This is a genomic window from Mycobacterium persicum, assembly GCF_002086915.1.
Lineage (GTDB): Bacteria > Actinomycetota > Actinomycetes > Mycobacteriales > Mycobacteriaceae > Mycobacterium > Mycobacterium persicum.
Genome location: NZ_MWQA01000001.1, coordinates 4341365 through 4399035, shown reverse-complemented (window position 1 = coordinate 4399035; position 57671 = coordinate 4341365). Strand labels below are relative to the sequence as shown.

Genomic DNA, 57671 nt, shown 5'->3' with positions numbered 1-57671 from the left:
ACGACATGTCCACGCCTTCAGTTGCCACGCTGGTTCATCGGTTAGCCGACTGTCCGGACGACTTCTTGGCGCCGCCATTGATCGGTGACCGCGGAGTAGTCGCCGTCGCCGCGGTGGTCGGCGACACCCTGGCCGCATTGGGCGCCGCCTTACCCGACGACTGGGTGGCCGGCCTCACCCCCGGCCAAACGGACGCGGCGACGGAAAACTGGCTGCGAGCCGCTCTGGTGTCCTGCTGGCTGGCCACCGACGAATCGGCACGATCTCTGTTGTCCGGGACCGCGCTTCTGAGGTTCTTGGGTGAGGAGCTGTGGGCAATGGCCGCCTTGGTGCGCGCCGAACTGCTGGTGCGCGATCCCGACCGACGTGAAGAACTCGCCCGTTTGGTGTTCCGCCGCGCGGGGGTGGTGCCCGCCGGCGAAACCGTTGAACAAGCAGCCGACCGGCTGTCCACCCTGGACTCGGCGACGCGGGCGCGGGTCGAGGCCGAGGCCCGAGCCGCCGAAGCGCGGGCCAAGGAAGTGCGCGCCGCCCTGGCCCGCAAGCGTGCCGAGGAAGCCGCGGCCCGAGCATCGAGGGAATAGCCCATGCCACGATTCACGCCCATGGGATCCGGCGTCGTTCCCTTCGAGGAACGCCATCCGCTCATTTCTGCCACCGGGCGGCAAACCCTTGAGGCGCTGCTCGAAGCGCCCGGCGCGCCGTTGTGGAACCATCACTGCGGCGACCGCTTGAACCGCGAGGCGCTCGACCGAGTCAACACCTACGCGACGTCCGTGGTCCTCGATCCCCCGCGCTGGCGTCCCGATCACCGACCGCCGTGGCTGGCCGGCTACCTTGACCGCGCCCGGCAGGTGGTGCCGCGCTACCGCCAAACCGACGCCGCGTCACCGGCTTTCACCACCGGACGGGCGAACCTGGCCCGCGGCTGGTGGGAGCTGGTTCCCGACGACGCCGATCTCGACGACCTCATCTGGTTCCCGACGTCGGGATCGGGCCATCCGGCGATCGTGGTGCCCACGCACCCGGTCTCGGTGTCCAGCTACTACCCCTTGCTGCTGCAGGCCGCCCGCTGGCATGGCGTCACCGTGCAGTTCCGGGCCGACCGCGCCGACTGGATGACCGTGGTGAGCCAGCGGCACGGCGGCTTCATCGTGCCGTCCTGGTCATCATTTCTCGGCTGTGCGAGCGCCAAGGTGAACCTCGAGGAAGCGGGCTGGCCGGATCCCCTGGCCCGGCGGCGTTTCTTGGAACACCACGATCCCCAGATGATCACCGGCGACCCGGTCTCACTGAGTCAGCTCGCCGGGCTGGACGTGGACCTGCATCCCAAGGTGCTGATCTCCACCGCGTTACACCTCAGCGCCGCAACCCGACAACGAGTTGCCCAGCGCTTCGGATGCCCCGTCATCGACGTGTACTCCACCACCGAATCCGGCCCGGTCGCCGCCAGCCGTCCCGGACGCGGCATGGCCTTGCTGCAGCCACGGCTGTTCGTGGAGGTGCTCGACGATGCCGGCATGCCTTGTGCGCCAGGATCTTTGGGGCAAATCGCACTCACCGGCGGAATGAATCCGTACCTGCCGCTGCTGCGCTACCGCACCGGGGACAGCGCCCGGCTGGTGTGGTCGGGCGACCAGCCGGTCATCGAAGACCTCGTTGGCCGCACCCCGGTGATGTTGAGCCGTGCGGACGGCACCCAAGCGAACTCATTCGACGTCACCCAGCTTTTCCAAGAGCTACCGCTGCGTCGCTGGGCGGTCCATCAACACGCCGACACGTCGATCACCGTGCGACGGGAGCTGGAGGTCGGCGCCACAGACCATGCCGACGACCTCATCGTCGCCGCCCTGCGCCGCGCACTCGGCCCCGTCCCGATAGCCGTCGAACCGCTGACCGAACCCGACAAGGTCACTCCGTTCACCACCGCGGGGCCACGATGAGCTGGGCCGACTGTCGCTTCCTGACCTGCTCGGTGCTGCCGGTACGGATGGCCTGCCAGTGCAGCTGCCCGTTCTGCTTTTCGCGCTCATCGATTTCCGCGCTGGAAGCTGCGCCGGCCCGCTGGTCGGATGAGGAGCTGCGGAGCTACTTCCGGTGGTCGGCGAGCCGGGGTGCCAGACGAATGGTGGTCACGGGAGGTGGCGAGCCGCTGCTGCGCGCTGACGAGTGTGTGCGAGCCATTCGGTTGGCCGCCGACGTTTTCGACGAGATCGCGCTGTTCACCAACGGGGCCCGACTGAGTTCGCCGGTCGCCGCCGAGTTGCGGTCCGCGGGCCTAACGTATCTGTGCTGGTCCCGCCACGCCGTGGACGACGCCGGGAACCGGGCGATCATGGGCGACGCCGCGCCCACCGCCGAAGCGGTGTTGGCGGTCACGCAGGGCGCCGGATTGCCGGTTCGAGCAACCTGCGTGATGAGCACCGCCGGTGTCGCCGACCCCGACCAGGTCTGGGCGTACATCGGGACGTTCACGGCCCTGGGCGTAGCCGAATTCACGTTCAAGCACACGTATGTGGCGTCGGCACGGTCGCTGTTCTCCTCGTCTGACGCCAACCAGTGGTGCCGGGAGCACCGGATTCACGCTGATCCGTTCACCGGTCGTGGCCACGTCGTCGGGAAACTGCCATGGGGCCCCACAATCCGTCGCATTGGGAAGGTGCAGGTATGCCATTACTACGAACCGACACCGGAGTGGGAGCTGCGGCATCGGCTGGCCCGCTCGTCCAACCTGCTGGCGGACGGCCGGGTGTACGCGTCGCTGGAAGACCGGGCCAGCCTGCTGTACCGGCTGGGCTGCTCACCGATGCGGACTGCGAACCGTTAGTCGACGCGGACCTGCTCGCGGGTGCCATCCCGCCGGATCAGGTCGAGTCGCTGCGCCCGCTACTACCCGTCGGTTCTCGCATCGCGGCCGAGGCCTACCGGAGCGCCGTTGCGCAGCTGAGCGCCGACGACCTGTCCAACCATTACCGCGACGGCCAAGACTGGCTGCGCCATGTCTTCGCACCCGCACTCATTGACCGGGTACAACGACTCAGCGAAGGCGAATGGGATTTGACCGGCTGGCAGCTGTTTGCGGCCGGAAGCGACGTCGACCTCATCACCCACATCACCGAGGCGGTGGCGGCCGCGGGTCAGGTTGTGATCTACCCGGGCGACTGGTACGGCTTCATGGTCGGCGCTACCCATGACCACTCCGTCCGGTTCGACGCCGCGGGATCAGCAGACCTGGCCTGCGTGTGCGTGCCGTCGGTGCGCAACGGTCACCTAACCGACGAGATGGTCACCTTCCTGGCCCGCTCGCCGGCGCGACTACTCAATATCAACCTGCTTCCGACGCTGGCCGCCGCAGACCGCGCGGAGATCGCCCGGGCGCTGCGGCCGCTGCTTCCCGGCGCGCTGCTGTCGATCAGTTTCAGCCGCGGCTTCGGCCTGACCGCCTCGCAGCTGGGCGTGCTGCTCGTCCCGCCCGGTCACCCGTTGGCAACCAGATACCGGCGGCAGTGGGATTGGTTCTCCTACTTCTACAACGCCCTGGCCGCTCGGGCCTTCATGGCCGTCGACCTGGCAGCGCTGGCCGAGGTCGACGCCGCGCGGCGGGACTGGGTGGCCGATTGGCTTTCGCAACGTCAGTTACCCGCCATGGCGTCGGGCAGCTACTACGTACGCAGCTTCCGTCCGGACGGACCCGTCGCCGACCACCTTCGGCCGTTGTTCCGGCACGGGGTGTTGCGCTGCTGCCTCAAGCCGACGATCACGGGGTAGCAGCATCTTCGGGCGCCACTCGCCGGGCTGATTACCCCTGACCGTCCTGAACGGGGTCGACGGAATGCGGCGCCGCAGGACTACGTCCAACCGCACCGAAGCCTCACCTCGTCGACCACGGTTTGCCAGGACGCACCGTCCATGCACAGCTGGCTGGCGCTGAGCACCAGCCGTTCCGGAGTCCCGGGCAGCAGCGACACGGCGAACAATCGGCCGGTGCGCATGTCGAAGGAAGCACGTTGGCGGGCGACGACATCGGCGACGGTAACGCCGGGAGGTTCCACTGCCCAGCCCCATCCGCCACCCGGACGAGCCGCCCAGCAGTCGAAGAACGGTTCGAACACGGTGCCCAGAGCCGGGTTGGCGGCGAAGACCTGCTCGATCACGGCGCGCACCCGCCACTGGTCCAGCCGCGCATCGGCAACCAGCACGCTGGTGTGCATCAGCGGCTCGATGTCCTCGATCCCGGGCAGCTCAGCGATATACGAATAGGACGACACGTCCACAGACTCCGACGCCAACCTCGGCGAATCCTTGGCGGATCCTTGGAGCCGTCACACTTTGGCGACCCGTCTCGTCTGAGGGGTATGACAACGAAAACCCGCATCGAGCCCCTGCCTCCCCAACGCGCCGGACTGCTGGTGCGCGCCATGTACCGAGTCGCCAAGCGCCGCTTCGGCGAGGTCCCTGAGCCGCTGGCCGTCACTGCGCATCATCGGCGCCTGCTGCTCGCCAGCGCCGTGCACGAGACGATGGTCCAGCGCGCGTCGCAAACACTGCCGGCCAGCGTGCGTGAGCTGGCGGTGTTGTGGACCGCGCGTCAGGTCGGCTGCTCATGGTGTGTCGACTTCGGCACCATGCTGCAGCGCCTCGACGGCCTCGACATCGAAAGGCTCACGGAGATCGACGATTACGCGACATCTCCGGCGTTCAGCGACGACGAGCGCGCCGCCATCGCCTACGCTCAGGCCGTGACCACCGATCCGCATACCGTCACCGACGAGCAGGTGGCCGACCTGCGGGCCCGCTTCGGCGATGCCGGCGTGCTCGAGCTGACCTATCAGATCGGCTTGGAGAACATGCGTGCCCGGGTGAATGCCGCGCTGGGGATGACCGAGCAGGGCTTCAGTTCCGGTGATGCCTGCCGGGTTCCCTGGGCTACCGAGCCGACCCGGGCCGCAACGGAGAGCCGGTGAACTTGTCGGGGTTGGCGATATCCCATATCGCACAAACCTTTCCGTCGCGAACCGTCATCGCGGTGATCCGCGGCGCCATGTCCCGGTGCCCGTCGGCGCCGGCGAAACCCGTTGTGTAGGCGCCGAGTTCGCCGTTGACCAACGCCAGCTGATTTGCGGTGAAGAACGCCGGGCCGTAGCGACGGGCCAGGCCGAACATGAACCGAACCACCTTGTCCGCGCCGTGAATGACCTGAACGGCCGTGGCGGCCTTACCATTCGAGTCGCCGGTAAAGGTCACGTCGGGATGCAGCAGCGACACCACGGTGTCCAGGTCGCCGGCGGCCATGGCGGCCATCAACTTGCCGACGACCTCGTTGTGGGCGGGGTCAGATTGTGGCGGGCGGCCCGCTGCGTCGGTCGCTAGCGCCTTGCGGGCTCGCGATGCCAGTTGCCGGGCAGCGGACTCGCTGGTCCCCAGCACCTCGGCGATGTCGGCGAAGGGCACCGAAAACCCGTCGTGCAGCACGAACGCGACCCGCTGGTCAGGTGACAACCGCTCCAGCACCACCATCGCCGCGAACCGGGCATCTTCGGCGGCCACCACGGCGGCCAGCGGGTCGGCGCCGGCGGGGCCCTGCAGCTCGGTGACTATCGGTTCGGGCAGCCAGTTGCCGGTGTAGGTCTCCCTGCGGTGTGCCGCCGACCGCAACTTGTCCAGACCGAGCCGGCTGACCACGGTGGTCAGCCACGCCCGCGGGTCGTCGATCTCCCGGTCGTAGGTGTCCCAGCGCAGCCAGGCTTCCTGGACGATGTCCTCGGCGTCGGCCACGGTTCCGGTGAGCCGATAGGCGACCGACATCAGATGCGGCCGCAGCTCCTCGAATTCGGTGATCCGCGTCCCAGTGGCAGACAGGGCCATAGCCCGAGGGTAGCGCTACGCTCGCGAACAAATGACGAGCAACCTCTGGCTACATTTCGCCCGCCACGGCGCGGGGATCACGCCGCCGGTCATCACCCGCGGCGACGGCGTCACCATCTACGACGACCGCGGCAAAAGCTACCTCGACGCCCTGTCCGGGCTGTTCGTGGTGCAGGTCGGTCACGGCCGTGCCGAACTCGCCGAGGCCGCCGCCCACCAGGCCGGCACACTGTCGTACTTCCCGCTGTGGGGTTATGCCACCCCGACGGCGATCGAGCTCGCCGAGCGTCTCGCCGCCTACGCGCCCGGCGACCTGAACCGGGTGTTCTTCACCAGCGGCGGCACCGAGGCCGTCGAGACGGCCTGGAAAGTGGCCAAGCAGTTCTTCAAGCTCACCGGCAAACCCGGTAAGCACAAGGTCATTTCGCGCTCGGTCGCCTACCACGGCACCACGCAGGGCGCGCTGGCGATCACCGGCCTGCCGGCGTACAAGGCGCCGTTCGAGCCGGTGACCCCGGGTGGGTTCCGGGTGCCCAACACCAACTTCTACCGCGCGCCCGAGCCCTTCGACACCGATGTCACGGTGTTCGGGCGGTGGGCGGCCGACCGGATCGCCGAGGCGATCGAATTCGAGGGCCCGGACACCGTCGCCGCGGTGTTCTTGGAACCGGTGCAGAACGCCGGCGGCTCCATCCCGCCGCCGCCGGGCTATTTCCAGCGCGTCCGCGAGATCTGCGACGCATACGACGTGTTGTTGGTCTCCGACGAGGTGATCTGCGCGTTCGGGCGGATCGGGTCGATGTTCGCCTGTGACGACTTCGGTTATGTGCCCGACATGATCACCTGCGCCAAGGGCCTGACGTCGGGCTACTCACCGCTGGGCGCCATGATCGCCAGCGACCGGGTGTTCGAGCCGTTCAACGACGCCACGACAATGTTTGCCCACGGCTACACCTTCGGCGGTCATCCGGTGTCGACGGCCGTCGCGCTGGCCAACCTCGACATCTTCGAACGCGAGGGCCTCAACGACCGCGTCAAGCAGCACTCCCCCGTACTGCGAGCCACCTTGGAAAGGCTTTACGACCTGCCGATCGTTGGCGAGGTGCGCGGCGAGGGCTTCTTCTTCAGCATCGAACTGGTCAAAGACCAGGCGACCAGGCAGACCTTCACCGGCGAGGAACGCCGATCGCTGTTGAGCCGGGTGTCCGCGGCGCTGTTCGAGGCCGGGCTGTATTGCCGCACCGACGACCGCGGCGATCCGGTGATCCAGCTGGCGCCACCGCTGATCAGCGGTCAGGCCGAATTCGACACCATCGAAACCACGCTGCGCGCGGTGCTCGGCCAGGTGCGCTTTTAGACCCAGAAGCGTCGCTTGGGAAGCAGCTTCTTGACGGCCCCGGCGGCCTCGAGCACCTGCTGCGCCCCTTCCTCGGTCGGGCTGCACAGGTACCTGGTCAGCGCGTCGCACAGCACCGTGAGCGCCGCCGTCAGCGCGGGATCGGTCGCCGCGTCGCGATGCGCGGTCAGTTCCGCGCAGACCGTGTCGAGTCCGGAGTCGTCGCCGCCAGCCAGTCCCTTCTCCAGCAGCTTGAGCAGTTCCTTGAGGGCGCGGTTACGGGCGACCGGCGCACCGGCAAGCGGTACGGCGTCCTTTATCGCGGTGAGACCGCGGGCCGCGGCTGCCGCCGGGGCCGGCAGGAAGCCCACGGCCGATGCCACCCATCCCGACGGCAGCTCGACGGGCTGCACGACCTCGGTGAGCGGGCCGGCCTCGGTGTGTTCGGGATCGATGGCCACGAACGCGGTGAACCTCGACAGCACCCCGAACCGGATCGAATGCGCCACCAGACGCTCGGCCAGCTCCTCGGAGTTGCGGCCCGACGCGTAGTCGTCCTCCAGGTCACGCACTACCGACCGCGCCCAAATCGTCTGCACCGCAACAGCTTCTGCTGCCATCCGGGCGGGTAGAGCCAACCGGAACGGGCCGTCAGGGGCGTCGGCGTCGACGCGCAGCGTCACTTCGGTAACCGGGCCGCGATAGCGCCCCGAGATCACGCAGGGCACCCCGGCGAAGGCGTCGGGCACCCGGCTGGGCGTGATGCTGCCGTCGACGATCTCGATACCGTCGGCGCGCACCCGCACCGAGGTCAGCGCCGGCCGCCCGATGGTCCGGGCCAGCCTGGACATCGCCTCGTCCAGCCGGGCCTCGGATTCGACCAGCTCGGCCCGCCCGTTGCCCAGCCGGGCCAGCCGGTCCAGGAAGCCGGCGTTGACGGCCCGGTCGATGCCGACGCAGTAGAGGCGGGTTCGCCCGATCGCGGGCGCCAACAACCGCAGCAGGTGGTCCTCCCCGCTGATCTGGCCATCGGTCACCAACACCACGCTGGCCTGCCGGTCCTCCCCCGAACCGGCGAGCATCTGCACGGCCTGACGCAGCGGCTGGGCCATTTCCGTCCCGCCCCGGCTGCGCAACGAGCCCAGCCAGGACGCCGCCGCGAACCGGTTCTGATCCGAACCGGCGAGCAACCCCGGCGCCATCTCCGGCGGCGTATCGATCCGATCGTCGAAGGCCAGCACGCAGAACCGGTCGACGGTGTCGAGCATGTCCACAATGCGCCCTGCCGCTCGCCGGGCGGCGACCATTTTCCAGCCGCCCATCGACCCCGAGCGATCCAGCACCACGACGACATCGCGCGCGGCGCTGGACGGCTGCGCGGGCGGCACCACGGTGACCAACCAGGTGCCTTCATCACCGTCGGCATCCGGGACCAGCAGTGCCGACGACGCCAGCTCGCCGCGGTCGACACGGAACCGCAGCACGAAATCACGGTCGGCGCGGGCGCCCGGCTCCAGCCGCAGCCGGGTCAGCCCGTCGGCGGAGGCTTCCAGAACGGTCGTCGGAAGCGAGGACCGCAGGTCCGCGACGGGCAGGCCGCCGCCGTCGACGGTCACCGAGATCTGCACGTCGGGGCGCTCGTCGACCTCCGCAAGCTGCGGCGGGGTCACCCGCGACGCGTCCGGTACCGCGTCGGTGTCGTGCGCCCATCCCGGACCGGTCTGGTCACCGGGCAGCGGGGTTCCGGTGGTGTATCGCGGGGCGACCACCAGCGGGAAGCGGAAGGTGGCCTCGCCGTCCTCGAAGGCCAGCGGGCCGGTAAGCCGCATCTCGATGGTGGCTTCCTCGCCCGGCCCGAGATTGCCCACCCGCACCGAGAACACGTCGGAGCGGTCCTCCTCCACAATCGCGGCGCGCTGGCCCGCGGCCAAGGCCTGCTCGTAGTCGGAGCGGGCTTGGGCGCGCTCCTTGAGCACGCCGACCACCCGCCGCCCGGCCAGGTCGGCGACGAAATCGGTGACGCCCGCGCGGGCCGGCAACGGGAACACGTAGGTCGCCTCGATGCTGGTTTCACCGGTATTGGCGAAACGTTGCCGCACGGTCGACGTCGCGGTCATCCCGACGACCACGGTGTCCACGCTGATCGCCCGTAGCGGCAGCCGCCGCCCATCCGCCGAGCTGAGCTCGCCGCATGTCGGCCTGCCCGCCGGTCCGGGTGTCACCGTAATCAGGGGCAGCAATTTCGTACTCATGGGGCGTCCTTTCGGGTTTCGACTCGGGTGGCGGCGAGCAGGTCCAGCAACGGCGCGGCGGCCTGCCGCAAGGTGTCGAGCGCCGGGAGCGGGCCGTCGATCAGCACCGTGACGGTGTCGGAGAGCCGGACGGCGTGAACGTCGTGGACGTCCGTGACGGCCGGGGCAGCGTCCGGCGCCGGGGCGGTCTGGGGCACGGCGCGCCAGAAGCGGCCGGCCGCCCGCGACGGTTCCGCGGGCTCGGGATCCCCGAGGTCGGCCGGTATGACGCCGGCCGGGACCGCGGCCAGCGAGGCCAGCTCTGCCGGCGACATCGAGGCCAACCGGTCGCTGATCTCCTCCAGCGACAAGCCCTTGCCCTGCAGCCGCTTGACGGCGACCAGGCGCAGCAGGTGAGTGCGCCCATAGGTCAGTGCGCGGCCTCGGGTTCCGGGGCGCGGCAGCAAACCACGCGCCGTGTAGTACCGGATCATCCGTTGCGCCGGCACCGCCTTGGCTTGGCGGTTTTCCGGTGCGGCGCCAGACGCCCGCACGGCCGTGGCGGCCAGCGCGGCGAATTCGGGCAGCGTGAGAAGTGATGGCATGCTAGTTGACAGTGTCATATAGCTCATCGACACTGTCAACTGATATTTTTAACTTCCGCCTCACCAGTCACAGCGCGGCGCCCGGCGATCCGGCCACCGATCGCCTAATCTGCACACCGATGGACCTCTTACGTGCAGCATCGTGCCTGGTCGCAGCAGCATTCCTGGCGACCGCGCCGGCCGCTGTGCCGACCGCACACGCCGAACCCAATGCGGAGGCCAACGGCGCCGGAAATTGCCCGTACAAGGTGTCCCCCCCGCCCGCGGTGGACTCCTCGGAAGTCCCGACGGCCGGTGACCCGCCGCTGCCGCTGGCGGTGCCCCCGACACCGGTCGGCGGCAACGCCCTGGCCGGCTGCGGCATCATCACCGCACCCGACACCCCGGCGGTACCGGGCGACGTCTCCGCGGAGGCATGGCTGGTGGCCGACCTGGACAGCGGCGCCGTCATCGCCGCCCGCGATCCGCACGGCCGGCACCGCCCGGCCAGCATCATCAAGGTGCTGGTCGCGATGGCCGCGATCAACGAGCTGAACCTCAACAAGGCGGTCGCCGGCACCGACGACGACGCGGCCGCCGAGGGCACCAAGGTCGGCGTCGACGCCGGCGGCAGCTACACCGTCAACCAGCTGCTGCACGGCCTGCTGATGCATTCGGGCAACGACGCCGCGCACGCGTTGGCCCGCCAACTCGGCGGCATGCAGATGGCACTGGAGAAAATCAACGTGCTGGCCGCCAAGCTGGGCGGGCGCGACACCCGGGTGGCGACGCCGTCCGGACTCGACGGGCCGGGCATGAGCACCTCGGCCTACGACATCGGGCTGTTCTATCGCTACGCGTGGCGCAACCCCACGTTCGCCGACATCGTCGCCACCCGCAGCTACGACTTCCCCGGCCACGGCGACCATCCCGGCTACGAACTGGAAAACGACAACCAGCTGCTGTATCACTACCCGGGTGCCCTGGGCGGCAAGACCGGTTACACCGACGACGCCGGCCAGACGTTCGTCGGCGCGGCCAACCGCAACGGCCGACGCCTGATGGCGGTGCTGCTGCACGGCACCCGACAGCCGATCGCGCCCTGGGAACAAGCCGCCCACCTGCTGGACTACGGCTTCAGTACCCCCCAGGGCACTCAGATCGGTTCGCTGATCGAGCCCGACCCGGCCCTGGCGTCGGGCAAGGACAAACCAAGCAACCGGCAGCCCGATGCGTCGCAGGCGGCCGGGTTCATGTCTTCGGCCGACGCTTTGCCGGTTCGGGTCGGGGTCGCGGTGATCGGCGCCATCGTCGTGTTCGGGTTGATCATGGTCGCACGGTCGATGAATAGCCGCGCTCAGCACTAGACTCTGCGAGATGACTGCCCTGTACGAGGACGCCGGCGTGCTCCTGGATGACGACTGCATCACCATCCGCCGCTACTATTTCCCGTTTGCTACGTCGAAGCGAATCGCCTACCGCGACATCAAAAGCATCAAGACCGAACAGATGGGCTGGGCGTCCGGCAAGGGTCGCCTGTGGGGCGCGACCGACCCGCGCTACTGGTTCCCGCTGGACGTCAAACGGGGCAGCAAGAACACCCTGCTGATCCTCGATGTGGGCAGCCGGGTCAAACCGTGCATCACCCCAGAGGATCCCGACCACGTCATCGAGTTACTCAAGGCCCGGGTGTCGGCGAGCTGAGCTGTCCGTGCAGCGGGGAATACAGGTCGGGCTCACCGCGGCCAGCGTCGGCCTCATCTACGGCTACGACTTGTCCAGTATCGCCGGCGCGCTGCTGTTCGTCACCGAGGAGTTCAGTCTCACCACCCGCCAGCAGGAGCTGCTGACCACGACGGTGGTGATCGGCCAGATCATCGGGGCGCTCGGGGCCGGCGTGCTGGCCAACGCTATCGGGCGCAGTAAGTCGACGGTGCTGCTCACTGCCGGCTTCGCGGTGTTCGCGCTGCTCGGCGCGTCGGCCGTGTCGTTTCCGATGCTGCTGATCGCCCGCCTGCTGCTGGGAGTGACGATCGGCGTGGCGGTGGTGGTGGTTCCGGGGTACATGGCCGAATCCGCGCCGGCGGCGGTGCGCGGGTCGTTGCTGACCGCCTATCAGGTGGCCATTCTCAGCGGCATCATCCTGGGCTACCTGGTGGCTTACCTGCTGGCCGGCGCGCATGGCTGGCGGTGGATCCTGGGGCTCGCGGCGGTGCCCGCCACGCTGCTGCTGCCGTTCTTGGCGCGGCTGCCCGACACCGCCCGGTGGTATCTGCTCAAGGGCCGAGCCGACGAGGCACGAACGGCGCTGCTGCGCATCGAATCCGAGGCCACCGTCGATACCCAGCTGGCCGACATGGCCGCCGCACTCGGCGAAGGCAGCGGACGGATTTCCGAGATGCTGCGACCGCCGTATCGGCGCGCCACCTTGTTCGTGGTCAGCCTCGGCTTTCTGGTCCAGATCACCGGGATCAACGCGATCATCTATTACAGCCCACGGATCTTTGCGGCCATGGGTTTCACGGGTGATTTTGCGTTGTTGGGACTGCCGGCGCTGGTGCAGCTGGCCGGATTGTCGGCGGTCTTCGTCTCGCTGTTTTCCGTCGACCGGTGGGGACGGCGCCCGATCCTGCTGTCAGGCATCGCGATGATGATCGCCGCGGACGGCGTACTGGTCGTGACCTTCGCCCACAGCGCCGGCAGCGGACTGATCGGCGGATTCGGCGGGGTGCTGCTGTTCATCGTCGGCTTCAACTTCGGGTTCGGCTCGCTGGTCTGGGTGTACGCCGGCGAAAGCTTCCCCGCCCGGCTGCGGTCGATGGGGTCGAGCGCGATGCTCACCTCGACGCTGACGGGCAACGCGATCGTTGCCGCCCTATTTCTCACCATGCTGCATTGGCTCGGCGGCGCAGCCGTTTTCGCGCTCTTCGGGGCGCTGACCGTGATCGCCTTCGTAGTGGTGCTCGGATATGCGCCGGAGACCAAGGGCCGCGAACTCGAGGAGATCCAGCGTTACTGGGAGAACGGCGGCCACTGGCCTACCGAACCTTCCCAGGCCCCGGGGCCTCAGTGACCCTGGTCTGTGCCGGCACCGCGGTCATCGACGGCCGAGTGTGCCGGCCGGGCTGGGTGCACACCGCGGGCCGCACGATTTCGAGCTGCGGTGCCGGCCGGCCAGCGCAGCCGGCCGATGTCGATTTCCCCGACGCCGTTGTGGTGCCCGGTTTCGTCGACATGCACGTGCACGGCGGCGGCGGCGCGTCCTGCACCGACGGGCACATCGCCCGGGCGGCCGGCTTTCACCTGCGGCATGGCACCACGACCATGCTGGCCAGCCTGGTCACCGCCGGGCCGGCGGAGCTGCTCGACGCGGTGGCTCGGGCCGCCGACGCGACCCGGTCGGGCGCTGTCGCCGGTATCCATCTGGAAGGGCCGTGGTTGAGCCCGGCGCGCTGCGGCGCACATGACCCCACGCAGATGCGTGCCCCGGATCCGGCCGAGATCGACACGGTGCTGGCCGCCGCGGACGGCGCCATTCGGATGGTCACGCTGGCCCCCGAACTGCCCGGTGCGGACCAGGCGATCCGCCGTTTTCTGGACGCGAATATTGTTGTGGCAGTGGGCCATTCGAATGCGACGTACGAACAGGCCAGACATGCCGTGGGGCTCGGTGCGACGGTGGCGACCCACCTGTTCAACGCGATGCCACCGCTGGACCATCGCGCGCCCGGGCCGGCGCTGGCCCTGCTGGAGGATCCTCGGGTGACGGTCGAACTGATCGCCGACGGCGTCCACGTCCACCCCGCGGTGGTGCGAGCGGCGATCGCGGCCGTCGGCCCCGGCCGGGTGGCGCTGATCACCGACGCGATGGCCGCGGCCGGATGCGGCGACGGGGCATATCGGCTGGGCGCGGTGCCGATCGACGTCGAGGCCGGCATAGCGCGGGTGCGCGCGACGTCCACCATCGCCGGCAGCACGGCCACCATGGATCAGTTGTTTCGCAGCGTGGCCGGACCCGATCCCGACGACGACACGCTGGCCGCCGCGGTGCAGATGACCTCGGTTACTCCGGCCCGCGCGCTCGGGCTGGCGGACATCGGCGGTCTGCGGGCCGGCTGTGCCGCCGATCTCGTTGTGCTGGACCGCGACCTGCGGGTGGTAGCGGTGATGCGCAATGGGACGTGGCAGACGCAGCCCGGGGAAACGTGAGAGCCCTCGCCGCGACCTGCGCAACCGTAGCGCTTCTCAACAATTGACAAGAGTTGTACCGGGTGAGTTTGATATTCCCGAACTCGTGAGCCAGACCCCGGTGCAGTGGTCGACCACGGCCTTGCCGTGCAGGTAGGCCGAATGCAAATAGATCGCCAGCTAAAGGAGTGCCGGTAGTGATGCTGCGCGTAATGCCTCACCGGTCCGGGGTCGGTGATGCCGCGGCCGGGGCCCGACCGATCTCGGGCGCATCAGGCGGATCGGTATGACGGCGCCGGTCTGGATTGCCTCCCCGCCGGAGGTGCATTCGGCGCTGCTGAGTTCGGGCCCGGGATCCGCTCCGCTGCTGGCGGCCGCTGCGGGGTGGACCTCGCTGAGCACCGAATATGCCTCTGTAGCAGAAGAACTCACCGCAGCACTGGCCGCAGTTCAGGCCGCGGCGTGGCAAGGCCCGAGCGCCGAGCGCTATGTGGCCGCGCATCTGCCTTATCTGGCCTGGTTGACCCAGGCCAGTGCCGACAGCGCGACGCTGGCCACCCAACACGAGACCGCGGCGACGGCCTATGCCGGGGCACTGGCGGCGATGCCGACGCTGGCGGAATTGGCCGCCAACCACCTCACCCACGGAGTGCTGGTGGCGACAAATTTCTTTGGGATCAACACCATCCCGATCGCACTCAATGAAGCCGACTATGTGCGGATGTGGATCCAGGCGGCCACCACGATGAGCGTCTACGAGACCGCTGCGGGTGCGGCGGTGGCGGTGGCGGCGGCGCCCCGGCCCGCGACTGCGCCGGTACTGCTCGGCGCCGGAGCCGGCGCGGCCACTGCCCTGCCCGCCGCTGCCGCGGTGGGAGAACTTCCGATCATCATCGTGATCTTGCTCAATATCATCCTGATATTGCTCGAGATCCTGTTTGCCGTGGTCGCATACACGATCGTGATCGCACTGATCACGCCGCTGCTGATCCTCACCTACGCGATCGTCTTCGCGATCCTGGGCCTCATCTTCGGCCCGCCGTTGCTGGTGATCGCAACGCCGTTCGTGCTGACCGGCGCGTTGATCGCGGTGCCGACGTCGTTGTCGACCGCGTTGCCGATCGGCATCGGCGTGGGCAGCCAGCTGGCTGTGGACACCGAGCCGGTCGATGACGACCTGAAGACGGCGGACCCCGTGCTGGTTGCCGCGGTGGGCGGTGGATCTGCTCCGGTGAGGCTGCCGGCAGATGGTGCGACGGCGCCGGCGGTCAGGCCCGTCTCGGCGGTGGCGCCGACGCCCGCGGCCACGCCGGCGTCGGTGCTGCCTTCCGACCGGGGTACCGGGACGTGGGGATTTGCCGGCACCGTCGGTGAGGCGACCGTCGCACAGCCATCGGGGTTGGCAGTGCTGCATGGCGAGGGACTCGTCGCCGGTCCGCGGGCGCCGATGCTGCCGAGCGGCTGGGGTGCCGATCTGCTCGCCGCGGTGAGTTAACGGCGCTACTACCGTCCCCGGCGCAATAGTCGTGAAAACGTCAGCGCCCCAACGGCTCCGGCAGCTATCGCGGCCACGGTCTGCCGCGCCGACAGGCCCTCGTCAACCTGTATCCGCGGCCGGATGATCGCGGGGCTCGGCGGATCGACATGCCTGGCACGCGGGTCGTCACCGGTTTCGGTGGCGGCCCAGGCGGTGGCGAACAGCACCAGGTAGGCGGTGACGTAGGCGAACACCATCAAACCCAGCACCGGCCCGAATGTCGCGCCCGCCGGGCTGCGCAGCACCATCCGCAGATAGATCGACCCCACCTGCTTGAACATCTCGAACCCGACCGCCGCCATCAAACCGGCCCGCATCGAGGTGACGAAGCGTCCCGACTGCCGCGGCAGCCGCGCGATCATCCAGGTGAACAACAGCCACGACACCACCACCGACAGCACGACAGAGATCGCCCTGAAGATCCAATCCAGCACCGAAAACTCCGGGATTCCAAGCCATTTCAAAGCCGTCGCCATCGGCCGCAGGTAACTGAACGCGGTGAGCGCAATGGTCGCCATGGTCACCACGAACGTCCCGACCATCGCCGCCAGGTCGGAGAGCTTGTTACGCAGGTAGTTCCCCGACTCGACGGGATGTGCCCACATCTCGCTCAGCGCCAGCCGCAGATGTGACATCCACCCCAGCCCGGCCCACGCCGCGGTGGCCAGCCCGATGACGCCGACCGACGCCCGCGCCTCGATCGCCGAGTTCATCAGGTCGATCAGCTGCTGACCGAAGGCCCCCGGAACCAGGGCCCGGATCCGGTCGTAGGTCATGTTCAGCAGTTTGTCGTTGCGCGACAGGGTGAACCCGACGACGGCGAAACCGACCATCAGCAACGGGAACAACGCGAAGATCGTGTAATACGTCAGGCCGGCCGCGTAGAAGCCGCCGCGGCGTTCGCTGAACCGCGTGTAGGCGCGCATCGCATGGTCGAACCACCCGTACCGGGCCCGCAGCCGATCAAGGATTCCAGGCTCGGCCGGCTCGCTCATCGCAGGTGATTACCCCGTTGCGGTAGGAAGCCCAGTCTTTCATAGACCCGTCGCACGGTTTTGCTGGCGACGTCGTGAGCGCGCTCGGCCCCGGCCCGCAGCACGGACTCGAGCTCGGCCACGTCGGCGGTCAACTCGTCGACCCGGGCCTTGATCGGGCTGACGTAGGCGACGACGGCGTCGGCGGTGTCCTTCTTCAGGTCGCCGTAGCCGCGTCCTGCGTAGCCGTCGACGAGGGTGTCGATGCCGGCTCCGGTGACCGCCGACTGGATGCTGAGCAGATTCGACACACCAGGTTTGGCGTCCGGGTCGTAGCGAACCTCGCGTTCGCTGTCGGTCACCGCCGAGCGAATCTTCTTGGCGGACAACGCCGGATCGTCGAGCAGGCTGATCAGCCCGGCGTCGGTGCTGGCCGACTTGCTCATCTTCGAAGTCGGGTCCTGCAGGTCGTAGATCTTGGCGGTGATCTTGGGAATGAGCACGTCGGGAACCACGAAGGTGTCCGGGAAGCGGCTGTTGAACCGCTGCGCGACATCGCGCGCCAGCTCCAGGTGCTGGCGCTGGTCCTCCCCCACCGGGACCAGGTCGCTGTCGTAGGCCAGCACGTCGGCGGCCTGCAAGACCGGGTAGGTGAACAGGCCGACGGTGGTGGACTCGGCGCCCTGGCGACTCGACTTGTCTTTGAACTGAGTCATCCGCGAGGCCTGACCGAAACCGGTGAAACACCCCAGCACCCAGGCCAACTGGCTATGGGCGGGGACGTGACTCTGCACGAAGATAGTGGCGCGCGCCGGGTCGATGCCCAGCGCCAGGTATTGCGCGGCGGTGATCAGGGTCCGGCGGCGCAGCGCTGCCGGATCCTGCGGCAGGGTGATCGCGTGCAGGTCGACCACGCAGAAGAACGCGTCATGGTCGTCCTGCAGCGCCACCCACTGGGTGACCGCGCCCAGGGCGTTGCCGAGGTGAAGCGAATCGGAGGTTGGCTGCACGCCGGAGAAAATCCGGCGGGATCCGGTGGGGGTGCTCATGATGCCCCTGATCTTGTCACGCGGGCATCGGGGTGATTCGCAGACGCTTGCGGTACCGGCGGTACCACCTTGTAATGTCGAAAATATGACGACCCGTACACCGATCCACCTGGGTGCCGGCGAGCCGGTCCTGCTGCTGCACCCGTTTCTGCTGTCTCAGGCGGTATGGGAGAAAGTGGCCCGCCAGCTGGCCGACACCGGCCGCTACGAGGTGTTCGCTCCGACCATGGCCAGCCACAACGGCGGACCCCGTGCCGGCACCTGGTTCCTGTCCTCGGCGGTGCTGGCCGATCACGTCGAGCGCCAGATGGACGAACTGGGCTGGGACACCGCCCACATCGTCGGCAACTCGCTGGGCGGCTGGGTGGCCTTCGAGCTGGAGCGGCGCGGGCGGGCACGCAGCGTCACCGGCATCGCCCCCGCGGGAGGCTGGCACCGCTGGAGCCCGGCCAAGTTCGAGGTGATCGCCAAGTTCATCCTGGGTATCCCGCTACTGGTGTCCGCCTGGATGTTCCGGCAGCGGGTGCTGCGGTTGCCGTTCAGCCGCCGGCTGGCCACCTATGCGATCAGCGCCTCACCGGACGGGGTCACCGACGCCGAACTGCACGGCATCATCGACGACGTGGCCCACTGCCCGGCCTACTTCCAGCTGCTGGTCAAGGCGCTGCTGATGCACGGCTTGCGGGAATTGGCCGAGAACGCCGTCCCGGCGCATCTGGTGATCTGCGGTAAGGACCGGATCATCCCCTCGCCCCGCTACACCCGGCACTTCACCACCCACCTGCCCGACGACCACCGCGTCACGGTGATCAAGAACGTGGGCCACGTTCCGATGTACGAGGCGCCGGAACGCATCACCGAGGTGATCAGCAGCTTCATCGAAGAGTGCTGCCCGCACATCCGGGCCGTCGACCCGTCGGCGAGCTGAGCTTCGTCTCCAGGTTCTCGGCGATCGCGTCGAGAAACTCCTCGCTGTTGAGCCAGTCCTGCTCCGGGCCGATCAGGATGGCCAGATCCTTGGTCATCTTGCCGCTCTCCACCGTCTTGATGACCACGTCTTCGAGCGTCTGGGCGAATTCGACGACCGCGGGGGTGTGGTCCAGCTTGCCGCGATGCGCCAGCCCGCGGGTCCAAGCGAAGATCGAGGCGATCGGATTGGTCGAGGTGGGCTGTCCGGCCTGGTACTGCCGGAAGTGGCGGGTGACGGTGCCGTGGGCGGCCTCGGCCTCGACCGTCTTGCCGTCAGCCGTCATCAGCACCGAGGTCATCAGTCCCAGAGAGCCGTAGCCCTGGGCGACCGTATCTGACTGGACGTCGCCGTCGTAGTTCTTGCACGCCCAGACGTAGCCGCCTTCCCACTTCAGGCACGCGGCAACCATGTCGTCGATCAGCCGGTGCTCGTAGGTCAGGCCTTCTGCTTCGAACTTGTCCCTGAATTCGGTTTCGTAGATTCGCTGGAACTCGTCTTTGAACATGCCGTCGTAGGCCTTGAGAATGGTGTTCTTGGTCGACAGATAGACCGGCCATTTGGCGTTCAGGCCGTAGGCGAACGACGCGCGGGCGAAATCCTGGATGGATTTGCGGAAGTTGTACATTCCCATCACGACGCCGCCGTCTTCGGGAATGGACACGAGTTCATGGATGATCGGCTGACCACCGTCCGCCGGAGTGAACGTCAGGGTGACGGTCCCGGGCTTTTCCACCTTGAAATTCGTCGCGCGATATTGATCGCCAAAAGCGTGCCGGCCGATGACAATTGGTTTGGTCCACCCCGGAACCAGCCGCGGCACATTCGAGATCACAATCGGCTCGCGGAAGATGGTGCCGCCCAAGATGTTTCGTATCGTCCCGTTGGGTGACAGCCACATCTTCTTGAGGTTGAATTCCTGGACGCGCGCTTCGTCGGGGGTGATGGTCGCGCATTTGACTCCGACACCGTGGCGCTTGATGGCATAGGCCGCGTCGATAGTCACCTGGTCGTTCGTTTGGTCACGGTGCTCGATGCCCAGGTCGTAATACTCCAGGTTGATGTCAAGATGCGGCAGGATCAGCTTGTCCTTGATCAGCTTCCAGATGACGCGGGTCATCTCGTCACCGTCGAGCTCTACCAACGGGCCTTTGACCTTGATCTTGGCGTCACTGGACATGGGGCCCGAATCCTCCAGCCTGGTGAGCTTTGGGTGAGCGGTCGCTCTTGTGGCCAGGTTACTAGCCGGGTTCACCCGCCCTACCGGCTCGCCGTTGGGCCGGAGTTGGCATGAAGCAGCCGCCGTACGGTAGGCTTCGAATCGGTCATGAGCGCCAGCGTCAAGCCCCGGCTTGCTGGCCGGCAACCCTCCAACCGCGGTGGGGTGCCCCGGGTGATGACCCGGTTGAGTAGCCACAATCGGCTACACGGCAAGCGCGGGTCCGCCATGACGGGCCCCCTGAGCTGACAGGGAGTTACGCCTATGAGCGCCGAAAACACCAGCACCGACGGCGATCCGGCCGCGCACTGGTCGTTCGAAACCAAGCAGATCCACGCCGGCCAGCAGCCCGACTCCGCCACCAATGCCCGGGCGCTGCCGATCTACCAGACCACCTCGTACACCTTCGAAAACACCGCGCACGCTGCGGCGTTGTTCGGGCTCGAAGTACCCGGCAACATCTACACGCGGATCGGCAACCCGACCACCGATGTGGTCGAGCAGCGCATCGCGGCCCTCGAGGGCGGGGTGGCCGCGTTGTTCCTGTCCTCCGGTCAGGCCGCGGAGACATTCGCCATCCTGAACCTGGCCGGCGCGGGTGATCACATCGTGTCCAGCCCGCGGCTGTACGGCGGAACCTATAACCTGTTCCACTATTCGCTGGCAAAGCTGGGCATCGAGGTCAGCTTCGTCGAGGATCCCGACGATCTGGACTCCTGGCAGGCAGCCGTCCGGCCAAACACCAAGGCCTTTTTCGCCGAGACCATCTCCAACCCGCAGATCGACATCCTGGACACCCCGGGGGTCGCCGAGGTCTCGCACCGCAACGGCGTACCGCTGATCGTCGACAACACCATCGCCACGCCCTACCTGATCCAGCCGTTTACCCAGGGCGCCGACATCGTGGTGCACTCGGCCACCAAGTACCTGGGCGGACACGGGGCCGCGATCGCGGGGGTGATCGTCGACGGTGGAACGTTCGACTGGACGCAGGGCCGCTTCCCCGGATTCACCACCCCCGACCCCAGTTACCACGGCGTGGTGTTCGCCGAATTGGGACCACCGGCGTTCGCCCTCAAGGCCAGGGTGCAGCTGCTGCGCGACCTGGGCTCGGCGGCCTCACCGTTCAACGCGTTCCTGGTGGCGCAGGGCCTGGAGACGCTGAGTCTGCGGATCGAGCGGCACGTCTCGAACGCCCAACGCGTGGCCGAGTTCCTGGACGCCCGCGACGACGTGCTGACGGTCAACTACGCGGGCCTGCCCGGTTCGCCGTGGCATGAGCGGGCAAAGAAGCTGGCGCCCAAGGGAACCGGTGCAGTCCTGTCCTTCGAGCTGGCCGGCGGCGTCGAGGCCGGCAAGGCGTTCGTCAACGCGCTGAAACTGCACAGCCACGTCGCCAACATCGGTGACGTGCGCTCGCTGGTGATCCATCCGGCATCCACCACCCACGCCCAGCTGAGCCCGGCCGAGCAGCGGGCCACCGGCGTCAGCCCTGGGTTGGTGCGGTTAGCCGTCGGGATCGAGGGTATCGACGACATCCTGGCCGATCTCGAACTCGGCTTTGCCGCGGCCCGAAGATTCAGCGAGTTCAGCGGCGAGTCGCAGGCCGTGGCAGCCTTCTGAGGGGCGCTGACGTGACGATCTCCGAGGTGCCCACCCAGACGCTGCCCGCCGAAGGTGAGATCGGTTTGGTCGACATCGGCTCGCTGCGCCTGGAAAGTGGTGCGGTGATCGACGACGTCTGCATCGCCGTACAGCGCTGGGGCACGTTGTCACCCACCCGCGACAACGTGGTGGTGGTGCTGCACGCACTCACCGGTGATTCGCACATCACCGGGCCCGCCGGGCCGGGACACCCCACCCCCGGCTGGTGGGATGGGGTCGCCGGGCCGGGCGCGCCGATCGACACCGACCGCTGGTGCGCGGTAGCCACCAATGTGCTGGGCGGTTGCCGCGGCTCCACCGGGCCCAGTTCCCTTGCGCGCGACGGAAAGCCTTGGGGCTCAAGATTTCCGACGATCACGGTACGCGATCAGGTGCAGGCCGATATGGCCGCACTGGCCGCGTTGGGCATCACCCAGGTAGCCGCCGTGGTCGGCGGGTCGATGGGCGGGGCCCGCGCGTTGGAATGGACTGTCGGCCACCCCGACCGGGTACGCTCGGCGCTGCTGTTGGCGGTCGGTGCACGCGCCACCGCGGACCAGATCGGCACGCAGACAACCCAGATCGAGGCCATCAAGGCCGACCCGAATTGGCAGGGCGGCGACTACCACGACACGGACCGCAAGCCCGAGGCGGGGCTGAAGATCGCCCGGCGCGTTGCGCACCTGACCTACCGCGGCGAGATCGAGCTCGACAATCGGTTCGCCAACCGCGGTCAGGACGGCGAAGATCCCACCGACGGCGGCCGCTACGCGGTGCAGAGCTACCTCGAACACCAGGGGGACAAGCTGCTGTCCCGATTCGACGCCGGCAGCTATGTGGTGTTGACCGAGACCCTCAACAGCCACGATGTCGGGCGCGGACGCGGCGGCGTCGCCGCGGCGCTGCGCGGCTGTCCGGTGCCCGTCGTCGTCGGTGGTATCACCTCCGACCGGCTCTATCCGCTGCGCTTGCAGCAGGAATTGGCCGAGTTGCTGCCCGGCTGCGCCGGGCTACAGGTTGTCGACTCGGTCTGCGGGCACGACGGATTCCTGATCGAAATGGAGGCTGTCGGCGAATTGATCCGTCAGACGTTGCTTTTGGCCGACCATCAACCCGACCATCGAGGCCTGCGCCCATGGTGACCCGGTCCAGCCAGGACCCGTCGCTGTCATTCGGTTCGGCGGCAGCTGCCTACGAGCGGGGACGCCCCTCTTATCCACCTGAAGCCATCGACTGGCTGCTGCCGGCCGGCGCCCGCGATGTTCTTGACCTGGGCGCCGGTACCGGCAAACTGACCACCCGGCTGGTCGAGCGCGGGCTCGACGTGGTGGCCGTCGACCCGATTCCCGAAATGCTGGAAGTGCTGCGGGCCTCACTGCCGGATACGTTGGCGCTGCTGGGCACGGCGGAAGAGATTCCATTGGCGGACAACAGCGTCGACGCGGTGCTGGTGGCTCAGGCCTGGCATTGGGTGGATCCCGCGCGCGCCATCCCCGAGGTCGCACGGGTGCTGCGGCCCGGCGGGCGGCTAGGTTTGGTGTGGAACACCCGCGACGAGCGACTTGGCTGGGTCCGCGAGTTGGGCCAGATCATCGGGCGCGACGGCGACCCCACGCGTGACAAAGCGACGCTTGCCGAACCGTTCACCGACGTGGAACGTTTTCAGGTCGAATGGACGAATTACCTTACGCCACAGGCATTGATAGACCTAGTCGCCTCTCGCACCTACTGCATCACCTCACCGGCGAAGGTGCGCACCAAGACACTGGGCCAGGTCCGTCAATTGTTGGCCACCCACCCGGCGCTGGCGAATTCGGCCGGTTTGGCGCTGCCATACGTCACGGTGTGCGTACGGGCAACGCTGTCCTGAGGATCGGGTGGCGTTGCGGCGCTGGCGAATGGCAAGCAGCGGCCAAGCTCTGTTCCAGCGCCCCGAGGGCTTGTCGCTGGTGGCCGACGGCGCCGAGTGTGCGCTGGCGGCGCCGACTGTGCTCTGGCGGCGCCGACTGTGCCGTCAGGGCGGGCCGCTCGCGGCGGTTCCCGCCCTACATACCCAGTCAAAGCCGTCACCGCACACTCGATGCGGCGGCATGACAGCCGACTCGGTGGGCACGTGAGACATCCCCCGAACGCCTGCTACCACAAGAGGTTTGAGCGACGGTGCGGTACCGCGGTGTGGAAACTAAAGCCATGCGCACGAAGACATCGTTGACCAGCCGCGTTCGTGGGGCACGATGAGTTTCCTAGTGAGACGGACACATCGTGCAGCAGGCTCAGCCTGCCGACCAGGTAAAGATCTGATGTCGGGCCCAGGACTACGTTGCGTGAGCTGACCAGTTCGGTACCGTCTTAGCAATCGATCTCGGCGTTCAGATCGAATTCGGCCAAGGTACGCGAAACCAGCTCCCGTAGCTCATCCGTGGTATTCGAGCGACCGACAATGTAGGCAGAGACTCCGATACGCATCTGCCCGCGACTTCGCCCGGAACTCAGCAGCATTCGTCCGCCCGTGCCCTCGAGTTCGTTTCTGGTGATATCGGGCTCGAGCTGTCTCATGTACGCCGAGTCGGCATCGGTGCCGTCAGGACGGTTCGCGGCCGGGGGCAGGTCACCGACATTGGAGCAGGTGACGGGAAGGCTGGGACCACCCGCGGCCATCCCGACCAGCCTTCTGGCCACCCACGCCGGTGTCATCGCGGCCAGCGGAAGCGGTGCCAGGAACTCGTTGTCGGAATCCTCCATCGCTTCCAGGACCGCTCGGGTGATCTTGGCGTGCATTCCCCCGAGGTCGGTCGCCGCGTGCTCCGGGTCGACCGCGACGTCAACAGCCGTCAGCGCATTGCCGCGGGTGTCACCTTCGGTCCGCAGCGACACCACAAGTCGTAGGGTGACCGTTCCGTCATCCTGAACCCGTCCAGCCCGCACCGCGAGTCTGCAAGCGACCCCGCCCACAAGCGAATTACTGTTCGCGCCAAGTCTTTTGGCGCAAGCATCCCATTCCGCCAGGTCGATGCATGCGGTCACGGCAGGCACCGCCACCGTCTGGTCGCCGCCGGCGGACTTCGGGGAAGGCGGTGCCGCTTTGATCGATGACCGGAACTCCTCGCGATCACGCCGAAGCCTTCGCGTCACACCACCCAGAGCGTGCATGACCTCGGGCAGTTCCTTTGCGGTTTGCCGGAGATCCGCACGCAACGCCCGCCTGAGGGTGCGCGATCCCGCAGGCAGATAACCCAGATCCAGCGTCCTGCCTTCGACCGCGTCGACTATCGCCTGGCCGAAAGCGATCGCGTCGACGACCGCGTGCGAAGCCACCAGACTGATCGCGGTCCCGCCGTCCTCGAGCGGCAGCACCCCGAGATGCCAGGCTGGGCCCCACTCCGGATCAATGGGTAGGCGCGCCCGCTCGTCGACCCATGCGCCCACGTCGGCGCGCCGTCGCAGGGTTGCGGCGAAGTCAATCTCCTCCGGCGGCGGAGCCAAAACCCAGTGATCGCGCGCGAACGGCACTGGTGACCGTTCGATCCTGCGCCCCAACAATCCGCGTCCGAGATTGCGGTGAAAACGCCGCAACCCGTCAACATCGACAGGACGGTCGTATATCCATGTCACCTGGAGCAGCGAGACGTGGCCCGCCCGCAGCCCGAGGAAAGCAGCTTGATCCAGGTAGGCGAGCCGATTGTCCACCGGCTCAGCGCCTTCGGTGGCGACCACAGCCGGCGCGGCCGCGGGCGCAGCGGTGACATTGAGCAGCTCGGCGAGGTGGGCCGCGAGCATTGTCGGGGTGGGGTGGTCGAATGTGACAGTGGCCGGCAAGGTGACTCCGGTTTGGGCCGACAGGGTGTTGCGCAGTTCCAGCGCACTGAGCGAGTCGATGCCGAGGTCCTTGAACGGCTGATCGAGATCCATCGCTGCCGGGTCCGGGTGGGCCAACACGGCTGCGGTGGCGGTGATGACCAGGTCGGCCAGGATGGCTTGTTGTCGATCGGGGGTCAGCCCGGCCAGCCGGGCACGCAGCCCACGTGAGTCGACCGCGGCGGCCTGCGGCCGAGTGGTGATCAGCGCGGACAGGATCGGAGGCAGGCTGTTTTCCCGGGCCAACGCCGCCAGCGCGCGGGTGCTCAGCGGGGCCGGGATCAGATTGGGGTGCTGCTGGGCAAGGGCGGCGTCGAAGAGGGCCAAACCCTGGTTGGTGGTGATCGCGACCGTCCCGCTGCGGGCGAGGCGGGTGAGATCACGCGACTCGAGGTTGCCGGTCATCCCGGAGGCGGGCTGCCAATAGCCCCACGCCAGACTGATAGCCGCCCGGTGGTTGTGCGCAAGAGCGTCCAGGACGGCGTTGGCGGCCGCGTAGTTAGCCTGTCCCGGGGCACCCAGGACACCGGCGGCCGAGGAGAACAACACGAACGCGGCCAGCTCGATGTTGGCGGTGAGTTGATGTAGATACCAGGCGCTATCGGCTTTGGCGGCAAGCACGTTGTCGAGCTGTTGTGCGGTGAGTTGGCTGGTCACCGCGTCATCAAGGATGCCGGCAGCGTGAATGACGGCGGTCAGCGGGTGCTCGGCGGGAATCGAGTCGATCAGGGCCGCCAGCTTGGTCGGGTTGGCACAGTCGCAGGCACTGATCGTGACATGCGCTCCCAGACTTTCCAGGCGCCGGGCCAGCTCGACCGCTTCGGGCGTGCTGGAGCCGCGCCGGGAGGTCAACAGCAGCCGGCGCACCCCGTAGCCGGTGATCAGGTGTTCAGCGAACAGTCCGCCGAGCATGCCGGTGCCGCCGGTGATCAGCACCGTGCCCTTCGGATCGAGCACTGCGGGCGGGGTGAGCACGATTTTGCCGGTGTGCCGGGCCTGGCTCATGTCGCGGAACGCCTGGGGGGCGCGCAACAGCCCGTAGCTCGTCACCGGCAGGGGCTGGATCACCGCGTACTCGATCAATTCGCGCACCCCGGCCCAGGCGTGTTGCAGCTGTTCGGGGGTGGCGGCGCTGAGGTCGTAGGCGTGGTAGCTCAGGTCCGGATGAGTGTGCGCGACGTCGGCGGCTGCCCGGATGTCGGTTTTGCCGATCTCGACGAAACACCCGCCCGGGACCACCAGCCGCAGCGACGCGTCCACAAATTCGTCACGAAGACTGTTCAGCACCACGTCCATCCCGCGCCCGCCACCGGCTGCGGCGAAGGTGTCACCGAAATCCAGGGTGCGCGAGGAAGCGATGTGATCCTCGGGTATGCCCAACCCGCGCAGGATGTGGTGCTTGGCGGGATGGGCGGTGGCGAACACCTCGGCGCCCACGTGTTGCGCCAGGCGGATGGCGGCCTGGCCGACCCCGCCGGCAGCCGAGTGGATGAGGACCCGCTGTCCTGCGGACAACTGCGCGATATCGATCAGAACGCTGTACGCGGTGATATACGCGGCCGGGACCGAAGCCGCTTGCGGGTAGGACCATCCCGGCGGGACGGCCACGACGCCGCGGTGATCGGTGGTGGCGGTGGGGGCGAACGCGTTGTTGGGGAACAGCCCCATCACCGCATCCCCGGGCGCGAAATCCGTGACGTCGTCTGCGGTGTCGATGACCACCCCGGCCGCTTCCGCGCCAAGGCCTTCATCGCTGATCGCCGCCAGGGCGACCACCACGTCATGGAAATTCAGGCCAGCGGCTCGGATCTGCACCCGAATCTGACCCGGGCCCAACGCCGTTGGCGCCGGGGTGGGAACCAGGGTCAGGTTCGCCAAATCCCCGCGACCGGTGGTGATCAGCTGCCAGTGCGGCGTCGGGGGCGGGGTCAACGCCCGCGCCGGGGTCAGCCGGGGCATGTGAGCGATACCGTCGCGCAATGCCAGTTGCGGCTCGCCACCCGTACCGGTGAAGGTAGCCAGCATCTGCCGCAGGATGTCGGTGCTGGTGGCGGCGTCGTCGATGTCGACCAACCGGATCCGGCCCGGATACTCGTTTTGCGCGCTGTGGATCAGCGCCCACACCGCGGCTTGCGCCAGGTCCGGCGCTCGATCGTAAGGGCTGGTTGTCACCGCGCGACACGTCAGAACCACCAGCACCGTGCCGGACGTGTCGGGGCGGGCCAACCACGCCTGCAACCCGGCCAGCACCCGTCGGGTCAGCACATGGATGCCCGATACGGCATCACCGTTATCGCCACGAAGGTCCGGAACGGCGACAGACCAGATGACCACCGGCGGGCATGGCTTCACGGCGTCCAACTCGGGGCGCACCGAGCCGCGGCGCAGGCCAGTCGGCAGCGCATCGAGATCTTCGGCAACAACCGTCCACTGCGGCAGCTCGGCCGCTGCCGCAGTACCGGCGGACAGGGGCGGCCAGGCCAGCTCCCACAAACCCTGAACGGACGGCGCGGCCGTCGTGGCTGGTGTGAGAGTCGCCGTGTCGGGCAGGACCCGCACCACAACCGTGTCGATGCTGATTACCGGCGCGCCGGCGGGATCGCTGGCCTGAAGGGTGAAGGTGTCGGTGCCGGTGCGGGTCAGCCACACCTGCAGCCGGGTGGCCGCGGTCGCATACAGCGTGACCCCGGTGAACACGAACGGCAGGCGCACCACCGCCTCAGCGTCCGTCTCGACGCCCAGGGCGGCGGCTATGGGCTGCAGCGCGGCATCCAGCAAAGCCGGATGGATCCCGTAACCGGTGACATCGGTTCCGGCAGGAAGGGCCACTTCAGCGTAGATGTGGTCGGGGTCGGCCGGATCGTGGCCGATCCCGCGTACCGAGCAAAATGGGGGTTCATAGTGCAGACCGCATGCGGCCAGCTCCCGATAGAAACCCTCAACATCGATGGTCGTCATCGGCAACGCCGCAGGGGGTTCACCGGCAGCGGTTTGCTCGGTGCGCAGGATTCCGCTGGCGTGCAACACCCAACCCGGCTCGGCCCGATGGTCGGCGCCTACGCGGGAATGGACGTTGAACGAGCGTCGCCCACCCCCGTCGGGGTCCGCCACGCTGATCTGGATATCGGTCGGGGTGTGTTCGGCGAGCACGAGCGGGGTGTGCAACACCAACTCGTCAATGACCGGACACCCCACGTAATCCCCGACCCCCAGCACCACATCGACAAACCCGGTCCCGGGCAACACCACCACGTCACCCACGCGATGGGCGGCAAGCCAGCGCTGCGAACCGAGAGCCAACCGACCGGTTGCCACAACCTCGTCCCGATCAGCCAACGTGGTGATCGCACCGAGTAGCGGATGCTGCGGTTGATCAAGTCCGAGACCGGCGGCATCACCGCTCGGTTGGGGGGTCAGCCAATACCGATGGTGCTGGAAGGGATACGTCGGTAGCTCGACCGTGCGGGCGTGGGGATACACCACCGACCAGTCCGGGCTACGACCATGAACCTGCAGCCGGGCCAGCGTGGTAGTCAAGGCATCCAGATCGGCGCGCTCGCGATGCAGGGTGGGAATGACTGCCGAGCCAGGACGCCCGGCAGCGCCGGCCAGGGTGTCAGCGATCGCCGGGGCCAGCACCGGGTGCGGTGATACCTCCACAAACACCTGCTCGGCCGAGGCCAGCAGATGCCGGATGCTGTCGTAAAACCGGACCGGTTGACGCAAATTGGCATACCAGTAGTCGGCGGTCATGGTGGTGGTGTCCAGCGGCTGATCCGACATGACGCCGTCCACGGTGGAATACAGAGCGATCCGCCCCGGTTTCGGGGTCAGCCCAGCCAGCTCCTCGAGTAGGCGCTCGCGCAATGGTTCGACCTGACTGCAGTGTGAGGCGTAATCGACTGGGATGGAACGGATCTGGACGTTATCTGCCTCGCACGCCGCGACGAACCGCTGCATCGCGGCGGGACCACCGCTGATGATGGTCTGGGTGGGTCCGTTGACCGCAACAACGGCCAATGCGTCGCCGTAAGGCCGCAGCCGCGCAGCCACTTCGTCAGCGGCCAGCAACACCGATGCCATCGCACCGGCCCCGGCCAGATCCGCGAGGGCTGAGCTGCGCAGCGCCACGATTTTGGCGGCCTGCTCAAGGGTGAACACCCCGGCGACATGGGCGGCCGCGATCTCGCCTTGGGAGTGGCCGATCACCGCGTCCGGTTCGATCCCGTAGCTGATCAAAGTGCGGGCCAACGACACCATGACCGCAAACAACACCGGCTGGACCACATCGACCCGATCCAGGGAGGGGGCGCCGGGCTCGCCGCGAATCACCGCACGCACCGACCAGCCCGTCCGGGCAACCAGGGCCTGATCGCACTCGTCGAGCGCGGCGGAAAATGCGTGGTGCCGGCCGTATAGCTCGGCGGCCATACCGGGGTATTGGCCACCCTGTCCGGGGAACACCAACACGGTGTTTCCCGCCGACGTCGCGCGTTGGTGGTGTTGGATCAGTTGCGGATGCGGTTGATCAGCGGCTAACGCTTCGAGTGCCGCCAGCAGCTCAGCCCGCGGATCGGGGCTGCCGACCGGCACCGTCACGACGGCCCGGTGTGGGTGGTGGGTGCGGGTGCCGGCCAGGCTGTAGGCCACGTCGCTGAGATCCAGGTCGGGACGGCGGATCAGGAATTGGTGTAACCGGTCGGCCTGCGCGCACAACGCCGCGCGGCTGCGCGCCGAAACCGTCCACAGTGGCAATACCGGCAGCCCGAGCGCACCATCGTGATCGGTTGGCTCAGTCGCGTCGGGCGGCGGGGTGGGGGCTTGTTGCAGGATGAGATGCGCGTTGGTGCCGCTGATCCCGAACGAGGACACCGCCGCGGTGCGGGGATGATCGCGCACCGGCCAGGGCACCGGTTCGGTGAGTAGCCGGACGGTGCCGGCGGACCAGTCGATGTGCGGGCTGGGGCGATCGACGTTGCGGGTCGGCGGCAGACTGTCGTGGTTGAGGGCAGCGATCATCTTGATCATGCCGGCGACACCGGCAGCGGCCTGGGTGTGGCCGATGTTGGATTTGATCGATCCCAACCACAGTGGGTGCTCCGGACCACGTGCGGCACCGTAGGTGGCGATCAGGGCGCCGGCCTCGATCGGATCGCCCAGCGTGGTGCCGGTGCCGTGGGCCTCGACGACGTCGACCTCGTCAAGCCCGATACCGGCGTTGGCGACGGCCTGGCTGATGACGCGCTGCTGAGCGGGCCCATTGGGGGCGGTCAACCCGTTAGAGGCCCCATCCTGGTTGATCGCCGATCCCGCGATGACCGCCAACACCGGGTGGTTGTTGCGATGCGCGTCGCTGAGCCGTTCCAGCACCAGCACCGCGGCCCCTTCGCCCCAGCCGGTGCCATCAGCAGCGGCCGCAAACGCTTTACAACGCCCATCGGCGGCCAGCCCGCGTTGCCGGGAGAACTCGGTGAACACTGCTGGAGTGGTCATCACCGTGACACCGCCGGCCAGGGCCAAACCGCATTCCCCGTTTCGCAGCGACTGAGCTGCCAGATGCGCGGCCACCAGTGACGACGAACATGCCGTGTCAACGGTGATAGCCGGGCCCTGCAAACCCAACGCATAAGCGACCCGCCCGGAGGCCACACTGGTGGACGTCCCGGTCATGGCGTATCCCTCGGCGCCATCAGAACCGCCCCCGCCGTATTGCTGTGACCAGGCTCCGACGAACACCCCGGTTTCGGAACCCACCAAGGCGGCCGGATCGATCCGGGTGGTTTCCAACGCTTCCCAGCACACCTCCAGCAGCAGCCGCTGCTGCGGATCCATGGTCAGGGCCTCCCTGGCCGAGATCCCAAAAAACTCGGCGTCAAACCCGCTCACGTCGGTCAGAAACGCCCCGGCGCGGGTATAGGTCTTACCCACCGCATCAGGGTCGGGATCGAACAAATCCGCCAGATCCCAGCCACGATCGGTCGGAAACTGCCCCACAGCCTCGGCGCCGCCGGCGACCAGATCCCACAGCGCCGCCGCCGAATCCACCCCACCGGGAAAACGACACGCCATCCCCACCACCGCTACCGGCTCATCCGTTCTTACCTGCGGCTGCACCGGCGGTGCCGCCGCAACCGTTCCGCTCAGCAGCTGGCCCAGATGGGTGGCCAACTCGGCCGGGGTGGGGTAGTCGAAGGCCAGGGTTGGTGGCAATGGCAGCCCGGTGACCGTCTTGAGGCGGTCAAGCAATTCGGTGGCTTTCACCGAGTCAAACCCCAGGTCCTGAAATGTGCACTCAGGGTCGATGTCGTCAGGGCCGGGATAGCCCAGCACGGTTGCCGCCTGCTCGCACACCATCCCGAACAGCAGGTCGTGTTGCTGCTGGCGCAGCGTGTGCAGGCGCTGTGTCAACGTCACGTCGGCCCCGGCACTCGCGGTGTCGGTAGCATCAGGCTTCACGCGCTTCTCCCGCTGGCTCCCGTCCAACCGGGTGAACTCATCGCGCAGATACCGTTGTAGGCAATCCCGCCGCCGGACCTTGCCACTTGTGGTGAGCGGAATCGAATGAGGCGGAACCAGAACGAGATCCGCCACACTCAGCCCCTGCGACTTCGATATCTTCGAGGTGATTTCCCGCCGGACGAGGCCCAGAGCGCGTATCGCCTCGTCGGAGTCGCCACGCGCCTTGAACTCGACGATGGTGACCAGCTTCTCGACGCCGTCGTCGTCCGGAACGGCGATGGCCACACAGCGGCCTCCGGTGATCTCCTGGATCGCCGCCTCGATGTCATCGGGAGAGTGGTTGCGGCCGTACACGATCAGTAGATCCTTGATACGGCCGATGATGAACAACTCGCCTTCGGAGACGACGCCCAGATCTCCGGTTCTCAGCCACGGCCCCTCGGGTGTTCCGGCCGACGGACCGACAATGGTTGCGCCGAAGGTCCGTTCCGTCTCCTGAGGTTTCTGCCAATAGCCGGTCGCGACGTTGTCACCGTGTGCCCAGATCTCCCCAACCGTTCCGTGCGGACACTCGATGCCGGTCTCGGGGTCGACGATGCGCACCGTGGGCGACCGCGGCATGCCGTAACTGACCAGCGGTGTGCCGTCTCCGCGTGGGCACCGTTTCGCGTGGCCGGCGGTCAGTTCCTCGGATTCGAAATGGCCGGTGAGCGGTGGTTGATCCGATTCGCGGGTCGCCACGAACACCGTGGCTTCCGCAAGCCCATACGAGGGCCGCAATACCTTGGGGTCGAGATTGTAGGAGGCGAATCGCTTGGCGAAGCGCCGCAGCGTCGCCGGTTGTACGCGTTCGGCACCACTGACAATGTTGCGCACGTCCCCGAGGTCGAGCCCGGCCATATCGTCATCTGAGGTTTTTGCCGCCGTCAATTCGAACGCGATGTTGGGCCCGCCGGTAAATACGGAACTATGGCTTGCCGTCAATTGCATCCACCGCGCCGGTCGTTGCAGGAACGACCCCGGGCTGGTGAGGACGCCATGAAATCCGCCCAGAATCGGGATCGCAATCCCCAGGACCAAACCCATGTCGTGAAAGAACGGCAGCCACGACACGACGGTGGTGTCCGGCGGAGCAGCGTCGCCGCGGTCCCGATACAGGCTGGACAGAATTTGCTCGACGTTGACGTGAATGTTCTTGTGCGAGATCTCAACTCCCGCCGGCGTACGGGTGGACCCGGAGGTGTACTGCAGATAGGCGATGTCTGGTGTGTTCGAGGCTTCGTCAGTGGGTCCGCCCGGGGAGTCCAAGTCCAGGAGGTCGACTTCGATCAGCGATGGGGTGCCGCGCTCACGGGCTTCGGATCCGATGCACTCGGCGATGTCGCCGGCGACAGACGATGTGGTCAGAATCGTCGACGGCGATGCGTCGCCCAGGACGGCACTAACCCGCTCATCGCTGGCGCCACCCAGCGGCATCGACAGCGGAACCGCGATCTGACCGGCCTGTAGTGCGCCCAGAAACGCCAGGACGTACTCCAGTCCTTGCGGCGCCAAGATCACCGCGCGGTCGCCGGTCGACCCGCGGGCGGTGAGCTCCCGCGCAACGCTGCGCGTGCGCCGATACAGCTGCGACCACGTCAGACTTTCCGCAACGCCCGCCCAATCCTGCTCGTAGTCGACAAACGTGAACGCTGTCTCGTCAGGCCGCAGGGTGGCACGCTCGCGCAGCATGGCGGGAATCGAGTTCTCACGCACAGCTAAACGATAGGGGACGAGTAGACAGGCCGTCTGGAGAACCTACGCAGCCCAGAACAAGCCACTTTCGGACGCAACCGATACCGTATCGTCGCCGAATGGGCCGCGTCCTGGATGGTGCGGGTGCTCGACGCCGGGATTGGCGCCGGCACGGCGTCCACGCGCTGCGGCCGGGCACGGTTTGGGCCGAGGTATCGCGCCGGCGCGGCGTTGGGTTCGAGGGCGCCGGCGTGCGGGCAGTTGGCGGCACCCGCTGCTGGTCACAGTGGCCACACCAGCATCACCGAGGTGGTCTTGATCCAACCGCAGCCGCTGCGTCTGCCGTACCGACGCCCCGACCCTCAATGGGCACTGCGTAAGCCGGGTTGGAGCTGAGATCACTACTGAAACCACCTATTTGGTGAACAGCGGTTAGAAGTTCAGACCGGAGTACATCAACCGGTTGGGGTCGTACCGTTGCCGGATCTCGGTGAGCCGCGACAGGTTTGGCCCGAAGTATCGCGACGGCGCGGTGTTGGGTTCCAGGTAGTTGACGTACGCTCCGACCGAAAACTGTTGCACCGCTTGATGTGCGGCGCTGAGCCAGTTGTTGGCGACGGCGGCTTGCCCGCTGTTGGGCGTCTCGACGTACCACTGCGCGACGGCGGATTGCCGGCGCCACGGAAATGCCGAGCCGGCCGGATCGATGTCGCCGACCGCGCCGCTGAGCGTGTCGACGATCACCGACGCCCGTCCCGAGGCCGGCGGCCACTTTCCCAGCGCTGCGACAATTGCTTGTGCCGCAGCCGAATTCACCGTCCCGATGACGTCGGATCCGGCCACGAAGCCGCGTGGTGAACTCGTCGAGCTGCCGCCGGCCAGATACATCACCAGGTCCATATGACTCAGCGTCTTGTGCTCGGTCCCGGTGGGCTGTACACCGACCGCGGATTTGATCGCATCGGCCACGCCGGGACCAGATCCCGCCGGGCAGGTCGCCAGCACGTGGCAGTTGGCCTGCGACCCGCCGACCGACATGTCGACCAGACCCCAGGTGTTGCGGTCGGCCGCCGCCAGCCAGGTCTGCCAGCCGGTCAGCACCCGGGCCGCCGACGACGGGGCGAAGTCGACGCGCACCACGTCGGAGTCGGCGGTCGGGAAGGTCGCAAACGTCATCGACGTCGTCACCCCGAAGTTGCCACCCCCGCCGCCCCGCAACGCCCAGAACAGGTCTGGGTGATCGTCGGCGGAAGCGGTGACCGTTTGCCCGCTGGGCAACACCACGGTCGCCGACTTGAGCGCATCACAGGTCAGGCCGGCGTGGCGGGAATCGGCGCCCATTCCGCCGCCGAGGGTCAGGCCGCCCACGCCGACGGTCGGGCAGCTGCCGGTGGGAATCGCGCGGCCGGCGCCGGCCAGCGCCTGCTGCGCCGCGTACAGCTCGGTCGCGGCCGGCATCGTGACGTTTCCGGTGGCGCTGTCGAAATTCACGCCGCCGGTCAGGCCCCGCAGATCGATCACCATGGCGCCGGCCGCTGCCGACGCGCCGATGTAGGAATGCCCGCCGCCGCGCGGAGCGATCTTGAGCTTGTTGGCGGCCGCGAACGCGACGGCCTTCTCGACGTCGGCCTGCGAGGTGACCGTGACCACCGCGGCCGGATTCGAGCCGTTGTAGAGCGAGTTGAAAACCTGCTTGCCCGACGTGAACGAGCCCCCGCTACCGGGCAGCAGCACCCGGCCACCGATCGAGGAGGCCAGACCGCTCCAACCGCTGGACGGATCCGCAGCCGCCCGCACCTGCCCGAATACCGCCGACGTCGCCAACGCTCCCACCGCGCCGCGAAGGAACGCCTGCCGAGAAATCATGGGCCGCATTGTCAATCAGCGCGACGGCGAAACCGGCTGAGGTGCGACGTGTCGTGGCACAGTGTGACGCGATCGTGTCGTTGGGCGCGGGCTGACAGTCGACGACAAACCTTTACGCGGTCGTGTTCGAAACGTGACGGCCGTGCACCAAGGTTCCTAGGGAAGCCTGAGTGTGCCCGAACGGCCTGGTGCGCTCCGATACGAAATGGGAGCTGACATGAAAACATGGCGCCATCAGCCGCTCACGATTCGTTTATTGGCGGGATCCGCAGTCGCGCTCACCGCGGCCGCCGCACTGGCGGCACCGGCCGAGGCCGGCACGATCGACGACGCTTTCATCGGCGCGCTCAACGACGCCGGCGTCAACTACGGCGACCCGGCGAGTGCCGTGGATCTGGGCCACTCCGTGTGCTCGACACTGGCCCAACCGGGCGGGACGTTCAACTCGGCGGCAGCGACCGTCGTCGCCGCGGGCACCGGCATGCCCAAGTCGATGGCGCAAATCTTCACCAGCATCGCCATTTCGACGTATTGCCCGCAAGCGATGACGGACGTGGCAACCGGCAACCTGCCGGGCTTGCCGCAGATACCGGGGATTCCCGGGTTCTAGGGCTTAGCCGGTGCCCAGCGGGTCGATCGTCGACGCGATATAGACCATCGCGGCCCCCACCACCGCCATGGTCGTGAAGTCCGTTCCCTTGCTGCGCACCACCAGCAAGCCGGCCAGGTCGTCGGACAACACCAGCCGCAGCGCGGCCGCCACCCCCACACCGATCCCGATCAACAACGCACCTCGGCGCCAGAAGTTCGCCCCCACCAGCACGAACGCCACCACGAAAATCAGCCCCACCAGCAGGATCGGCCACTGAGCGCGAAACGTGTGCGCCAGGATGGCCCGCGCCGTCATCGCTGCTCGGCCAGCTCGACGACGTTGGTCAACAGGAACGCCCGGGTCAGCGGCCCGACGCCACCGGGGTTCGGCGACACGTGACCGGCGACCTCCCACACGTCGGGGTGTACGTCGCCGACCAGTCCGTCCGCGGTGCGGCTGACTCCGACGTCGACCACCGCGGCGCCGGGGCGCACCATGTCCGCGGTCAACATGTGCGGCACCCCGACGGCCGCCACGATGATGTCGGCTTGCCTGGTCAAGGCCGCCAGGTCGCGGGTTCCGGTGTGGCACAACGTCACCGTGGCGTTCTCGGAGCGGCGGGTGAGCAACAGCCCCAGCGGGCGGCCCACCGTCACACCGCGGCCGATGACGACCACGTGCGCCCCGGCGAGTTCGACGTCGTAGCGCCGCAGCAGGTGCACGATGCCGCGCGGGGTGCAGGGCAGCGACGCCGGGGTGTTGAGGACCAGCCTGCCGAGGTTGGTCGGATGCAGTCCGTCGGCGTCCTTGCCCGGGTCGACGCGCTCCAACGCCGCGTTCTCGTCCAGATGTTTGGGCAGCGGCAGCTGCACGATGTAGCCGGTGCAGTCGGGGTTGGCGTTCAGTTCGTCGATGGTCTCGTTGAGCGTGGCGGTGCTGATGTCGGCGGGCAGGTCGCGGCGGATCGACGTGATGCCGACCTTGGCGCAGTCGGCGTGCTTACCCCGCACGTAGGCCTGCGATCCGGGGTCCTCGCCGACCAGGATGGTGCCCAACCCGGGGCGATCCGAGCCGGCCGCAGTCAGTGCCGCCACCCGCCGCTTCAAGTCCACAAAGATCTCGTCGCGGGTGGCCTTGCCGTCCAGCGTGATTGCGCCCACGGCAGACAGTGTGGCACGTCCGCCGCGTACGCTCCTGACATGGCCGATGCCCCCGACGTGTTCAGCCCGGCCAAGCTGGGTCCGCTGACGCTGCGCAACCGCGTCATCAAGGCCGCGACGTTCGAGGCGCGCACGCCCGATGCGCTGGTGACCGACGATCTGATCGAGTACCACCGGCTGCCGGCGGCGGGCGGGGTCGGCATGACGACGGTCGCGTATTGCGCGGTCTCCCCCGGCGGCCGCACCAGTGGCGACGGGATGTGGATGCGGCCCGAGGCGGTGCCGGGGCTGCGCCGGCTCGCCGAGGCCGTGCACGCCGAGGGCGCGGCGGTCAGTGCCCAGATCGGCCACGCCGGCCCGGTGGCCGACGCCCGGTCCAACAAGGCGACCGCGCTGGCTCCGGTGCGGTTCTTCAATCCGCTCGCGATGCGGTTTGCCAAGAAGGCCACCCGCGACGACATCGCCGACGTGACGGCCGCGCACGCCGACGCCGCCCGCCTGGCCGTCGACGCCGGCTTCGACGCCGTCGAAATCCATTTGGGCCACAACTATCTGGCGAGCTCGTTTCTGTCGCCGCTGATCAACCGGCGCGACGACGAGTTCGGCGGGTCGCTGCAGAACCGGGCCAAGGTCGCCCGCGGATTGGTGCTGGCGGTTCGCCGTGCCGTCGGACAACAGATCGCGGTGACCGCCAAGCTCAACATGGCCGACGGCATCCGCGGCGGGATCACGGTGGACGAGGCGCTGATCACGGCGAAGTGGCTGCAGGACGACGGCGGACTGGACGCGCTGGAGCTCACCGCCGGCAGTTCGCTGGTCAACCCGATGTACTTGTTCCGCGGCGACGCGCCGGTCAAGGAATTCGCCGGCGCCTTCAAGCCGCCGCTGCGTTGGGGCATCCGGATGACCGGCCACAAGTTTTTCCGCGAATACCCCTACCGTGATGCCTATCTGTTGCGCGACGCCCGGCTGTTTCGCGCCGAGTTGTCGATGCCACTGATCTTGCTGGGCGGAATCACCAACCGGGAGACGATGGACCTGGCGATGGCCGAGGGATTCGAGTTCGTGGCGATGGCCCGGGCGCTGCTGGCCGAGCCCGACCTGATCAATCGGATCGCCGCCGACGGGCAGCGGGCCCGTTCGGCGTGCACGCATTGCAATCTGTGCATGCCCACGATCTACAGCCGCACCCGCTGCGTCGTGACCGGCGCTCCCGACCGCTGACGATGCATTCGCGTCGAAAACACCGATGCCGTGGTTCGCTGGGCTTTAGGCGGGACCCAAGGCGCCGACTTCGAGGGAGGGCAGCCGGTCATCGGCGGCGGCGACAGCGAACAGAGTGGCGGCGGTATAGAAGGCCTCCTCGCTCATCAGGGCGCGTCGGGCAAGTTCGATGCGGTCCACCTCGGTGCGCCATCGGCTGGCGAAGAGGTTCTTGAGCTGCTTTGGGTCGGGTCGGTGCAGGTTCAAATGCGGCTTGCGACGGGCTAATTCGTCGCGCCTGGCCAGAGCGTGGGCCGTAGCAATGCGCCAGCCCGGCAGCCGCTCGTCCGCGCGTAACAGGTCGAGAAAGTGCTCGATGGCCGGGAGCGCCCGGGTGACGAACAACGTGCGGGTGATCAGTCGCGCGGAGACGGCAATCGGGTCGTCGCAAAGGATTTCGTTCTCTTCGGCGGTCAACCACTGCGACCTGACCGCCTCGGGGAAGCCGGACTCGTCGGCAAGTCCGACGGCCACGGCGTGGTGATGGGCGACGGTCTCCAACGCGCGTTGCCGGGTGTCGGCAGCAACCTGCGCAATCGCGCGGGATGCGTCGTGGCGAACGTCGCCGCTGTGCCCGGAATGCGTCAGGCTCCAGTGCCAGGCGGCGACCTGCTCGAGGGCGGGCAGGTAGGCCCAGCGGTCGGTGGCGCAGATGCTCAGCAGGGATAGGACGTCGGTGTCGCGGACCTCGACGGTGGTGTCGGTTCCGCTGTCGGTGCTAATGGTCACCGGAACGGGTGGTGCCCAGCGTTGTTGCCAGCGTTGGGACCAGATGGTTGGCGGTGGGCCGGGGCGGGTCGGCGCGCCACGGTGTCCGTCGGTGATGTTGTGCAGTGCCAGTAGCGCGTCGGCGTGTTTGACGTCGACCCGCACTTTCTGCAATTGCGTTGCCAAGCAACGTCTTTCAGGCACATCGAGGGCGGCGAGGAGGCGCTCCCAGCTGCGCTCGGTGAACGGCATGCGGCGGGCCGCTTCGACGATCTCTGCCGCTAATTGCGCGGATAGCAAACCGGTCCCGACCGCGCGGTCCAGCGTTTGGCGGATGTTGACCAGCGCGTCGACGAACACGGGATAGCCGTCTTCGGGCTCGCCGTGGACCATGCCGACTTCGTCGTCGGCTTCCAAGTATCCATTGCGGTAGCTGTCGAATACCCAGCCGTAGCCTTCCATGCCGAAGGGATGAAGTTCGGCGGCGCGCAGCGCGCCCATGCTGGACGAGCCGACCACGCGGACGCCGGCGTCCATCAAAGTCAAGAGTTCTTTGTGCCGCACCGGGGGGTGCTGGAAGAACAACCCGTCGACAATCAGCAGCGTGTCGCCGGGCTCCAGCCCGTAGCGCAGCGCGTCGCCAAACGAAATCGGAGGCACCACTTCGGCATTGGGCACGACCGCGCGGATATCGTCGACGCCGATGGTGGGCCCTGCGGTTACCACGATCCGGCCGGCGGTCGTCATGCCAACTCCTGCAAGGGGGTGCGCATCGGAGAACCATGTGCTGCCGCCAGGCCGGGCGCGATGACCTTCACCACCGGAACGCAGCTGCCGGCCAGATCGCACCCGACCGCCAGCGGCTCGGTGCCCGACCGGGCTGCCACCGCGGTCGCGGCCGAGGCCAACAGGTCACTCAGCGAACCGGTGTCGGGAACATGCCACGATGTGGTTTCGGCGATGGGCAACTGCCGCATGGTTGGCCGCAGCGGGCCGTAGGCGTGCACTCGGGCGAAGCGGTGGTACAACGCCGGTGACAGATCCTCGCGGGCTCCGCTGATCGCCGTCAGCCGCGATTGCGCGGCTTCGGTGATCGCACGAGACAGCGCCACGTTGGGATCGTGGTGTAAACCGAAGCCGCTGAACGGCACGCCCAGCATGGGCGAACAGATCTCGGCAGTGAAGCAAGGCAAACCGTCCCAGACGTCGGTACGCGCGATCTTCAGTTCGCTTCCGGCCCGGTAAATCTTGTCGACCAACCCGGCGCAGCCGGAGTCGGCGACATCGTCGACAGGCACCTCGAACAGTGTGCGTCCGGGCTCGCCGGCGGCCATGGCATGGCGTTCCATGACCTCGTAGAGGGCATGCAGGCTGGCCTCCCAGTAGCTGTTGCCCGACGCCAACCCCGTGGTGTCCATCGAGAACATCGGCGGGTCCCAGCGGTTGTCGACCGCCGCGTTCACCAGAACCGCCTCCCAGGGCACCCAGGTTTGGCGGCCGGTCAACAGCGTCGTCGCGGTCATCCAGTCGAGCTTGGCGCCCGGATGGTAGATGCTTCGGGCCGACAGGAGCAGCTGGGCGGGATCGTAGGTCAGTGCGGCCGCGATGTCCCTGGTGGTCATGGAAAACAGATCGGGCGTGACGTTTTCGGCGTGCCAGGTTTCCAGCGATTCCATGACCGCAGAAACTTGGGCGGCGCGGTAGGTGGCGGCCTTGCCCTGACTGACCGAGAGTGTCAGCGAGGCCGGGCGCACTGCCTGAACGGTGGGAATGCCGAGATCATCGAGCCAGGTGAGGTCGGCGACACGGGTGATGCCCGCCGATTCCAGCATCGGTTGCACGGCCTGCCAGGTCTGCTCGGGAGAGATGATGCGATAGGTCCCCGAACGGTGGGCGATGGAAGTTGGATCGGCATCTCCCAGCACTCGGGTTGGCCACAGCGACCAATCCGGGCCCGCAAACACGGCCGTGGCCGCGGCGCAAGATTCAGACATGGGCTTAGGTCCTCATAGTCGCGGGGATTGCACAGATTTGCGGTAGCTGTCGGCGGCCTATGACACCGCTGCCTCATGCGGGAAGCATTGGAGACCGCTGGTGGGGGTTCATTGCCTGACAAACCCCCACCAGCGCCGTCTCCACGGACTGCATGCCTCTTCAGTCGATACTCTCCGCGTTGAACCAGTAGCAAACGTAGTGGAGCCGGTACGTTGCCTCGTCTTCGGCGAACAGAAGTTCGTGGGCCATGTGATCACCTCCTTCCGCGGGGACGAGCAGTTACCAGCCGCTCTGGTGGTAGGACTTCGCTCGATCTGATCGTTACTTATCATGAGAAATTGTAATGGTAGGCAATAGTAACCTATGGCCGTCGAATGCGCGTCCCTTGTCATGTGCCCGCGCGCAACTCGACGCGCGGCAGTCGCGCCGCCGAGCAGCATTAACCTTCGCCTTAGATACAGTTGGATCGATGCCCCAACCTGCCCCGCCCGCGCTGACTGTTCGCTACGACGGGTCGGTACGTACCTTCGCGCCCGGTCATGACGTGGTTGTCGGCCGCGACTTGCGCGCCGACATGCGTATCACGCATCCGCTGATCTCCCGGGCACATCTGCTGCTGCGGTTTGACCAGGGCCGGTGGCTGGCGATCGACAACAATTCGCTGAATGGGACCTTCTGCAACGGCCGGCGGGTGCCGATGGTCGACATCCACGACGGCCAGAGCGTCAACATCGGAAATCCCGACGGCCCGTTGCTGACCTTCGAGGTCGGCCGGCACCTGGGGATGGTCGGACGGCCGCCGCAAACCGAGTCGATGCGACTGGCCGCCCAGTCGTCGCCGTGGCCGCCGCCCACCCAGGCTGCCGGTCACCCGGGGCCGCCGCCGCCGTCCGGTCGCCAGTCGAATTGGACCGCGCCACCGTCGGCTCGACCGCATCCCGGTCCGCCGCCCCCGTCGAAATCGGGGCAACCGATGTACCCCAGCAGTTCGTCGTCACGGCAATCCGGGTTTGCCCCGGCCCCGCCGCGGCAGCCCTCGAACCAGCCATCGAACCAGCCATCGAACTATGCACCGGCCGCGCCTCACCCGGCGCCACCCACGCAGCTGCAGCCCAGCGCCGCCAAGCCGCCGGACGTGACAAACCTGGCGACCAAGATGATCCATGCGTTGCTACCGCGCACCGGGTCCAACGACATGCCCGCTGGCTCAGTCACCATCGGCCGCGCCACCGACAACGACGTCGTCATCCAGGACGTTCTGGCGTCGCGTCACCACGCATTCCTGACCATGACACCGCTGGGCACCGAAATCCGCGACGCCCACAGCGTCAACGGGACGTTCGTCAACGGGGTCCGGGTCGGGTCCGCGATCTTGAGCGACGGCGACATCGTCACGATCGGCAACGTCGACCTGGTATTCACCGGGGGCACGCTGATTCGCCGCACGGAGGCGGCCACCCGCACCGGCGGCCTGGAAGTGAAGTCAGTGTGCTTCTCCATCGACGGCAAGCAACTGCTCGACCAGATCTCGCTGACCGCGCGGCCCGGCACGCTGACGGCCATCATCGGCGGCTCCGGCGCCGGCAAGACCACACTGTCGCGGCTGATCGCCGGGTATACCAGCCCCAGCTCGGGAACGGTGACCTTCGAGGGCCACAACATCCACACCGAATACGCGTCCATGCGCAGCCGCATCGGGATGGTCCCCCAAGACGACGTCGTGCACCGGCAGCTGACCGTCAACCAGGCCCTCGGTTACGCCGCCGAACTGCGGCTGCCGCCCGACACCAGCAAAGCCGACCGTGACCAAGTGGTCGCCCAGGTCCTCGAGGAACTGGAGCTGACCAAACACGCCGACACGCGGGTGGACAAGCTGTCCGGCGGACAGCGCAAGCGAGCCTCGGTGGCGCTGGAGCTGCTCACCGGGCCGTCGCTGCTGATCCTCGACGAGCCGACGACGGGTCTGGACCCGGCGTTGGACCGGCAGGTGATGATGATGCTGCGGCAACTCGCCGACGCCGGCCGGGTGGTGCTGGTGGTCACCCACTCCGTGTCCTACCTGGACGTTTGCGATCAGCTGCTGTTAGTGGCACCCGGCGGCAAGACCGCGTTCCTGGGCCCGCCCGACCAGATCGGCCACGCCATGGGAACCACCAACTGGGCCGACATTTTCGCCAAAGTCGGCGCCGACCCGGACGAGGCCAACCGCCGTTTCCTGGCGGACAAGCAGGCCCAGCCGGCGTTTCCGTCCCAGGCCAGCCCCGCTGCCGACCTGGGTGAACCGGTGCACACCGACGTGCTTCGCCAGTTCTCCACCGTCGCCCGCCGCCAGGTGCGCTTGGTCGTTTCCGACCGCGGCTACACGGTGTTCCTGGCATTGCTGCCGTTTCTCATCGGGGTGCTGAGCCTGACCGTTCGCGGCAAGACCGGGTTCGGCATGTCGGATCCGTTGGGCAACAATCCCGCCCAGCCCGACCAGATTCTGGTGATGCTCAACGTCGGCGCGGTGTTCATGGGCACCGCGCTGACCATCCGGGATCTCATCGGCGAGCGTCCGATCTTCCGTCGCGAACAGGCCGTCGGCTTGTCGACCGCGGCCTACCTGGCCGCAAAGATCGTGGTGTTCTCCGCGTTCGCGATCTTTCAGGCGGCGATCGCCACCACCATCTGTGTGATCGGCTGGGGTAAGCCGCTTTCCAACGCCGTGTTGCTGGGAGACGTCAGATTCGAGCTGTTCGTCACCGTGGCCGCGACGTGTGTGGCTTCGGCGCTGTTGGGCATGGCATTGTCGGCGCTGGCCCAGTCGCAGGATCAGGTCATGCCGATGCTGGTGTTCTCGATCATGTCTCAGCTGGTGTTCTCCGGGGGCATGATCTGGGTGACCGACCGGATCCTGCTCGACCAGCTGTCCTGGGCCACTCCCGCCCGCTGGGGCTACGCGGCGTCGGCCTCGACGATCGACACCCACCGGCTGGTGCCCGGCCCGACCGATCCGAAAGACCAGCACTGGGACCACAAGGCGAGCGCGTGGCTGTTCGACATGGCCATGCTCGGGGTGGTGTCGATCGCCTATACCACCATCGTGTGGTGGAGGATTCGGCTCCGACGACGCTGACGCGGGCACAACTAGGGTGAAGCGATGACCCGAGCTCACCGGCCGGTGCTGACAGTCCGGTCGGACCGGTCGCAGCGCAGCTTCGCACCGGGCGCTGACGCGATCGTGGGCAGTGACCTGCGTGCCGACCTGCGCGTGGCGCACCCGCTGGTCGCCGGGACGCACGTGGTGGTGCGCTTCGAGCAGGGCAACTGGATCGCCATCGACAATTCGCGGACCGGGATGTACGTCGACGGCCGCCGGGTGCCGCTGGTGGACATCCGGGACGGTCTGGTGGTCAACCTCGGCCGGCCCGACGGGCCACGCATCAGCTTCGAGGTCGGACATCACCGGGGCATCATCGGCCTGCTACCGCCGACCGGCTCGCCGCCGCCGGGGGGCGGACCCGTCGGCACCGACCAGCAGCAGCAGCAGCGCCGGCCACCCGCGCAGCCGCCCGGCCCCGCGCCGCCGACACCTGGCCCACCCGGCTACCCCGGGGCACAGCGCACCACCGTCATACCGGTTTCCCCGCCTCCCCCACGAGTGGGACGCGACACCACGACGCGCAACGTCTTGGGCGCCGACTCGCACCTTGCGCCGCCTCGCGGGGGCATCGCCTGGATCGGCCGGGCGCTCGACAACGACATCGTCGTCGCCGACGTACTGGCATCCCGCCACCACGCATTCTTGACCCCCACGCCGGTGGGCACCGAGATCAACGACGCGCACAGCATCAACGGGACGTTCGTCAACGGGATCCGGGTCGGCTCGGCGATCCTTCGCGAGGGCGACGTGGTCACCATCGGCAACGTCGACCTGGCGTTCACCGGGGACGCCCTGGTCCGTCGCGCCGAAGCCGCGGCCCCCACCGGCGGCCTGGAGGTCAACGCGGTCAGCTACCGCGTCGACGGCACCGCGCTGCTCGACAACGTGTCGCTGACCGCGCGGCCCGGCACGCTGACCGCCGTCATCGGCGGCTCCGGCGCCGGCAAGACCACGCTGTCGCGGCTGATCGCCGGCTACCTGCGCCCCAGCTCGGGAACGGTGACCTTCGAGGGCCACAACATCCACACCGAATACGCGTCGTTGCGCAGCCGGATCGGGATGGTCCCCCAAGACGACGTCGTGCACCGGCAACTGACCATCAACCAGGCCCTCGGCTATGCCGCCGAGCTGCGGCTGCCGCCCGACACCAGCACGCAGGATCGCGCGCACGCGGTCGCCGGCGTGCTCGAGGAGCTGCGGCTCACCGAGCACGCCGACACCCGCGTCGACAAGCTGTCCGGCGGCCAGCGCAAACGGGCCTCGGTGGCCCTGGAACTGCTCACCGGCCCGTCGCTGCTGATTCTCGACGAGCCCACGTCGGGCCTGGACCCGGCGCTGGACCTGCAGGTCATGACGATGCTGCGGCAACTCGCCGACGCCGGCCGGGTGGTGTTGGTGGTCACCCACTCGCTGACCTACCTCGACGTCTGTGATCAGGTGCTGCTGATGGCGCCCGGGGGCAAGACCGCGTTCCTGGGGCCGCCCGACCAGATCGGGCAGGCGATGGGCACCACCAACTGGGCCCAGATTTTCGCGAAGGTCGGCGCCGATCCCGAAGAGGCGAACCGCCGCTTTCTGGCCCGCAACCAGCCCCGCGCACCGGCACAGACCGAGACACCCACGGACCTGGGCGCACCGGCGCACACCAGCGTGCGCCGCCAGTTCTCCACAATCGCGCGCCGACAGGTCCGGCTGGTGGTCGCCGACCGGGCCTACTTCACCTTCCTGGCGGCCTTGCCGTTTGTTCTGGGTGCGCTGTCGCTGACGGTTCCGGGTGACACCGGGTTCGGCATGGCCCAGCCGACCAGCCAGACGCCCGACGAGGCCGCACAGATTCTGACGCTGCTGTCCATCGCCGCCGTCTTCATGGGTACCGCGCTGACCATCCGCGATCTCATCGGCGAGCGCGCCATCTTCCGTCGCGAGCAGGCCGTGGGGTTGTCGACAAGGGCCTACCTGGGCGCCAAGATGACCGTGTTCTGCATGTTCGCCATCACTCAAGCGGCGATCACGACGGGGGTCGTGCTGCTGGGCAAGGGGGTACCGACGCAGCGGGCGGTGCTGCTCGGCAACGCCAGCTTCGAGCTGTTCACCACGGTTGCCGCCACCTGTGTGGCCTCGGCGATTCTTGGCTTGCTGCTGTCGTCGGTCGCCCGGTCCAGTGAGCAGATCATGCCGTTGCTGGTGGTGTCGCTGATGCTGCAGCTGGTGCTCGCCGGTGGCCTGGTCCCGGTGACCGACCGGATCTTCCTGGACCAGTTGTCGTGGGCGGTGCCCGCGCGGTGGGGTTACGCCGCATCGGCGGCAACGGTCAACCTGCGCGAGCTGGTGCCCGGCTCCTACAGTCCCGAGGACAGCCATTGGACGCACTCGCGCCCGGCGTGGCTGTTCGACATGGCGATGCTCGCCACGCTGTCGGCGGCCTATGCCTGCCTGGTGTGGTGGCGCATCCGCCTCAGACGCCACTGACCGGGCGGGCCCGCCAGGTTTCGGAAGCATCGCCACTGGCTACAGCTATTTTCGATGAACACGGTGGCGCCGCCCGTGCTGACAGTGTCGGGGCTCGGGCCGCAACGTACTTTCGCCGCAGGTCACGACATCATCGTCGGCAGCGACCTGCGTGCCGACATGCGCGTCACCCACCCTTCGGTCTCCCGGGCCCACCTGCTGCTGCGCTTCGAGCATGGCAGGTGGATGGCGATCGACAACGGATCGCACGAGGGCACCTTCGTCGACAATCGGCGGGTACACGCCGTCGAGATTCGGCCCGGCCAGAAGATCAACATCGGCAGCCCCGACGGACCATGCCTGACCTTCGAGGTCGGACGGCACGGGGCGCTCGGACGGCCGCCGCGAACGACGCCGATGCCGGCCGCGCAGCGCCGCCCGCATCCGGCCGCGCGACCGGTTCCGCCGCCGCCGGGCCCGACACCGTCGATGGAGCCCGCCCACCCCGCACCGCCGACCCGGCTCGGCAGGGTCCATCCCGGACTCCACCTGCCACCCACCCAGATGGGGCCGTACCTGGCGCCGGACCCGGCTCCGCCGCGCCCGCCGAGCCACCCGTCCGCTCCCCCGCGCGACCCGTCGAACCTGGCGACGAAGGTGATCCGGTCCCTGTGGCCCGAGTCCGGCCGAAACCGCCGGCTGGCGGGTGCGGTGACCATCGGCCGAGCGCAGGACAACGACATCGTCGTCTCCGACGTCTTGGCGTCGCGACGGCACGCCTTCCTGGTCCAGACGGCCCTCGGCACTGAAATCCGCGACGCCCGCAGCGTCAACGGAACCTACGTCAACGGGGTGCGGATCGGGTCGGCGGTGCTCAGCGAAGGTGACGTGGTCACCATCGGCAATGTCGACTTGGTGTTTTCCGCGGGCACGCTGACCCGCCAGGCCGATGCCGGGATGCCGGCCGGCGGCCTGGAGGTCAACCGGGTGCAGTTCGAGATCGACGGCAAGCAGCTGCTCGACAACATCTCGCTGACCGCCCGCCCGGGCAGCCTGACCGCCATCATCGGCGGCTCGGGAGCGGGCAAGACCACGCTGGCCCGGCTCATCGCCGGCTACACCCGCCCCAGCGCCGGCTCGATCACCTTCGAGGGACACGACATCCACGCCGAATACCCGACCCTGCGCAGCAGGATCGGGATGGTTCCGCAAGACGACGTGGTGCACCGGCAGCTGACGGTGAACCAGGCGCTGGGGTATGCCGCCGAACTGCGCCTGCCACCGGACACCAGCAACGCCGACCGGGCCAAGGTCGTCGCTCAGGTGCTCGAGGAGCTGGAGCTGACCGAGCACGGCGATACCCGGGTGGACAAGTTGTCCGGAGGGCAACGAAAACGCGCGTCGGTGGCGCTGGAGCTGCTCACCGGTCCGTCGCTGCTGATTCTCGACGAGCCGACCACCGGCCTGGACCCGGCGCTGGATTCCCAGGTGATGATGATGCTGCGCAAGCTCGCCGATGGCGGCCGGACGGTGGTGGTGGTCACTCACTCGGTGTCCTACCTCGACCTGTGTGACCAGTTGCTGTTGCTGGCGCCCGGCGGCAAGACCGCCTACTTCGGACCGCCCGACCAGGTGGGCTCGGTGATGGGCACCAGCAACTGGGCCCACATCTTCATCAAGGTGGGCGCCGATCCCGACGAGGCGAAGCGCCGGTTTCTGGCGCAGCGCGGGTCGGAGCCGAAGTTCTCGGCCCGGGCCGAGCCGCGGGACCTGGGCGAGCCGGTGCACGTCGACGTGTGGCGCCAGTTCTCGACGGTCGCGCGCCGGCAGGTCCGGCTGGTGGTCTCCGATCGGTGGTACACGGTGTTTCTGGCCGCGCTGCCGTTCATGCTGGGACTGCTCACCTTGACCGTCCCGGGCCATAGCGGCTTCGGCGTGGCCGACCCGAACGGCAAGACACCCGCCGAGCCGGCGCAGATACTGGTCCTGCTGTGCGTCGGGGCCGTGTTCATGGGCACCGCACTGACGATCCGCGACTTGGTGGGCGAGCGGCCCATCTTCCACCGCGAGCAAGCCTTCGGCTTGTCCACACAGGCATACCTGCTGGCCAAGGTCGCGGTGTTCGCGATGTTCGCGACCGCCCAGGCGGCGATCGTGACCAGCATCGCGGTGATCGGCAAGGGCGCACCGACCCGGGGAGCCGTGCTGTTGGGCAATCCGACGCTCGAGCTGTTCGTCGCCGTCGCCGCCACCTGCTTCGCCTCGGCGATCGTCGGCATGGGCATGTCCGCGCTGGCCCGCTCCAGCGACCAGATCCTGCCGCTGCTGGTGGTGGCGATCATGGCGCAGCTGGTGTTCTCCAGCGGCATCATTCCGGTCACCAACCGCGCGGTGCTCGATCAGCTGTCCTGGCTGACCCCGGCGCGTTGGGGCTTCGCCGCCTCAGCCTCGACGATCGACCTCAACACCGTGCAACCGAGCCCGTTCAGCCCGAAGGACAGCCACTGGCATCACACCAGCGGAGCCTGGCTGCTCGACATGGCGATGCTGGGCCTGTTGTCGACGGTCTACGCCGGCTTCGTGCTGTGGCGGATCCGGCTCAAACGCTGAGACCTCAAGCGTCCAGCCGCAACCCGTGGGCCAGCGCAAACGCCAGAGCTTGCGGAACGTCGATGCGCGCTCCGGTCAGCGACGCCGTGGTCCACAGCGACGGGTCCAGGGTGGCCCCGCGCAGATCGGCGCCGTCCAACCGGGCGCCGGTGGTGCGGGCGCCGCGCAGGTCGGCCCCGCGCAGCACGGCCTTGCGCAGGTCGGCCTCCACCAGGCTGCTCTCGCGCAGCCGGCAACCGCTCAGGTCGGCGCCGCGCAGGTCGTTACCCGCGAGCACCGCGAGGGTGAAGTCGACCTCGTCGAACGTCAGCGGCCGCAGCCGGCAACCCACGAATACCGAGCCGAGCAGGCTGCATTGCTGAAAAGTGCTATGCCACAGCGCTGTTCGCTCAAAAGTGCAGTTGCGAAACGCCGATCCGCGGTGCTGCGACTCGGCCAGGTTGACGCCGCTGAAGTCGCATCCGCTGAACACCACGCGTTCGGTGCACAACCGGCTGAGGTCTTCGTCCCGGAAATCCCGGTCGTCGAATTCGCAGTCCACCCACTGCAACGCGGTCAGCTGCCCGTCAGGCTGGCCAGGGCGTATTCGCTGACCGCGATCAGCGCGTCGGTGGCAGATCTGCGGCTGCGGGCGTCGATGCTGATCACTGGGATGTGCGCGGGCAGCGTCAGCGCCTGGCGCACCTCGGTGGCCGGATACCGTGGCGCGCCGTCGAATTCGTTGACCGCGACCAGGAACGGCAGGTTGCGGTGCTCGAAGAAGTCGACGGCGGCGAAGCTGTCCTCCAGGCGGCGGCAGTCGACCAGGACGATCGCGCCGATGGCGCCGCGCACCAGGTCGTCCCACATGAACCAGAACCGGCGCTGGCCCGGGGTGCCGAACAGGTAGAGCACCAGATCCTCGGCCAGGGTGATGCGACCGAAGTCCATCGCCACCGTCGTGGTCTGCTTCTCCGGGGTGGCTTCGAGCATGTCGACTCCCACCGAGGCATCGGTGACCATGGCTTCGGTGCGCAACGGCATGATCTCCGACACCGCGCCGACGAACGTGGTCTTGCCGGCGCCGAATCCGCCCGCGATCACGATCTTCGTGGAGGCATGGGCCGCGGTACCCCGCCCCGGGTGCACCTCAGAGTGCTTGGAGGCCACGCAGCGTCCTTCCTATGAGTTCGCGGCGCTCATCGCTGGTCGAGCGGTCGGTCATCGTCCGATGCACCCGAAGGTAGTCGGAGCTGACCAGATCACCCACCAGGACGCGCGCGACGCCGACCGGCAAATCCAGCCGGGCAGCGATTTCGGCCACCGACGGGCTCGACGGGCTGTCGGCGCATAACCGGATGATCTTGCCTCGCATGTCGTGCGGCGGCCACCGGTGAGCCGAGCCCGCCGGCAGCGCCTGCACCGGCGCTTCCAGTGGCAGGTCGATGTCGGTGCCGGTGCGTCCGGCCGTCAGGGTGTACGGGCGGACCAGGTTCGCCCCCGGCCGGGCTAGCGGCGGCTCGCGTCTGTCCATTGCGGCTCAGGTTGGGCGCGGCGGGAGGACTGCACGACGCTGCCGACCCGTTCGACCAGGATGGCCATCTCGTAGCCGATCTGCCCGATGTCGCATCCGGTGACCGCCAGCGTCGCCAGGTGCGAGCCGTCGCCGACCCGCATCAGCAGCAGAAAGCCGTTCTGCATCTCGACCACCGACTGCAATACCTGACCGCCCTCGAACAGCTGGGCGGCCCCGGTGGCCAGGCTGGCCAGGCCGGAAGCGACGGCCGCCAGCTGGTCGGCGCGTTCCCGGGGCAGATACTCGCTCGCGGCCAGCGGCAGACCGTCGACGGACACCAGCAGGGCATGCGCGACACCGGGCACCTCGCGGGCGAACTTCGACACCAGCCAGTCCAGCGGGCTGTCCAACGAACGGGTGTTCATTGCTGATCGGCTTCCTGACTGGTCGTGCGGGCATGCGCCCGGCCGGTGTGCACACCACCGAAGTGGCTGCCGATGGAGGCTCGAACCGCGTCGGGGTCCCGCACCGCGGCCGCAGCCGGCGGTTGCCGGCCGGGCTGCGGTCCGCCGCCGGGCTCGGGTTCGGCGGCGCCGGGGACCAGCCGGGCGCCGGGGGTGCGCACCGGCAGGCCGTGGTCGGTGCGCGACTCCACCGGCTGGTCCTGGGCCTGGGCGGCGGCTGACCAGCCGCGGTCCCACACCGACCGCCAGTCCAGATCGGGGCTTGCGGCCAGCTCGCGTGGGTCACCCAGCATTTCCGACAGCATCCGCTGGTAGATCACGTCGTCATCAACGGGACCGGCTGGTACCGACGGCGTGGGCGGCGAATCGGCGGGCCGGGCACCGGCGGCGGTCGAGCGCTGTGCGAAAAACGCGGAGGTATCCGACGCGGTGGCCTGCTTGGTGGGCGGTAGCTGAGCCGGGGCCTGCCGGGCGTCGCGCTGGGTCTCGTGCCGGGCGTCGTGCCGGGCGTCGCGCTGGGCCTCGTGTTGGGCCTCGTGTTGGGTCTCGTGTTGGGTCTCCCACCAGGGCGTTTTCAGTTCGCGCCGGGCCCGTGGCTGCTGCCCGGCGGGCTGGGCGGGAATGTCGGTGATGCCGCTGGAGCCCGGCTTGCGGCGCGGCAGCAAGGTCACCGCCGGCACCGGCTTGTCGGCACCGTTTTGGTGCGACGCCGTCGCGGCCGGGTCCGGCGCCGGTTCGCGGGTGGGCGGGTTGATGATGAAGGGCCGCGGCGTGGGCGCGGGCGCACCGGCCTGGCTCGCCGCCGCCTCGCCGGCCAGCACGGCAACGGGCAGGTAGACCTCGGCGGTGGTGCCATTACCGGCTTCACCGGTCGACGGGCCGCGCAACCCCACCCGGATGCCATGGCGCGCCGCCAGCCGGCCGACCACGAAAAGACCCATGTGGCGCGCATTGTCGGGGGTTACCTCGCCGCCGGACTGCAGCCGCATGTTGGCGATGCGCCGATCGGAGTCGGTCATGCCCAAGCCGCAGTCGGCGATGCGCAGCAGCACCCCGCCCGCGCTGCCGCGAACCGCCGACACCCGAACCGTCGTGGTGGGCGGCGAATAGCTCAGCGCATTGTCGATCAGCTCGGCAAGTAAGTGGATGACACTGCCGGCGGCCGCGCCGATCACCTTGCAGTCGGCCACGCCGCCGACGGCGACACGGCGATAATCCTCGACTTCCGAGACGGCGGCGCTGACCACCGTCGGCAACGCAACCGGTTCGCGCCGCTCCCGGGAAATCTCCGCGCCCGCCAGAACCAGCAGGTTGGCGCTGTTGCGGCGGAGTCGCGCGGCGAGGTGATCCAGCCGGAACAGGCTGTCGAGCCGGTCGGGGTCCTGTTCGTTGCGCTCGAGCCGGTCGATCAGCGACAGCTGCTGGTCGACCAGGGACCGGCTGCGCCGCGACATGGTTTCGAACATGTCGTTGACCAGCAGCCGCAGCCGCGCCTCATCGCCGGCCAGCAGCAGCGCCTGGGTGTGCAGCTCGTCGACCGCATGGGCGACCTGGCCGATTTCCTCGGTGGTGTACACGGCCAGCGGCTGCGGCTGTGGTTCGGCGCCGGCTCGCACCCGGGCGATTTCGCCCTCGAGGTCGGTGTGGGCGACCTTCAGCGCGCCGTCGCGCAGTACGCGTAGCGGCCGGACCAGCGCCCGCGCCACGAGCAACACGACGACCAGTGCGATCGTGATGGCGGCCAGCACCAGCACGGCGTCGCGGATGGCGGCGTCGCGCCGCGCGGTGGCCTGCGTCTGGACCGAATTCGTCACCGACGCGGTGGCGTCTTTGATGACCTGTTCGGCGATTCCGTCGGTGACCTTGATCGAACGCAGTAGTTCGGGGTTGTCGACGAGCTCGCTGGCCGGATCGGACATGATCGCCATCCGGGTGAGCAGCTGTTGCTGCAGATTCTTGGCGTCCGGCGAGCCCACGCCGAGCACTTCGCTCATCCCGAACAGCGTCGACGGTTCGGTGCCGGCCAGGGTGATCATCGAGGTGCGCAGCTGGGGCTCGGGAAGATCGGCGCCGCGGGTCACCAGGATCTCCTGCATCGTCATCTGCCCGCGAGCTCCGACGGCGCGGCTCAGGCCCTGAACCTGGGCCCGGATCTGCTCGCTGTCGACCCGCACGGACGTGTTGATCGCGTTCTCGGCCGTCAACAGCAGCGGCGCATAGGTGGTGATCCGGTCCCGCAGGCCGATGCTGTTCTCCAGCACCTTGTCCAGCAACGCCTGGCCGCCGTTCAGCAGGGTGTTCACCCCGGACCGGACGTCGGGGATCACGTCGGTGTCGGCCAGCCGGCTCTGCAGCTCGTATTTGCGGGCCGTGAAGTTCTTCTTGGCTCCCTCGACGTCGCGTCCGGTGGAACTCGCCAGCAATGCCACGTCCAGGGCCGACATGTACTTGGTGATCGCCGGTATCACGTTGGCGCGGGCGGCGGCCAGCCGCAGGTTGCCGGAATTGGCCATGGCGGCGTCGATCCGCAACACCCCGAACACCGTCGCCAGCAGCAGCGGTACCACGGCGATCGCGACGACCTTCCATCCAACCGGCCAGTTGCTCAGCGACCAAGCCGCGGGGCGGCGCCTCGCGGGTCGCGGTCGGGCGCCGCGCACCTCGGGCGGAACCGCCGCGACCGGGGTGGTCGGGCGGGCGAACATGGTCACGTTATTGCGGCCGGGCAACCGGCCGCACCCCTGATTCGTCGCGTTCGCAGAGACCAGAGACTCATCAAACTTCCTGCCTTGTTCCGCCCGCCCCGGCAGCTGAGAGCCAACGCAAACGCCTGGCAATCCGACGAGTATGACAGGCTCCGCTGTGAACAAAGCCGAGGCCTCCCCAATTGTTACTGAGCAGATAACGTCCGCCGCAACACACCGGGCGCCGGCAGTGGTCCGAAATGCGAAGACCGCGTGTTCCGCCGCTGTCCGGCATACGAAGCGGGGTTCCGCCTTGCTCCCGAATTATGTTGTGTTGCAACGGATTAGTGCGCATCCGGGACGTCGTGCGTAGCGTTGAGCATGTCGGCGGCGGCGTTTGTCGGCCTGGTCGGGCGATGGGATAGTCCTGCATGGGGGGCCACACGGCGCCGGTGGGGAGGTGTGAGGATTCATGAGCTGCGGCGACGGTGCCTTCCCGCGCCCCGGCGACGCCGCGAGACGGCCCGAAACGGTGTTGTCGCCTGAGCGACAACACATGTACACGGTGCTCAGCGAGGTCGACGAGCTGCAACGCCGGGGTGAAACGGATTTCGAATCGGCGCTGCGCGACATCAACGCGATCACGGTGGCGTCGGTCCCCGGCGCTCAGTACCTCGGCGTGACCGTCGTCGACACCGCCGGGACCATCAAGACGTTGGCCGCCACGCACCGCTACCCGGCCTTGCTCGACGACGTCCAGCGCGATGTCCGCGAGGGCCCGTGTCTGTCGGCGGCATGGGAGCAACACACCATCCGCATCGACGACCTGACGGTCGATGGGCGCTGGCCCCGCTATCGCACCGCCGCGCTGGACCGCACCCCGGTGCGCTCGATCATGTCGTTCCGGCTCTTCGGCGCCGACAAGGCGCTGGCCGCCCTGAACTTCTACGCGGAGTCCGCCCGGGCCTTCGACGACGAGTCCGTCGAGCTGGGCCTGGTCTTTGCCGCACACACCACCGTGGTCTGGAACCTGATCCGCCGTCAACAGCAATTCCGCAGTGCGTTGGCCAGCCGCGACCTGATCGGCCAGGCCAAGGGCATTCTCATGGAACGGTTCGACATCAACGGAGTCGCCGCCTTCGAATTGTTGCGCCGGCTGTCGCAGGAATCCAACACCAAGATCGTCGAGATCGCCGAGAAGCTGATCGAGCTCAAGCACCGCTAGCCGGTAGCGCGCCAGAGCGTCCTACCGCCCCGCGTCAACCCCGCAACGTTGCGTGGGGCGAGCGGCCGTAGGTCTCTCGGTAGTAAATGGCGAACCTGCCGATGTGGGTAAAGCCCCATCGATTGGCGATCTGCTTGACCGTGGCGTGGGCCCGAGAGGAATTCAGCAGCTCGCGGTGCGCCCGGTCCAGCCGGACTCGGCGAAGATACTGCATCGGCGTGCAGTCCAGGCGCTGGCGGAACATGTACTGCAGGGCGCGCGGGGTCACGTAGACGTGGGCGGCGATGTCCGCCAACGCGATGTCTCGGTGAGCGTTTTCCTCGATGAAGGCCATGGCCCGGCGCAGCAGCACCGGCCGGGCCGAATCACGCCGGTCGGTCGGGGTGGGATCGAGCAACGCACTGTGCGGGAAGGCGTTGAGGGTGGCGACGGCCAGGTGCGCCGCCGCGGTGTCGATCACCAGCGGCGCCGACGCGGCGCTCGGATCAGCCAGAATGTGGTCCCGCAAATAGTCGATCAAGGCGCTGAGCCTGTTGCCGGCCGCAACCGACACCGGTCGATGGCCGGTCAAGCGAACCGGCTCGTGGGCCCGGTCCGGGGCGTTGGCTGCCACGCGATCCAGCAACGTGGGGTCAAACCCGGTCAGCTGGTAGCCGGCATGGCGGACCCGCCCGGAATGAGGCAGCTCCGGCGGGCCGATCACGGCGAGCTCACCGGGGGCGCACACGTGCTGCGGTTCGCCGATGAAGTTCTCCTCGATCCGGCCACTACGGACCCGGCAGAGCAGGATCGTCCCCAGCGGGTTTGCGTCGTAGCTCATGTCGTAACTGAACGAGAGTTCGTCGACGCTGAGCGAGCCCAGGCAACGACGCCGGATACGGGCGCGGCACGTGCGGCCCTCGGCGCTGATCCGCATCTTGGTGTAGGTCCGGACGAGGAAATCTTCGGTCTCAGCGAGATCGCTGCTGTCGAAATCGACATCGCGTGGCTTGGACCGGGCGGCCGGCGCCGTCGAAATCGAGATCTCGCACCGCACTTCTCGCCCTTTCGCCGCAACGTCCGGTCGCCGTTACGGCGGCAACGCCGCCCGCGCGGTCCGGGGCCCCCGAATTCCCGATGTGGCGCGGGCCGCTGATCCGGTCCACGCAGCGCCTTACTCAACCGTACCGGCGTTGGTCACCTGGGTGCGCTTCGTCGCGATGTGGCGCGACGCCTGCGCTGAGAGGATGGCGAGGTGTTCAAGCTGATGTTTGTTTCCCCACGTATTGCGCCCAATACCGGAAACGCCATCCGCACCGCCGCCGCCACCGGTTGCGAACTGCATCTGGTGGAACCGCTGGGTTTCGACCTGTCCGAGCCCAAGCTGCGGCGGGCCGGTCTGGACTACCACGACTTGGCGTCGGTCACCGTCCATGCGTCGCTGACGGCGGCGTGGGACGCGCTGTTGCCGGCGCGGGTGTTCGCGTTCACCGCCCAGGCCGCCGTGCCGTTTTCCGACGTCCGCTACGTCCGCGGCGATGTGCTGATGTTCGGGCCGGAACCCACCGGGCTGGACGCGGTGACTCTGGCCGATGAGCACATCACCGAACAGGTGCGCATTCCCATGCTGGCGGGCCGGCGTTCGCTGAACCTGTCCAACGCCGCGGCGGTGGCCGTGTATGAGGCCTGGCGGCAGCACGGCTATTCCGGGGCCCTCTAGGGCCCCGGTTTCCTGGGAGCTAGATGCCCGTCGGCTGTGAATCAGCTGGGGTTACCGGGCAAACGCCGGATCGGGCCCGCCGGGCCGCCATACGTTACGGGAATCGCGGTTTTCGCGGTGATAGCCCGAAAGGACAGCGATGTCTTACCTGGTGGCGGTCCCCGAAGCGGTCAGCGCGGCAGCGACGCAAGTGGCCGGCTTCGGCGCGGCCCTCAGCGACGCCAATTCGTCGGCGGCACTCGCCACCACCGGGTTGCTGGCCGCCGGCAGCGACGAGGTCTCGGCGGCCATCGCGTCGCTGTTTTCCGCCCACGGGCAGGCCTACCAACAGGTGGCCGCGCAGATGACGGCCTTTCACGACCGCTTCGTGCAGGCACTGACCGCCGGTGCCGGCGCCTATGCCCACGCCGAGGCGGCCAACGCCTCCCCGCTGCAGACCCTCGAGCAAGACCTGCTCGGCGCCATCAACGCCCCCACCCAGACCTTGTTGGGGCGCCCGCTGATCGGCGACGGCGCGGCCGGCACCGCGACCAACCCCAACGGAGCAGACGGCGGACTGCTGTTCGGCAACGGCGGCGCCGGCTACTCCCAACCGGCCGGCTCCGGAATGGCCGGCGGCAACGGCGGCAGCGCCGGACTGATCGGCAACGGCGGGGCCGGCGGGGCCGGCGGCGCCGG

General features: G+C 68.0%; 41 protein-coding genes and 1 riboswitch. Of the genes, 22 read left to right on the top strand and 19 right to left on the bottom strand.

The window, feature by feature from the left end:
* Positions 1 to 5 precede the first annotated feature (5 nt).
* Genes B4U45_RS20065 through B4U45_RS20055 form a run of 3 tightly spaced genes read left to right on the top strand, consistent with a single transcriptional unit; the run spans position 6 to position 2827 of the window.
* The gene (locus tag B4U45_RS20065) at positions 6 to 584 is read left to right on the top strand and encodes a hypothetical protein (RefSeq protein ID WP_075546828.1); all 579 of its coding nucleotides are present in this window, start codon (positions 6 to 8) and stop codon (positions 582 to 584) included.
* A gap of 3 nt (positions 585 to 587) precedes the next feature.
* Complete coding sequence (locus tag B4U45_RS20060) at positions 588 to 1943, top strand: phenylacetate--CoA ligase family protein (protein WP_131808286.1); 1356 nt, start codon at positions 588 to 590, stop codon at positions 1941 to 1943.
* On the top strand, positions 1940 to 2827 hold the full coding sequence (locus tag B4U45_RS20055) for a radical SAM protein (RefSeq protein ID WP_075546814.1): 888 nt from the start codon (positions 1940 to 1942) through the stop codon (positions 2825 to 2827). The genes B4U45_RS20060 and B4U45_RS20055 overlap by 4 nt, the downstream gene beginning before the upstream one ends.
* A gap of 1021 nt (positions 2828 to 3848) precedes the next feature.
* Here B4U45_RS20055 and B4U45_RS20050 read toward each other — a convergent pair.
* The gene (locus B4U45_RS20050) at positions 3849 to 4211 is read right to left on the bottom strand and encodes a condensation domain-containing protein (protein WP_075546827.1); all 363 of its coding nucleotides are present in this window, start codon (positions 4209 to 4211) and stop codon (positions 3849 to 3851) included.
* 144 nt (positions 4212 to 4355) lie between these two features.
* Here B4U45_RS20050 and B4U45_RS20045 point away from each other — a divergent pair, with 144 nt between their 5' ends.
* Positions 4356 to 4964, top strand: a complete 609-nt coding sequence (locus B4U45_RS20045; RefSeq protein ID WP_075546812.1) for a carboxymuconolactone decarboxylase family protein — start codon at positions 4356 to 4358, stop codon at positions 4962 to 4964.
* On the opposite strand, the gene B4U45_RS20040 is transcribed toward B4U45_RS20045, so the two are convergent.
* Positions 4927 to 5865, bottom strand: coding sequence for a sigma-70 family RNA polymerase sigma factor (locus B4U45_RS20040; protein ID WP_075546811.1), 939 nt, complete (start codon positions 5863 to 5865; stop codon positions 4927 to 4929). The genes B4U45_RS20045 and B4U45_RS20040 overlap by 38 nt on opposite strands.
* A gap of 31 nt (positions 5866 to 5896) precedes the next feature.
* On the opposite strand from B4U45_RS20040, the gene B4U45_RS20035 reads away from it, so the two are divergent.
* A complete protein-coding gene (locus B4U45_RS20035) occupies positions 5897 to 7222 on the top strand; it encodes an aspartate aminotransferase family protein (protein ID WP_075546810.1) in 1326 nt (441 codons plus the stop codon).
* Here the strand turns inward: B4U45_RS20035 and B4U45_RS20030 are convergent.
* On the bottom strand, positions 7219 to 9453 hold the full coding sequence (locus tag B4U45_RS20030) for a VIT domain-containing protein (protein ID WP_075546809.1): 2235 nt from the start codon (positions 9451 to 9453) through the stop codon (positions 7219 to 7221). The two genes, B4U45_RS20035 and B4U45_RS20030, sit on opposite strands and share 4 nt — an antisense overlap.
* On the bottom strand, positions 9450 to 10037 hold the full coding sequence (locus B4U45_RS20025) for a MerR family transcriptional regulator (RefSeq protein WP_075546808.1): 588 nt from the start codon (positions 10035 to 10037) through the stop codon (positions 9450 to 9452). The genes B4U45_RS20030 and B4U45_RS20025 overlap by 4 nt, the downstream gene beginning before the upstream one ends.
* A gap of 119 nt (positions 10038 to 10156) precedes the next feature.
* Here B4U45_RS20025 and dacB1 point away from each other — a divergent pair, with 119 nt between their 5' ends.
* The 5 genes from dacB1 (at position 10157) to B4U45_RS20000 (ending at position 15699) form a co-directional block, all read left to right on the top strand.
* A complete protein-coding gene (gene dacB1 / locus B4U45_RS20020; protein WP_219859490.1) occupies positions 10157 to 11383 on the top strand; it encodes a D-alanyl-D-alanine carboxypeptidase DacB1 in 1227 nt (408 codons plus the stop codon).
* A 10-nt stretch (positions 11384 to 11393) separates the two neighbouring features.
* Positions 11394 to 11720, top strand: coding sequence for a PH domain-containing protein (locus B4U45_RS20015; protein ID WP_075546806.1), 327 nt, complete (start codon positions 11394 to 11396; stop codon positions 11718 to 11720).
* A 7-nt stretch (positions 11721 to 11727) separates the two neighbouring features.
* Positions 11728 to 13089, top strand: a complete 1362-nt coding sequence (locus B4U45_RS20010) for a sugar porter family MFS transporter (protein ID WP_244899381.1) — start codon at positions 11728 to 11730, stop codon at positions 13087 to 13089.
* Positions 13086 to 14225 carry an N-acetylglucosamine-6-phosphate deacetylase gene (gene nagA / locus B4U45_RS20005; protein WP_075546804.1) on the top strand — a complete coding sequence of 380 codons (1140 nt, stop codon included), beginning with the start codon at positions 13086 to 13088 and terminating at the stop codon, positions 14223 to 14225. The genes B4U45_RS20010 and nagA overlap by 4 nt, the downstream gene beginning before the upstream one ends.
* A 265-nt stretch (positions 14226 to 14490) precedes the next feature.
* A complete protein-coding gene (locus B4U45_RS20000) occupies positions 14491 to 15699 on the top strand; it encodes a PPE family protein (protein WP_219859488.1) in 1209 nt (402 codons plus the stop codon).
* Between the two features lie 8 nt (positions 15700 to 15707).
* On the opposite strand, the gene yhjD is transcribed toward B4U45_RS20000, so the two are convergent.
* Positions 15708 to 16736, bottom strand: a complete 1029-nt coding sequence (gene yhjD / locus B4U45_RS19995; RefSeq protein WP_075546802.1) for an inner membrane protein YhjD — start codon at positions 16734 to 16736, stop codon at positions 15708 to 15710.
* Positions 16733 to 17764: a tryptophan--tRNA ligase gene (trpS, locus tag B4U45_RS19990; protein WP_075546801.1), complete on the bottom strand. Its 1032-nt coding sequence runs from the start codon at positions 17762 to 17764 to the stop codon at positions 16733 to 16735. The genes yhjD and trpS overlap by 4 nt, the downstream gene beginning before the upstream one ends.
* 85 nt (positions 17765 to 17849) lie before the next feature.
* Between trpS and B4U45_RS19985 the strand changes: the two genes are divergently transcribed.
* Complete coding sequence (locus B4U45_RS19985) at positions 17850 to 18692, top strand: alpha/beta fold hydrolase (RefSeq protein ID WP_075546800.1); 843 nt, start codon at positions 17850 to 17852, stop codon at positions 18690 to 18692.
* Here B4U45_RS19985 and B4U45_RS19980 read toward each other — a convergent pair.
* The gene (locus B4U45_RS19980) at positions 18640 to 19911 is read right to left on the bottom strand and encodes an NADP-dependent isocitrate dehydrogenase (RefSeq protein ID WP_075546799.1); all 1272 of its coding nucleotides are present in this window, start codon (positions 19909 to 19911) and stop codon (positions 18640 to 18642) included. The genes B4U45_RS19985 and B4U45_RS19980 overlap by 53 nt on opposite strands.
* Positions 19912 to 20054: 143 nt before the next feature.
* A riboswitch (SAM riboswitch) is annotated at positions 20055 to 20174 on the top strand.
* A 40-nt stretch (positions 20175 to 20214) separates the two neighbouring features.
* Here B4U45_RS19980 and B4U45_RS19975 point away from each other — a divergent pair.
* The 3 genes from B4U45_RS19975 to B4U45_RS19965 are packed head-to-tail and all read left to right on the top strand — an operon-like array spanning position 20215 to position 23464.
* On the top strand, positions 20215 to 21573 hold the full coding sequence (locus tag B4U45_RS19975; RefSeq protein ID WP_075546798.1) for a bifunctional o-acetylhomoserine/o-acetylserine sulfhydrylase: 1359 nt from the start codon (positions 20215 to 20217) through the stop codon (positions 21571 to 21573).
* 11 nt (positions 21574 to 21584) lie between these two features.
* The gene (metX, locus tag B4U45_RS19970) at positions 21585 to 22736 is read left to right on the top strand and encodes a homoserine O-acetyltransferase MetX (protein ID WP_075546797.1); all 1152 of its coding nucleotides are present in this window, start codon (positions 21585 to 21587) and stop codon (positions 22734 to 22736) included.
* On the top strand, positions 22733 to 23464 hold the full coding sequence (locus B4U45_RS19965) for a class I SAM-dependent methyltransferase (RefSeq protein ID WP_075546826.1): 732 nt from the start codon (positions 22733 to 22735) through the stop codon (positions 23462 to 23464). The genes metX and B4U45_RS19965 overlap by 4 nt, the downstream gene beginning before the upstream one ends.
* A 479-nt stretch (positions 23465 to 23943) precedes the next feature.
* Here B4U45_RS19965 and B4U45_RS19960 read toward each other — a convergent pair whose 3' ends face one another.
* Positions 23944 to 33663, bottom strand: coding sequence for a type I polyketide synthase (locus B4U45_RS19960; protein WP_122526379.1), 9720 nt, complete (start codon positions 33661 to 33663; stop codon positions 23944 to 23946).
* A gap of 411 nt (positions 33664 to 34074) precedes the next feature.
* Positions 34075 to 35517, bottom strand: a complete 1443-nt coding sequence (locus B4U45_RS19955) for an FAD-dependent oxidoreductase (protein ID WP_083154087.1) — start codon at positions 35515 to 35517, stop codon at positions 34075 to 34077.
* A gap of 208 nt (positions 35518 to 35725) precedes the next feature.
* Between B4U45_RS19955 and B4U45_RS19950 the strand changes: the two genes are divergently transcribed.
* Positions 35726 to 36118 carry a DUF732 domain-containing protein gene (locus B4U45_RS19950; protein ID WP_075546792.1) on the top strand — a complete coding sequence of 131 codons (393 nt, stop codon included), beginning with the start codon at positions 35726 to 35728 and terminating at the stop codon, positions 36116 to 36118.
* A 3-nt stretch (positions 36119 to 36121) separates the two neighbouring features.
* On the opposite strand, the gene B4U45_RS19945 is transcribed toward B4U45_RS19950, so the two are convergent.
* Positions 36122 to 36415 carry a DUF3017 domain-containing protein gene (locus B4U45_RS19945; RefSeq protein WP_083154085.1) on the bottom strand — a complete coding sequence of 98 codons (294 nt, stop codon included), beginning with the start codon at positions 36413 to 36415 and terminating at the stop codon, positions 36122 to 36124.
* Positions 36412 to 37260 carry a bifunctional methylenetetrahydrofolate dehydrogenase/methenyltetrahydrofolate cyclohydrolase gene (locus B4U45_RS19940; protein ID WP_075546790.1) on the bottom strand — a complete coding sequence of 283 codons (849 nt, stop codon included), beginning with the start codon at positions 37258 to 37260 and terminating at the stop codon, positions 36412 to 36414. Before B4U45_RS19940 ends, B4U45_RS19945 begins: the two co-directional genes overlap by 4 nt.
* A 39-nt stretch (positions 37261 to 37299) precedes the next feature.
* On the opposite strand from B4U45_RS19940, the gene B4U45_RS19935 reads away from it, so the two are divergent.
* A complete protein-coding gene (locus tag B4U45_RS19935; protein ID WP_075546789.1) occupies positions 37300 to 38484 on the top strand; it encodes an NADH:flavin oxidoreductase in 1185 nt (394 codons plus the stop codon).
* 45 nt (positions 38485 to 38529) lie between these two features.
* On the opposite strand, the gene B4U45_RS19930 is transcribed toward B4U45_RS19935, so the two are convergent.
* Both B4U45_RS19930 and B4U45_RS19925 read right to left on the bottom strand, forming a co-directional pair.
* Positions 38530 to 39978, bottom strand: coding sequence for a TfuA-like protein (locus B4U45_RS19930; RefSeq protein ID WP_075546788.1), 1449 nt, complete (start codon positions 39976 to 39978; stop codon positions 38530 to 38532).
* Complete coding sequence (locus tag B4U45_RS19925) at positions 39975 to 41225, bottom strand: YcaO-like family protein (RefSeq protein WP_075546787.1); 1251 nt, start codon at positions 41223 to 41225, stop codon at positions 39975 to 39977. The genes B4U45_RS19930 and B4U45_RS19925 overlap by 4 nt, the downstream gene beginning before the upstream one ends.
* 470 nt (positions 41226 to 41695) lie before the next feature.
* Here B4U45_RS19925 and B4U45_RS19920 point away from each other — a divergent pair, with 470 nt between their 5' ends.
* From B4U45_RS19920 to B4U45_RS19910, 3 genes are read left to right on the top strand one after another with little or no spacing between them, the layout of a single operon-like run.
* Positions 41696 to 44341, top strand: a complete 2646-nt coding sequence (locus tag B4U45_RS19920; protein ID WP_075546786.1) for an ATP-binding cassette domain-containing protein — start codon at positions 41696 to 41698, stop codon at positions 44339 to 44341.
* Positions 44342 to 44365: 24 nt separating this feature from the next.
* Positions 44366 to 46837 (top strand): ATP-binding cassette domain-containing protein, encoded by a 2472-nt coding sequence (locus B4U45_RS19915; protein ID WP_075546785.1) that lies wholly within the window; start codon positions 44366 to 44368, stop codon positions 46835 to 46837.
* A gap of 54 nt (positions 46838 to 46891) precedes the next feature.
* Positions 46892 to 49426 carry an ATP-binding cassette domain-containing protein gene (locus B4U45_RS19910; protein WP_122510408.1) on the top strand — a complete coding sequence of 845 codons (2535 nt, stop codon included), beginning with the start codon at positions 46892 to 46894 and terminating at the stop codon, positions 49424 to 49426.
* Between the two features lie 4 nt (positions 49427 to 49430).
* Here B4U45_RS19910 and B4U45_RS19905 read toward each other — a convergent pair whose 3' ends face one another.
* From B4U45_RS19905 to B4U45_RS19885, 5 genes are read right to left on the bottom strand one after another with little or no spacing between them, the layout of a single operon-like run.
* Positions 49431 to 49976 carry a pentapeptide repeat-containing protein gene (locus B4U45_RS19905; protein ID WP_089025080.1) on the bottom strand — a complete coding sequence of 182 codons (546 nt, stop codon included), beginning with the start codon at positions 49974 to 49976 and terminating at the stop codon, positions 49431 to 49433.
* Positions 49977 to 49981: 5 nt separating this feature from the next.
* Complete coding sequence (locus B4U45_RS19900; protein ID WP_075546783.1) at positions 49982 to 50575, bottom strand: GTP-binding protein; 594 nt, start codon at positions 50573 to 50575, stop codon at positions 49982 to 49984.
* Positions 50556 to 50939, bottom strand: a complete 384-nt coding sequence (locus B4U45_RS19895; RefSeq protein WP_083154075.1) for a DUF742 domain-containing protein — start codon at positions 50937 to 50939, stop codon at positions 50556 to 50558. The genes B4U45_RS19900 and B4U45_RS19895 overlap by 20 nt, the downstream gene beginning before the upstream one ends.
* Positions 50915 to 51346: a serine protease inhibitor gene (locus B4U45_RS19890; protein ID WP_023371258.1), complete on the bottom strand. Its 432-nt coding sequence runs from the start codon at positions 51344 to 51346 to the stop codon at positions 50915 to 50917. Before B4U45_RS19890 ends, B4U45_RS19895 begins: the two co-directional genes overlap by 25 nt.
* Positions 51343 to 54096 carry an ATP-binding protein gene (locus B4U45_RS19885; RefSeq protein ID WP_116671238.1) on the bottom strand — a complete coding sequence of 918 codons (2754 nt, stop codon included), beginning with the start codon at positions 54094 to 54096 and terminating at the stop codon, positions 51343 to 51345. The genes B4U45_RS19890 and B4U45_RS19885 overlap by 4 nt, the downstream gene beginning before the upstream one ends.
* A gap of 529 nt (positions 54097 to 54625) precedes the next feature.
* On the opposite strand from B4U45_RS19885, the gene B4U45_RS19880 reads away from it, so the two are divergent.
* Positions 54626 to 55294 (top strand): GAF and ANTAR domain-containing protein, encoded by a 669-nt coding sequence (locus tag B4U45_RS19880; RefSeq protein ID WP_075546781.1) that lies wholly within the window; start codon positions 54626 to 54628, stop codon positions 55292 to 55294.
* Between the two features lie 34 nt (positions 55295 to 55328).
* Here the strand turns inward: B4U45_RS19880 and B4U45_RS19875 are convergent, their stop codons facing one another.
* On the bottom strand, positions 55329 to 56330 hold the full coding sequence (locus tag B4U45_RS19875) for a helix-turn-helix transcriptional regulator (RefSeq protein ID WP_240316580.1): 1002 nt from the start codon (positions 56328 to 56330) through the stop codon (positions 55329 to 55331).
* A 198-nt stretch (positions 56331 to 56528) separates the two neighbouring features.
* On the opposite strand from B4U45_RS19875, the gene B4U45_RS19870 reads away from it, so the two are divergent.
* Both B4U45_RS19870 and B4U45_RS19865 read left to right on the top strand, forming a co-directional pair.
* On the top strand, positions 56529 to 56993 hold the full coding sequence (locus B4U45_RS19870) for a tRNA (cytidine(34)-2'-O)-methyltransferase (protein ID WP_075546780.1): 465 nt from the start codon (positions 56529 to 56531) through the stop codon (positions 56991 to 56993).
* 139 nt (positions 56994 to 57132) lie between these two features.
* Positions 57133 to 57671: PE family protein (locus tag B4U45_RS19865; protein WP_219859487.1), on the top strand; the 539-nt coding region annotated here is incomplete at its 3' end.

What these genes read in the sequence shown, in the direction of transcription:
- B4U45_RS19920 (WP_075546786.1), top strand. Translation starts at nt 41,696, where the DNA reads ATGCCCCAACCTGCCCCGCCCGCGCTGACTGTTCGCTACGACGGGTCG.
- B4U45_RS20035 (WP_075546810.1), top strand. Translation starts at nt 5,897, where the DNA reads ATGACGAGCAACCTCTGGCTACATTTCGCCCGCCACGGCGCGGGGATC.
- trpS (WP_075546801.1), bottom strand. Translation starts at nt 17,764, where the DNA reads ATGAGCACCCCCACCGGATCCCGCCGGATTTTCTCCGGCGTGCAGCCA.
- B4U45_RS19980 (WP_075546799.1), bottom strand. Translation starts at nt 19,911, where the DNA reads ATGTCCAGTGACGCCAAGATCAAGGTCAAAGGCCCGTTGGTAGAGCTC.
- B4U45_RS19890 (WP_023371258.1), bottom strand. Translation starts at nt 51,346, where the DNA reads ATGAACACCCGTTCGTTGGACAGCCCGCTGGACTGGCTGGTGTCGAAG.
- B4U45_RS19930 (WP_075546788.1), bottom strand. Translation starts at nt 39,978, where the DNA reads ATGACGACCGCCGGCCGGATCGTGGTAACCGCAGGGCCCACCATCGGC.
- B4U45_RS20045 (WP_075546812.1), top strand. Translation starts at nt 4,356, where the DNA reads ATGACAACGAAAACCCGCATCGAGCCCCTGCCTCCCCAACGCGCCGGA.
- B4U45_RS19945 (WP_083154085.1), bottom strand. Translation starts at nt 36,415, where the DNA reads ATGACGGCGCGGGCCATCCTGGCGCACACGTTTCGCGCTCAGTGGCCG.
- B4U45_RS20060 (WP_131808286.1), top strand. Translation starts at nt 588, where the DNA reads ATGCCACGATTCACGCCCATGGGATCCGGCGTCGTTCCCTTCGAGGAA.
- B4U45_RS19915 (WP_075546785.1), top strand. Translation starts at nt 44,366, where the DNA reads ATGACCCGAGCTCACCGGCCGGTGCTGACAGTCCGGTCGGACCGGTCG.
- B4U45_RS20050 (WP_075546827.1), bottom strand. Translation starts at nt 4,211, where the DNA reads ATGCACACCAGCGTGCTGGTTGCCGATGCGCGGCTGGACCAGTGGCGG.
- B4U45_RS20015 (WP_075546806.1), top strand. Translation starts at nt 11,394, where the DNA reads ATGACTGCCCTGTACGAGGACGCCGGCGTGCTCCTGGATGACGACTGC.
- yhjD (WP_075546802.1), bottom strand. Translation starts at nt 16,736, where the DNA reads ATGAGCGAGCCGGCCGAGCCTGGAATCCTTGATCGGCTGCGGGCCCGG.
- B4U45_RS19935 (WP_075546789.1), top strand. Translation starts at nt 37,300, where the DNA reads ATGGCCGATGCCCCCGACGTGTTCAGCCCGGCCAAGCTGGGTCCGCTG.
- B4U45_RS20025 (WP_075546808.1), bottom strand. Translation starts at nt 10,037, where the DNA reads ATGCCATCACTTCTCACGCTGCCCGAATTCGCCGCGCTGGCCGCCACG.
- B4U45_RS20000 (WP_219859488.1), top strand. Translation starts at nt 14,491, where the DNA reads ATGACGGCGCCGGTCTGGATTGCCTCCCCGCCGGAGGTGCATTCGGCG.
- B4U45_RS19950 (WP_075546792.1), top strand. Translation starts at nt 35,726, where the DNA reads ATGAAAACATGGCGCCATCAGCCGCTCACGATTCGTTTATTGGCGGGA.
- B4U45_RS19985 (WP_075546800.1), top strand. Translation starts at nt 17,850, where the DNA reads ATGACGACCCGTACACCGATCCACCTGGGTGCCGGCGAGCCGGTCCTG.
- dacB1 (WP_219859490.1), top strand. Translation starts at nt 10,157, where the DNA reads ATGGACCTCTTACGTGCAGCATCGTGCCTGGTCGCAGCAGCATTCCTG.
- B4U45_RS19925 (WP_075546787.1), bottom strand. Translation starts at nt 41,225, where the DNA reads ATGTCTGAATCTTGCGCCGCGGCCACGGCCGTGTTTGCGGGCCCGGAT.
- B4U45_RS19975 (WP_075546798.1), top strand. Translation starts at nt 20,215, where the DNA reads ATGAGCGCCGAAAACACCAGCACCGACGGCGATCCGGCCGCGCACTGG.
- B4U45_RS20040 (WP_075546811.1), bottom strand. Translation starts at nt 5,865, where the DNA reads ATGGCCCTGTCTGCCACTGGGACGCGGATCACCGAATTCGAGGAGCTG.
- B4U45_RS19880 (WP_075546781.1), top strand. Translation starts at nt 54,626, where the DNA reads ATGTACACGGTGCTCAGCGAGGTCGACGAGCTGCAACGCCGGGGTGAA.
- B4U45_RS19955 (WP_083154087.1), bottom strand. Translation starts at nt 35,517, where the DNA reads ATGCGGCCCATGATTTCTCGGCAGGCGTTCCTTCGCGGCGCGGTGGGA.
- B4U45_RS20055 (WP_075546814.1), top strand. Translation starts at nt 1,940, where the DNA reads ATGAGCTGGGCCGACTGTCGCTTCCTGACCTGCTCGGTGCTGCCGGTA.
- B4U45_RS19910 (WP_122510408.1), top strand. Translation starts at nt 46,892, where the DNA reads ATGAACACGGTGGCGCCGCCCGTGCTGACAGTGTCGGGGCTCGGGCCG.
- B4U45_RS19895 (WP_083154075.1), bottom strand. Translation starts at nt 50,939, where the DNA reads ATGGACAGACGCGAGCCGCCGCTAGCCCGGCCGGGGGCGAACCTGGTC.
- B4U45_RS20030 (WP_075546809.1), bottom strand. Translation starts at nt 9,453, where the DNA reads ATGAGTACGAAATTGCTGCCCCTGATTACGGTGACACCCGGACCGGCG.
- B4U45_RS20065 (WP_075546828.1), top strand. Translation starts at nt 6, where the DNA reads ATGTCCACGCCTTCAGTTGCCACGCTGGTTCATCGGTTAGCCGACTGT.